Source organism: Streptomyces sp. NPDC031474 (assembly GCF_055581185.1).
Map to the genome: position 1 here is coordinate 27686 of NZ_JBVIJX010000029.1, position 56693 is coordinate 84378.

A 56693-nucleotide genomic window follows, 5' to 3' on the forward strand; every position below is an offset into this window, starting at 1 on the left:
GCCCCCGAGGAGCACGGAACCCGTGGGACGCCACACCCGGCCGCCCCCGGCACACACGTCGGCGCCGCGGTTCCCGGTGGGCTATGAGCAGGACCGCTGCCGAGACCCGCACCGGCGGAGCTCAGCTCCCGGTGGGCCCCACCACCGGTTCCACCCCACAGCGAACGCCGCCCCCGAGGAGCACGGAACCCGTGGGACGCCACACCCGGCCGCCCCCGGCACACACGTCGGCGCCGCGGTTCCCGGTGGGCTATGAGCAGGACCGGCGGCGGGGCTCAGCCCTCGGTGAGTCCCGCCACCAGTTCGTCGGCCGCGCGGTAGGGGTCCAGGTCGCCGGCGACGATGCGTTCGGCGAGGGTGCTCAGGCGGCGGTCGCCGTGCAGGTCGCCGATGCGTTCGCGCAGGGCGGTGACGGCGATCGTCTCGACCTCGCGGGCGGCGCGGACGCGGCGCCGCTCGGTGAGGACGCCGTGCTCCTCCATCCACGCGCGGTGCTTCTCCAGCGCCTCGACGACCTCGTCGATGCCCTCGGCGCGGGCGGCGACCGTCTTCACGATCGGCGGACGCCAGTCGCCGGGACCGCGGGCCTCGCCGAGGCCGAGCATGTGGTTCAGTTCGCGGGCGGTGGCGTCGGCGCCGTCCCGGTCGGCCTTGTTGACGACGTAGACATCGCCGATCTCCAGGATGCCCGCCTTCGCGGCCTGGATGCCGTCGCCCATGCCCGGGGCCAGCAGCACCACGCTGGTGTCGGCCTGGGAGGCGATCTCGACCTCCGACTGGCCGACGCCGACCGTCTCCACCAGGATCACGTCGCAGCCCGCCGCGTCCAGCACACGGATCGCCTGCGGGGCCGCCCAGGCGAGGCCGCCCAGGTGGCCGCGGGTGGCCATGGAGCGGATGTAGACGCCGGGGTCGGAGGCGTGCTCCGACATGCGCACGCGGTCGCCGAGCAGGGCGCCGCCGGAGAACGGCGACGACGGGTCGACGGCCAGGACGCCGACCCGCCTGCCCTGCTTGCGGTAGGCGGTGACGAGCGCCGACGTGGACGTCGACTTGCCGACGCCCGGCGAGCCGGTCAGGCCGACCACGTACGCGTTGCCCGTGAGCGGGGCCAGGGCCGCCATGACCTCCCTGAGCTGCGGGGACGCCCCCTCCACCAGGGAGATCAGCCGGGCCACCGCCCGGGGCCGGCCTTCCCTGGCCTGGGCGACCAGCGAGGAGACGTCCTGCATCACAGCTCCGTTCAGAGATCGACGTACAGAGGGTTTCAGGCCTTCGGTACCCGCACGATCAGCGCGTCACCCTGACCGCCGCCGCCGCACAGCGCCGCCGCGCCGACGCCGCCGCCCCGCCGCTTGAGCTCCAGGGCCAGGTGCAGCACCAGGCGCGCGCCGGACATGCCGATCGGGTGGCCCAGGGCGATGGCACCACCGTTGACGTTCACCTTTTCCGTGGACACGCCGAGGTCCTTCATTGACTGCACCGCGACGGCGGCGAAGGCCTCGTTGATCTCGATCAGGTCGAGGTCGGAGACCTCCAGGCCGTCCTTCTTCAGGGCGTGCAGGATGGCGTTGGAGGGCTGGGACTGGAGCGAGTTGTCCGGCCCGGCCACGTTGCCGTGGGCGCCGATCTCGGCGATCCACTCCAGGCCGAGTTCCTGCGCCTTGGCCTTGCTCATCACGACGACGGCCGCCGCGCCGTCGGAGATCTGCGAGGACGTGCCCGCCGTGATCGTGCCGTCCTTGGTGAACGCCGGGCGGAGCTTGCCCAGGGACTCCGCCGTGGTGTCGGCCCGGATGCCCTCGTCCTTGCTGAAGACGACCGGCTCGCCCTTGCGCTGCGGGATCTCCACCGGGGTGATCTCGGCCTCGAAGACGCCGTTCTTCTGGGCGGCGGCCGCACGCTGGTGGGAGAGGGCGGCGATCTCGTCCTGCTCGGGACGCTGGATGCCGAGGCGGGTGTTGTGCTTCTCCGTGGACTCTCCCATGGGGATGCTCTCCCACGGGTCGGTCAGACCGTCGTACGCCATCGCGTCGAGCATCTCGATCGCGCCGTACTTGAAGCCCTCGCGGGACTTCGGCAGCAGGTGCGGGGCGTTGGTCATGGACTCCTGGCCGCCGGCCACCACGATGTCGAACTCACCCGCGCGGATCAACTGGTCCGCGAGCGCGATCGCGTCGAGGCCCGACAGACACACCTTGTTGATGGTGAGCGCCGGGACGCTCATCGGGATGCCGGCCTTGACCGCGGCCTGCCGGGCCGGGATCTGGCCCACGCCGGCCTGGAGCACCTGGCCCATGATCACGTACTGCACCTGGTCGCCGCCGATGCCCGCGCGGTCGAGGGCGGCCTTGATCGCGAAGCCGCCGAGGTCGGCTCCGGAGAAGGACTTCAGGGAGCCCAGCAGCCGTCCCATGGGCGTACGCGCGCCCGCGACGATCACCGAGGTCGTGCCGTTGGAACCAGTCGATCCAGTCATGAGCTGCGATTCCCCTTACCGGCCTGCACAGGCCGAGGAGTGAACGAGGGTTTACTTCGAATGTACTGAGTGGCACTCCGTGCCGTCACCGGGCCGTCAGTGTGATCGCGCGCACGTTGCGTAACCACCTCCCACGCGGTGCACTGACTCCATGCTGACGCGAATCGACCACATCGGGATCGCCTGCCACGACCTCGACGCGACCGTCGAGTTCTATCGGGCCACCTACGGCTTCGAGGTGTTCCACTCCGAGGTCAACGAGGAGCAGGGCGTCCGCGAGGCCATGCTCAAGATCAACGATACGTCCGACGGCGGCGCCTCGTACCTGCAGCTTCTGGAACCGACACGGCCCGACTCGACCGTCGCCAAGTGGCTCGACAAGAACGGCGAAGGGGTCCACCACATCGCTTTCGGTACGGCGGATGTGGACGGCGAGGCCGCGGACATCCGCTCCAAGGGCGTACGCGTTCTGTACGAAGAGCCTCGGCGCGGCTCCATGGGGTCACGAATCACTTTCCTGCACCCGAAGGATTGCCACGGAGTACTGACAGAACTGGTCACATCGGCCTCTGTTGAGTCACCTGAGCACTGACCCTCGTACATATGGGCCGGTAGGGTTGGGGGCGGTCGCCGCTCACACCGGGGCGACCCGGTCCTGCCGTACGGCGGCAGGGCGCAGCCGGGGTCCGGGTTTCGGGGGACGAGCGTCGGGGCAGCAGCCCATGCTCCGCCGTTGATCTGACACCATTCCCCGGGAGCCCCGTTCGGCGGATGGACGGAGCTCGTTCGGGAAGCTTGCGACCAGGGACGGATGGGACCGCGCAGTGCGGGGCTACGAGAGCCAGGAGCGGGAGCCGGCGGCTGACGTCGACCACCTGACTCGGTTCGAAGCCGAGATGAAGCGGCTGAAGACCGAGCGGGAAAAGGCGATCCAGCACGCCGAGGACCTCGGCTACCAGGTCGAGGTGCTGCGCGCCAAGTTGCACGAGGCGCGTCGCACCATCATGTCCCGGCCCGCCTTCGACGGCGGCGACATCGGGTACCAGGCCGAGCAGATGCTGCGCAACGCGCAGATGCAGGCCGACCAGTTGCGGCAGGACGCCGAGCGGGAGCTGAGCCAGGCCCGGGCGCAGACGCAGCGGATCCTCCAGGAGCATGCCGAGCAGGCGGCCCGGCTTCAGGCGGAGCTGCACCAGGAGGCGGTCACCCGTCGCCAGCAGCTCGACCAGGAGCTGGCGGAGCGCCGGCAGAACGTCGAGTCGCACGTCAACGAGAACGTGGCGTGGGCCGAGCAGTTGCGGGCCCGCAGCGAGGCGCAGGCCCGCCGGCTGCTCGACGAGTCGCGCGCCGAGGCCGAGCAGTCCCTGGCGGCCGCGCGCGCCGAGGCCGAGCGGGTCGCCGCGGAGGCCCGCCAGCGGCTCCAGGCCGACGCCGAGGCGACCCGCGCGGAGGCCGAGCAGCTCCTGCTGCGCGCCCGCACCGACGCCGAGCGGATGCTGAACGCCGCCTCCACACAGGCGCAGGAGGCCAGCGACCACGCCGAGCAGCTGCGCACCTCCACCGTCACGGAGTCCGACGCGGCCCGCCGCCAGGCCGGTGAGCTCAGCCGGGCCGCCGAGCAGCGCATGTCCGAGGCCGAGGAGGCGCTGCGCAAGGCGCAGGCCGAGGCCGAGAAGGTGCTCGCCGAGGCCAAGGAGGCCGCGTCGAAGGCCCTCTCCAGCGCGGAGTCGGCCAACGAGCAGCGCACCCGCACGGCGAAGGAGCAGGTCGCCCGGCTGGTCAGCGAGGCCACCAAGGAGGCCGAGACCACCAAGGCGGACGCCGAGCAGGTCGTCGCCGATGCCCGCGCCGAGGCCGAGAAGATCGTCGCGGAGGCCTCCGAGAAGGCCCGCACGCTCACCGCCGAGGAGAGCGCCACCCAGCTGTCGAAGGCGGCGAAGACCGCCGAGGACGTCCTCAACAAGGCGCAGGAGGACGCGCAGAACACCACCAAGGCCGCCGCCGAGGAGGCCGAGCGGATCCGCCGCGAGGCGGAGACCGAGGCGGACCGGCTGCGCGCCGAGGCGCACGACATCGCCGAACAGCTCAAGGGCTCGGCGAAGGACGACACCAAGGAGTACCGCGCCAAGACGGTCGAGCTGCAGGAGGAGGCCCGCCGGCTGCGCGGCGAGGCCGAGCAGTTGCGCGCCGACGCGGTCGCCGAGGGCGAGAAGATCCGCGCGGAGGCCCGCAGGGAGGCCGTCCAGCAGATCGAGGAGGCGGCCAGGACCGCCGAGGAGCTGCTGTCCAAGGCGAAGGCCGACGCGGACGAGCTGCGCCAGAAGGCCACCTCGGACAGCGAGAAGGTGCGCACCGAGGCCATCGAGCGCGCCACCACGCTGCGCCGGCAGGCCGAGGAGACCCTGGAGCGCACCCGCGCCGAGGCCGAGCGCTCCCGTGAGGAGGCGGTGGGGCTCGCCGAGACCATCACCTCCAACGCCGAGCGGGCCGCGCAGGAGCTGCGCGAGGAGACCGAGCGCGCGGTCGAGGCCCGGCAGGCGGAGGCCGCCGAGGAGCTGACCCGGCTGCAGACGGAGGTCGAGTCCCGGCTCGCCTCCGCCGAGCAGGCGCTCACCGACGCCCGGGAGGAGGCCGCGCGGATCCGCCGCGAGGCCGGCGAGGAGACCGACCGGCTGCGCTCGGAGGCGGCGGAGCGGATCCGTACGCTCCAGCAGCAGGCCGCCGACGAAGCCGACCGGCTGCGCAACGAGGCCGCCGCCGACGCGTCCGCCTCGCGCGCCGAGGGCGAGGCCGTCGCCGTCCGGCTGCGTTCGGAGGCCGCCGCCGAGGCCGAGCGGCTCAAGACCGAGGCGCAGGACACCGCCGACCGGGTGCGCGCGGAGGCGCAGGCCGCGGCCGAGCGGCTGTCCGCCGAGGCGTCCGAGACGCTGGCCGCCGCCCAGGAGGAGGCGCTCCGGCGCCGGCGCGAGGCCGAGGAACTCCTCGGTTCCGCCCGTCAGGAGGCCGGCCAGGAGCGCGAGCGGGCCCGCGAGCAGAGCGAGGAGCTGCTGGCGTCGGCGCGCAGGCGCGTGGAGGAGGCGCAGAGCGAGGCCGTCCGGCTGGTCGAGGAGGCCGACCGGCGCGCCACCGAGATGGTGTCGGCGGCCGAGCAGCACGCGCAGCAGGTACGGGACTCCGTGGCCGGGCTGCACGAGCAGGCGCAGGACGAGATCACCGGGCTGCGCTCGGCCGCCGAGCACGCGGCGGACCGTACCCGGCGCGAGGCCGAGGAGGAGGCGGACCGGGTCCGTTCCGACGCCTACGCGGTGCAGGAGCGGGCCTCCGAGGACGCGAACCGGGTCCGGCGCGAGGCGAACGAGGCGGCTCAGGCCGCGCAGGAGCTGGCCGAGCGGACCGTCGGCGAGGCGATCGCGGAGGCCGAGCGGCTGCGCTCGGAGGCGTCCGCGCACGCCCAGCGGGTGCGCACCGAGGCCTCGGACACCATCGCGCAGGCCGAGCAGGACGCCTCGCGCACCCGGGCGGACGCCCGCGACGACGCCAACCGCATCCGCTCGGACGCGGCGACGCAGGCCGACACCCTCATCACCGAGGCGCGCAACGAGGCGGAGCGGCTCCAGACGGAGACCATCGCCGAGGCCGAGCGGCTGCACTCGGAGACGGTCGCGGAGGCCGACCGGCTGCGCGCCGAGTCGGTCGCCAAGGCGGAGAAGCTCATCTCGGACGCCGCCGGGGACGCGGAGCGGCTGCGCGCCGGGGCCGCCGAGACGGTGGGTACCGCGCAGGCGCACGCCGAGCGGGTCCGCGCCGAGGCCGAGCGCGTCAAGACGGAGGCGGCCGCGGAGGCCGACCGGCTGATGAGCGTCGCCCGCGAGGAGGCCGACTCGACGCTGGACGAGGCGCGCAAGGAGGCCAACAAGCGGCGCTCCGAGGCGGCCGAACAGGTCGACACCCTCATCACGGAGACGGCGGCCGAGGCCGACAAGCTGCTCACCGAGGCGCAGACGCAGGCGCAGAAGACCACCGCGGACGCGGAGGCGCAGGCCGACTCGATGGTCGGCGCGGCCCGCAACGAAGCCGAACGGGTCGTCTCCGAGGCGACGGTGGAGGGCAACTCCCGAGTGGAGAAGGCCCGTACGGACGCGGACGAGCTGCTCGTCGGGGCGCGCCGGGACGCGACCGCGATAAGGGAGCGGGCCGAGGAGCTGCGCGACCGCATCACCGCCGAGATCGAGTCGCTGCACGAGCGGGCCCGCCGTGAGGCCGCCGAGACGATGAAGTCGACGGGCGACCGCTGTGACGCGCTCATCAAGGCGGCTGAGGAGCAGCTCGCCAAGGCGCAGGCGAAGGCGAAGGAGCTGGTGTCGGACGCCAACTCGGAGGCCGGCAAGGTCCGCATCGCCGCCGTGAAGAAGGCCGAGGGGCTGCTCAAGGAGGCCGAGCAGAAGAAGTCGACGCTGGTACGGGAGGCCGAGGAGCTCAAGGCCGAGGCCATCCGCGAGGCCCGGCGCACGGTCGAGGAGGGCAAGCGCGAGCTGGAGGTCCTGGTGCGCCGGCGTGAGGACATCAACGCCGAGATCTCCCGTGTCCAGGACGTGCTGGAGGCGTTGGAGTCCTTCGAGGCACCGGGCGGCGGCAAGGACGGAGGGGTCAAGGCCGGCGCCGCCATCGGGGCGCCTCGATCGGGTGGGAAGTCCTCGGAGGGCTAGCGGAATGTGTGGATTGCGTTAAAGTCTGGGCTCTTTGAGCGAACCTTTGGCAAGCGGTCTGCCGTTCAGCCACCCAAAAGGGGTGTCATTCTCCAGATCAAACACGCATACGCTCGATGACACACCGCTCAGGCCCCTAGGATTCCACCTATCACCTCACCGGTCTCATTCGACAGGAACCCCATGAGCGACACTTCCCCCTACGGCTTCGAGCTTGTGCGGCGTGGGTACGACCGCGCTCAGGTGGACGAACGCATCTCGAAGCTCGTCTCCGACCGTGACAGCGCTCTGGCCCGTATCACTGCTCTGGAAAAGCGCATCGAGGAGCTCCACCTCGAAACGCAGAACGCCCAGGCCCAGGTAAGCGACGCCGAGCCGTCGTACGCCGGTCTCGGCGCGCGTGTCGAGAAGATCCTCCGCCTCGCCGAGGAAGAGGCCAAGGACCTGCGCGAGGAGGCCCGTCGGGCGGCCGAGCAGCACCGTGAGCTCGCCGAGTCGGCGGCCCAGCAGGTGCGCAACGACGCAGAATCGTTCGCTGCGGAGCGCAAGGCCAAGTCCGAGGACGAGGGCGTCCGGATCGTCGAGAAGGCCAAGAGCGACGCGTCGCAGCTGCGTTCCGAGGCGCAGAAGGACGCGCAGTCGAAGCGTGAGGAGGCCGACGCCCTCTTCGAGGAGACCCGCGCGAAGGCCGCGCAGGCCGCTGCCGACTTCGAGACCAACCTCGCCAAGCGCCGCGAGCAGTCGGAGCGCGACCTCGCGTCCCGTCAGCAGAAGGCGGAGAAGCGCCTCGCGGAGATCGAGCACCGCGCGGAGCAGCTGCGTCTGGAGGCCGAGAAGCTGCGCACCGACGCCGAGCGTCGCGCCCGGCAGACCGTCGAGACGGCGCAGCGTCAGGCCGAGGACATCGTGGCCGACGCCAACGCCAAGGCGGACCGCATCCGTTCGGAATCCGAGCGGGAGCTGGCGGCTCTCACCAACCGCCGCGACTCGATCAACGCTCAGCTGACGAACGTCCGCGAGATGCTCGCCACGCTGACCGGCGCCGCGGTGGCCGCGGCCGGCACGCCGTCCACGGACGACGAGCCGATCTCCCGCGGGGTTCCGGCGCAGCAGTCCCGGTAAGAGTTCTGCGTAAGAGTGCAAGAGTTCTGAGTAAGGGTTCTGAGGTCGAGGCCCGCACTCCCCGGCAGGGGGTGTGGGCCTCCGCCCTGTCACCGCCCCCGCCTTCCCCCCTGGCCTTCCCCCGCGCCTCCTCCCCGTCCCGCCTGCCCCGTGCCTTCGCCCGGGGCGCCGCTTTCACAGCCGTTGCCGTCGGAGTCGCCCTCTGTTTGCCCATAGGGGTGGCAGCCGTCCGACTCGGGTCATAGCGTGTCGGCATGATCGAGCTAGAGGGCCTGACGAAGCGGTACGGCGAGAAAGTGGCGGTGAACAACCTCACCTTCACCGTCAGACCCGGCATCGTCACGGGCTTCCTCGGTCCCAACGGCGCCGGGAAGTCCACCACCATGCGGATGATGCTCGGCCTCGACCGGCCGACCGCCGGGGACGTGCGGATCGACGGGCAGCACTACGACCGGCTCAAGGACCCCATCAAGTACATCGGCGCGCTGCTGGACGCCAAGGCCATGCACGGCGGGCGCAGCGCGTTCAACCATCTGCTGTGCCTGGCGCAGAGCAACGGCATCCCCAAGAGCCGGGTGCACGAGGTGCTGGACACCGTCGGGCTCACCGCCGTGGCGAAGAAGAAGGCCAAGGGGTTCTCGCTGGGCATGGGGCAGCGGCTCGGCATAGCGGGCGCGCTCCTCGGCGATCCACGGATCCTGATGTTCGACGAGCCGGTCAACGGGCTCGACCCCGAGGGCATCCACTGGATCCGTAACCTGATGAAGTCCCTCGCGGCGCAGGGCCGGACCGTGTTCGTCTCCTCGCACCTGATGAGCGAGATGGCGCTGACCGCCGACCATCTCGTCGTCATCGGCCAGGGCCGGCTGCTCGCCGACACCTCCATGGCCGACTTCATCGCGCAGAACTCACGGTCGTACGTGCGGATCCGCAGCCCTCAGCGGGAGCGGCTGCTCGATGTGCTGCACGGCGCGGGGATCACGGTCGTGGAGACGGGCAGCGGGGTGCTGGAGGTGGACGGCGGCAAGTCCGAGCGCATCGGGGAGCTGGCCGCGCAGCACCAGATCGTGCTGCACGAGCTGAGCCCCCAGCAGGCCTCCCTGGAGGAGGCGTTCATGCAGCTGACCGCGGAGTCGGTGGAGTACCACGCACACACGGACGCGCCCGCACAGCAACAGAAGCAGCAGTGGGGCGACGACTGGACAAGGAGCTGATGATGGCGGCGACCCAGGTCATCCGGTCCGAATGGACCAAGATCCGGTCGGTGGCCTCCACCGTGTGGACGCTCTCCCTCGCCGTGGTCGTCACCATCGCCCTCGGCATGCTGATCTCGGCACTGTCGAAGAACGACTTCGACCACATGAGCCGGGGCGACCAGCTCTCCTTCGACCCCACGTTCATCAGTTTCGCCGGGATGAGCCTCGGCCAGCTCGCGATGATCGTGTTCGGGGTGCTGGTCGTGTCGAACGAGTACAGCACCGGCATGATCCGCACCTCGCTGGCCGCGGTGCCGCAGCGCGCCACGTTCCTGTTCAGCAAGATCGCGGTGGCCGCCGGGCTGTGTCTCGCCGTCGGGCTCGTCACCAGCTTCGTCACGTTCTTCCTCGGGCAGGCGATGCTCGGCACCCACAAGGCGTCGATCGGGGACACCGGAGTGCTGCGGGCGGTCATCGGCGGGGGCCTGTACATGACCCTCATCGCGGTGTTCTCGATGGGCGTGGCCACGATGCTGCGCTCGCCGATGCTGTCGCTGGGCATCCTGATGCCGTTCTTCTTCCTGATCTCCAACATCCTCGGCAACGTCTCGGCGACGAAGAAGATCGGCCGGTATCTGCCCGACCAGGCAGGCAGCAAGATCATGCAGGTGGTCACGCCCCTCGACGACGACACTCCGTACGGGCCCTGGGGCGGGCTCGCGATCATGGCGCTGTGGGTGGTCGCAGCGTTGGCGGGCGGCTACCTCCTGCTGAAGAAACGCGACGCGTGACGCTTCAGGCTTTGCTTTCATTTGAGCGGAACCGTCAGCGCCCCGATATCCTCCTAACCCTTACGGGGGCGTGTGCCCTGCTGTCCTGATCCTTTCGATGGGTGCGGAGCATGATCGAGGCTGTCGGCCTGACCAAGCGGTACGGCGACAAGACCGCTGTGTACAACCTTTCCTTCCAGGTACGGCCCGGTGCAGTCACCGGCTTCCTCGGGCCGAACGGCTCGGGCAAGTCGACGACGATGCGGATGATCCTGGGCCTGGACAACCCCACCGCCGGGACGGTGACGATCGGCGGTTACCCGTACCGCAGGCTGCCGAACGCTGCCCGGCAGGTCGGCGCCCTGCTGGACGCCAAGGCCGTGCACGGCGGCCGGCACGCCCGCAACCACCTGCTGAGCCTGGCCCAGCTGTCCGGCATCCCGGCCCGGCGGGTCGACGAGGTGCTCGGCGTGGTCGGCCTCCAGGACGTGGCCAAAAAGCGTTCCAAGGGCTTCTCCCTGGGCATGGGCCAGCGGCTCGGCATCGCCGCCGCGCTGCTCGGCGACCCCCAGGTGCTGCTCTTCGACGAGCCGGTCAACGGCCTCGACCCCGAGGGCATCCTCTGGGTGCGCAACCTGATGAAGTCCCTCGCGGCGGAGGGCCGCACGGTCTTCGTCTCGTCCCACCTCATGAGCGAGATGGCGCTGACCGCCGACCATCTCATCGTCATCGGGCGCGGACAGCTGCTCTCCGACATGAGCGTGACCGACTTCATCTCGGCCAACTCCGCCGACTTCGCGCGCGTGCGCACCCCGCACACGGAGCCGCAGCTGCGCGAGAAGCTGGCCTCCGCGCTCACCGAGGCGGGCGGCCATGTGCTGCCCGAGCAGGACGGCGCGCTGCGGGTGACGGGACTGCCCCTCCCCCGCATCAGCGACATCGCCCATGACGCCGACGTACGTCTGTGGGAGCTGTCGCCGCACCAGGCCTCGCTGGAGGAGGCGTACATGCGGATGACACAGGGCGCCGTCGACTACCGGTCGACCATCGACCAGAAGGCCGGCCTCCAGCAGCAGCTGCCGCCCGGCGCGCAGCCGCCCCTGCAGATGCCGGTGCCCGGCCAGGGCCAGTCCGGCTGGTACGCCCCGCCGCCCCCGCAGCAGCAGGGCTACGCACCCCCGCAGCCGGCCCAGACACCCCCGGCGGGCTCCTACGGCGCATACGGCGCCCCGAGCGCCCCCACCCCGACTCCCGGCCCGGGCGACCAGAACCCGTACGCCCAGGCCCCCGCCCAGCCGGTGGGCGCCGCCCCGGCCACGCCCGTCGGCCAAGCCCCGGCAGCCGCGCCGGCGCCGCAGGCACAGGCGCAGGGACAGCCGCCGGCGCAGGCCGTGGCGGCTCCGGCCGCTGCCGCGCCCGCGGCGCCGGCTCGTACACCGGCAGCCCCGGCCGCCGCCCCCGCCCCGTCGCTGGACAAGGCGCCCGCCGCCGCTGCCCCGTCCCCCTCGCCCTCCTCCTCCGCCCCCGACGCCCCGAACAAGTCCGAGGACGCCCGATGAGCACCCCGCAGCCCCCGTCGCCGCAGGTCGCGCCCGCCTGGCAGGCGGCTCCCGGCCCCTCGTACGGCGCGCCCGGCGCCGCCTACACCTCGCCGATCCCGATCGTGCCCACCCATCTCGGGCACGCCGTCGCCTCGGAGTGGACGAAGATCCGGTCGGTGCGCTCCACGATGTGGACGCTGGGCGTGTTCGTGCTGCTCGTCATCGGCATCGGGCTGCTGGCCGGAGCGGTGGTGTCCGCGAACGCCTCCGAGAGCGACCTCGAGGGCGGCACCGCGCTCTCCTTCGGCTTCTTCGGCATCCTGCTGGGCAGCATGTGCGTCATCACGCTCGGCGTGCTGACCACCGCCTCGGAGTACGGCACCGGCATGATCCGCACCACGATGGTGGCCTGCCCGTCGCGCGGCAGGGTCCTCGCCGCCAAGTCGGTCGTGTTCTTCGCCGTCGCGTTCGTCGTGACGTTCCTGTCGTCCGGCTTCGTCGCGATGGTGCACGTGGCGATGCTGACCGAGGCGCGGCAGCCGACCGGCGGGGAGTGGCTGAAGGCCACTCTCGGCGTGTCCCTCTACGTGGCGCTGCTCGGGCTGCTCTCGCTCGCCGTCGGCTCGATCATCCGGCACTCGGCCGGCGCCATCACCATCATGATCGGCGTCCTGCTGGCTCCGCTGGTCATCGCGATCTTCATGTTCTCGTCGTCGCTGGAGCGCCTGCAGCGGATCCTGTTCGAGTACTCGATCCCGAACCAGCTGGGCGTCTTCTACTCGAGCTCGCTCAGCGACAGCGGCCCCTCCGGCTGGGACCCGCTGTGGATCGCGCTGGGCACGACGGCCGTCGTCCTGGGCGGCGCCTTCGCCCTGCTGGAAAAGCGGGACGTCTGACCGTCCACCAGGGCCCAGGGGCACTGGAGCACTGGAGCCCCTGGAACTGCCCTAGAACCTGGGTGCGTTACGGAACCGCTGCATCCCCGGGGTGCGGCGGTCCCGTGCGTTCCAGCACGCCTTGTGCCAGTGGCGGCGGTCGTCGACCCCCGCGTGCTCGGGCCAGGCGACGACGTGCGGCACGCCGTCGGGGATCAGCTGGTCGCAGCCGGGGCACCGGTACGCCTTGCCCTGGGCACTCGCACCCGCCACGTGCCGTACGCTCCACCGCTCGCCCTGCCAGCTCTCCGCGGACTGCCAGCCGCCGTAACGGCTCTCGCGGTCGTCCTCGGCGCTGCGGCCGGACGAACCCTCACCCTTGGGTCGGTTGCGACGCGGGGACACAGGACACCTCACGGGGCTATACAGGAAGCAGGTTTGGCGTCCAGCCTACGCGGCAAGCACGCGGGTACCCGTAGGACGGCGAGCCCTACGAGTCCCCCTCCCGGACGCTGTATGACGACGCACGACGACACACCACGACGCATTCTGCAGACAATCCGCAAATCTCTTCGCCAGGCCGTGTCCTCGGCACGTGTCAGACGGTTATGCCGGGTGGGGGAGCTCCGTGTCGGAGCCAAGGAAGCAGGAAAGTCCATGCGCGTTGGAAGTTTCGTGTTGGGGGCCCAGTTCCCGGGCCAGGGTCAGGGGGAGGCGCTGCACCGCGCGGTCCGCTCGGCCGAGGTGGCCGAGGAGGCGGGTCTCGATTCGGTCTGGCTGGCCGAGCACCACTTCGTGCCGTACGGCACATGCCCGTCGGCGGTCACGCTCGCCGCTCTGCTGCTGGGCCGCACCCGCCGCATCCGGGTCGGCACGGCGGTCAGCGTACTGCCCACCGTCCACCCCGTCGCCCTCGGCGAACAGGCGGCGCTGCTGCATCTGACGAGCGGCGGCCGCTTCTCCCTGGGCGTGGGCCGCGGCGGCCCGTGGGTCGACCTTGAGGTGTTCGGCTCGGGCCTCGACGCGTACGAGCAGGGGTTCCCGGAATCACTCGATCTGCTGGTCCGCTGGCTGCGCGAACCCTCGGTCGCGGCGGACGGCGAGCGCTTCCGCTTCCGCGAAGTGGCCGTCGTACCACGGCCGTCGGAGGCTCTGACGGAGGCGTCGGGCCCGGAGGTCGTCGTCGCGTGCACCTCGCCTGCGAGCGTGCGGCTGGCCGCCGAGCGCGGCCTGCCGATGCTGCTGGGCATGCACGTGGGGGACGAGGAGAAGGCCGAGATGGTCGCCCGCTGGGGGCAGTACGCGCGCGCCGCGGGCCGGTCCGGGGACGAGATCCGGGAAGCGGCGCATGTCTCGGCGGGCGTCTGCCAGCTCGCGGACCGGCGCACGGACGCGGTGGAGACGCTGATGAAGGCGATGCCGGGCTGGCTGAAGCAGGGACTCGACGCCCATGTCACGGTGGACGGCCGGGCCCGCAGCATGCGGGACCCGGTGGCGTACACCGAACTCCTCTGCGGGCTGCACCCGGTGGGCACCCCCCGGCTGTGCGTCGACCGCCTCGCGGCGACCAGCGAGCGGACCGGCATCTCGCGCTTCGCCCTCCTCGTCGAGGGCTCCGGCGACCTGGCCGCCACCGAGGAGAACGTACGACGGCTGGGCTCGGAGGTGCTCCCCCACCTCCGGTGAACAGCCCAGCCGACCACGAAGCCTGCCGCTCCCGTACTGCTGATGGCACCTCCCGCGTCAGGAGCGGCAAGCAAGAGGCTCACACGGGTGCCTCAGCAGTCCCGGAACTCAGGGGACTGGTTCAGCACCTGGCTGCGGACCGAGGTGAAGCGGGCGAGCTTCTCGTCGACAGCCGAGTCCAACGGGAACACCGCCACCCGGTGGCAGTTCTGGAAGGCCAGACGCACACCGAAGTGCCGCTGCAACGCGCCGCGTATCGCGTCACTCGCGAGCGCGCGCAGCAACTGCCCGCGTGCCTGCTCGTCCGGCGGGGGCGTCTGGTTGTCGGCGAATGCTCCGCCGTCCACCTTCAGCTGGGCCACCAGGGAGCTGACCATCTCCCATGCGTAGGGCAGGGAGGTCCGGACGCAGTCGACGAATTCTGCTTCGTCGACCTCGCCTCGCTCGGCCTGTTCGAGTAGGGCCGGTGAGACGTCGAGCGACATGGGTACTCCTCTCGCACCCCCGGAACAACAGGGGTTGCCGGACAGGGAAAGGGAGTTCGCATGCCGAAACACCGCACACGCTGAGTACACGCATCGCGACCTCCCGTTCACTACGGTAGGCAACGGCCGGTGACGGCACCAGGAGAATGGGCACATAGGGAACTGCCAGTAGGCACACAATCGGCCACTGACGAGCAGCCCTCGAACGAGGGGTTACCAGATCAAAAGGGGTGGACCCGAAGGGACCTCGGTCAGGGTGGTGGTGGGAGACGTTGGATCAAAAGGGGCGAACCGAAGGTTCTCGGTCAGGGTGGGGGTGGGTGACGGGAGGGAGAATCGCGTGGGTGGTGGGGCGTCGGATAGCGTGGTGCACCATGCGTCTCGTCATCGCCCGGTGCTCCGTGGACTACGCCGGCCGGCTCACCGCCCACCTCCCCTCCGCCCCCCGCCTCATTCTGGTGAAGGCGGACGGCAGCGTCTCCATCCACGCGGACGACCGGGCCTACAAGCCCCTGAACTGGATGTCGCCGCCCTGCACGCTGAAGGAGGACTCGGGGGACTCCGAGGGCGCGGCGACCGTCTGGACGGTCGTCAACAAGGGCGGCGAGAAGCTCATCATCACGATGGAGGAGATCCTCCACGACTCGTCGCACGAACTCGGCGTCGATCCCGGCCTGATCAAGGACGGCGTGGAAGCACACCTTCAGGAACTGCTCGCCGACCGCATCGAGACCCTCGGCGAGGGCTACACCCTCATCCGCCGCGAGTACATGACCGCCATCGGCCCGGTCGACATCCTGTGCCGGGACGCGGACGGCCAGACGGTCGCGGTGGAGATCAAGCGACGCGGCGAGATCGACGGAGTCGAGCAACTCACGCGCTACCTGGAGCTGTTGAACCGCGACCCGCATCTCGCGCCGGTGCGAGGCGTCTTCGCGGCCCAGGAGATCAAGCCCCAGGCCCGCGTCCTCGCCACGGACCGCGGCATCGGCTGCACCGTCCTCGACTACGACGCGATGCGCGGCATCGAGGACGACAAGCTGCGGCTGTTCTGAGCTCGCGTACGACGACACGAACGGTACGACGACAGGGGCCGGGTTCCTGGGGAAGGAACCCGGCCCCTGTCGTGCGCCCGAGTCTCAGATCACCTGGTCCGGCGAGGCCGGCGCGGAGGAACCGGAGGAACCGACCGAGCCGGCCGGCGAGGAGGACATCGAGCTGTTGGAAGAGGCCGAGGAGGTGTCGGAGGGGGACGGGTTGGCGGTCTCTGTCTGCGTCTCCGAAGGCGTGTCCGATGGGGTGCCCGAGGGATCGTCCGTCGGTGTCGGCGGCGTGTGCGACGGCGACCCGGGGTGCGAACTCGGCGACGACGGCTGGGTCGGCGTACTCGAAGGCCCCCCGCCTCCCGTCCCGTGCGAGCTGCTCGCCCCCGACGACGGCTCCGCCTCCCCGGTGGGTGTGGGGTCGTCGGACGTGCCCATCGTGCCGTCCGGGCCCGGGTCCGTCGGCCTGCTGGTCGCGTCGCCCGTGTCGGTGGAGCCGCTGTCGTCGCTCGGGGTGTCGGAGCCCAGGCCGCCGTCGCCCACGCCGGTGCTGGCGGAGGGGTTGGCGCCGCCCTGGCGGCTGGGGTCGTTGGCGTCGTTGTCGGAGGTCGCGCCGAGCGTGACGACGGTGCCGAGCACGGCGACGAGCAGGGCGCCCGCGCCGACCGCGACGAGGTTGCGCTTGGCCAGGCCCTTCAGGCCGCCGCGGCTGTGCCGGGCCGGCGGGCCGGACGGTTCGCGGCGGGAGACGAGGGTCTCGGCCTCCGGCGGGAACGTCGGCAGCGCCGCCTGGACGATGCCGCGCGGCGGGGACGCCGACTCCTCGTGGCGGGCGTCGGGCACCTCCTCGGCGGCGGTCGCCGCGGCCAGGCCCGGGACGTCGCCCGAGGCGTCGGCGACCAGGGCGAGGGCGCGGCGTCCGGCGACGGTGCCGCGCTTGTCGGCGATGGTGCCGCGCAGGGCGAGGGAGGCCTCCAGCTCGGAGCGGGACCGGTCGAGTTCGCCGGAGCACAGGGCGAGGATGCCGAGCTCGTGGTGGAAGTAGGCGCGGTCGGCGGACTCGCCGGCGAGCCTGGCGGCCTCGGCGCCTTCGTGCAGGCTGCTCTGCCAGGCGCTCCAGTGCAGGCCGGCGGCGAACGCGGGCGCCGCGGTGCGGGCGAGCTGGACGCCGGTGGCTTCCTCGTCCTCGGCGGGTCGGGTCGTGGCGGGGACGACCACGGTGAGGGCGGCGAGGACGGCGTCGGCCTCCGCGCAGACCCGCTCGGGGGTGACCGAGGGGTGGCCGGCCCACCAGGCGTAGTGCTGGGCGGCGGTGTGGGCGCGGGCCTCGATGTCGTCGGCGTATCCGGCGGCCTCCAGCTGGGCCTGGACGCCGGCGGCGAGCCGGTAGCGGGCGCCGACCGGGGAGACGAGTCCACAGGCGGTGAGTTCGCCGAGGGCCGCGTCGGCGTGGGTGTCTCCGACGAGCGCGGGCAGGTGGGCCTGGTGCGGGACCTCGCCGCCGAGGGCGACGGCGAAGCGCAGGGTGGCACGGGCGGAGGCGCTGAGGCGCGCGGCGAGCAGCGGTGCGGGTGCGGCGGCCTCGCCGAGCGAGGGGAGGGATATCTCCTCGCCGTCGCCCGCCCCGGCCGCGTCGACGACGTCGAGGGGCGCGGTGAACGGCCTGGCGTCCTCGAACACGCCGAACGCGTCGACGGCCTCGGCGCTGGCCCTCAGCTGGTCGCGCTGCGAAAGCAGGGCGCCGGCCTGGACGAACCTCAGCGGGAGGCCCTCGGACTCGAACCAGAGGTCACCGGCCCAGTTGGCCTCCTCCTCGGTGAGGACGCGGCCGACGGCGCGCTCGATCACCTCGACGCCGCCCGCGCGGTCCAGTCCGGTGAGGACGACCTCCTCGACGGCGGAGTCCGCGGAGGGCAGCGGGGTGTCCGGGGTCGCGCCGAGCAGGAAGGCGCACTCGGGTGTCGCATCGAGCAGTTCGTCGAGGTCGGCGCCGCCGAGGGCGAGGTCGTCGACGACGACGACCGCGCCGATCTCGCGGACGAAGGCGCGCAGGTCGTCGTCGTCGGGGCGGTGGCGGGGGGCGTCGTAGACGGCGTGGAAGAGGTCGTGCAGCAGCTCGGAGGCGGTGCGGCCGAGGCCGGTGAGGCGGACGACGCCGTCGGGGGCGAGGTCCTCGCAGTCCTCGGCGACGAGGTCGAGGAGGCTGGTGCGGCCGGAGCCGGGAGCGCCGGTGACGCGGACGGAGCGGCCGCGGGCGAGGAGGCGGACCAGCTGTTCGCGTTCGTCCTGGCGGCCCAGGAGCGGACTCCCGGGCCGGGCCGGGCCCGCGGGGGCGGGCGGCCGGGCGGCGCGCTCGGCCTCGGCGCGCTGCTCGGGGGTGCGCTTGGCGGGCCGTTCGGATCGCTCGGTGGGCGGGCAGAGCTCTATCTCGCTGCCGTCGACCGGGTTGACCGTGAGCAGGTGTGCGCCGGCGACGAGCCGCACCGTGCGGGCCTGGGCCGGCGTGTGCTGGCCGAAGTCGGGTGTCAGGGGGTCCCTGGAGGGGCGCGGGCGCGGCGCTTGGCCGTCGCCTTCGCGGCCGTACTCCTCGGGTCCCCGGGTGTTCGGGTCCATAGGTCAAGCCCCCCAAAAGCGTCGTGTGGCGGTAGCCCCTCCCGGCCTCGCTGCACACTGCGCTGTCGCTTCTGGTCCGGTGCCCGCTCGAGGGCTGAGGGCGGCGGGCAGACGAACCGTAAACCTTCGCACAGTATCTACGACAGCCAGGGGTGCCGGGCCGCCCGAAGCGTCACAGTCTTATGAGGATTGCGCCCGTCGCACGTTTCCCGCCGCAGGCCACGCCCCTGATGGGTCACACCCGGGGCAGGGACTCCACGCCGATGCCGCCCTCGATCGCGAGGATCCGGTGCAGCCGGGTGGCCACCAGCAGTCGTTGCATCTGCGGCGGTACGCCGCGCAGCACCAGACGCCGGCCGCAGCGGCCGGCCCGTCGGTGGACGCCCATGATGACGCCGAGTCCGGTGGCGTCCCAGGAGTCCAGCTCGGACAGGTCGAGCACCAGGTCGCCGACTCCGTCGTCGACGGCCGTGTGCAGGACCGTACGGGCGTCCGCCGCGCTGACGACGTCGAGGCGGCCCCCGACGACCAGCTCGACGTGGTCGCCCCTGATGTGCATAGCGCTCCCCTAAGCGTGCGTCTCGTGCTCCGCGGTGTGGTGTTCCGGTGGTGCAACCTCTGACTGAACCTCTGACTGCGCGAGGCGGTCGGAGGTTGCCGTCTGTGAGCGAACCGATACCGAATTCACCCGCAGGGGTGAGGCCTATGGGGCTTGTGCGGTTTCGGTGCCTGTAGAAGCCCTGCCCGCTCACGCGTCCGATGTCACCGGCGTCAACCATCCGGCGCAGCCGCTCCGGTGGCCTGTCCGTATGCCTCTCGGCGGGAGATTAGCGGGCGGGAGGCGCTGTGTGACCGGTTAGTAACGCGTTTCACGTCTCAGGGCGTGAGACGCCGGTCACGTCGTCAAATCCTGTCCGATTCACGCCGATTGGCCCGGGAGTGACCAGGTGCCGGCAGCAGTGACGAACGGAACGGAACGCGGCGTCGGGGACGGTCTAGATTGGCCGCATGGTCAATCTGACGCGCATCTACACCAGGACCGGCGACCAGGGCACCACCGCCCTCGGCGACATGAGCCGGGTCGCCAAGACCGACCTCAGGATCGCCGCGTACGCCGACGCCAACGAGGCGAACGCGGCGATCGGCACGGCGCTCGCGCTGGGCGGGCTGGACGAGGAGCTCGTCAAGGTCCTCACCCGCGTCCAGAACGACCTGTTCGACGTGGGCGCGGACCTGTCGACGCCGGTGGTGGAGAACCCCCAGTTCCCTCCTCTGCGGGTGGAGCAGTTCTACATCGACCGTCTGGAAGCGGACTGCGACCGCTTCAACGAGCAGCTGGAGAAGCTGCGCTCGTTCATCCTCCCGGGCGGCACCCCTGGCGCTGCCCTCCTCCATCAGGCCTGCACGGTCGTCCGGCGGGCCGAACGCTCCACCTGGGCCGCGCTGGAGGCACACGGCGAGGTGATGAACCCGCTCACCGCGACCTACCTCAACCGCCTCTCGGACCTGCTGTTCATCCTGGCCCGCACGGCCAACAAGGCGGTCGGCGACGTGCTCTGGGTGCCGGGCGGGGAGCGCTGACGCCTCGGCTATCGCATCTTGGCCGGTTCACGCTTCGGTTCACGCTTCGGTTCACGCTTCGGTTCACGCTTCGGAAACAAGGTGTAGCTCGCGGCGATGACGACGTTGATGCCGATGACGAACAGCATCCGCTGCTGCCACGCCCGCAGCGAGCCGGTCTCGCCGTCGCCGCCGACGTACCAGACGGCCGCCTGGAGCAGGGCCGCGGCGACCAGCGCGGCGAGGATCCAGCGGCCCGCGACCTTCCACTCGTGGACGGCGCGGGCCGTGCCGTACTTCGGCGGTCGCACGGGAGGCGGGCCGTCGGCGAAGCGGTGGGCGACGCGGGCGTCGACCCACTGGATCGTGGAGTGGCCAAGGCCCACGGTGAAGCCGATGTAGACGGCGGCGAGGCCGTGCCGCCAGTCCGGCTCGGCGCCGTTCCTGAGGTCGATCGCGGTCACCGCGAACAGCACGACCTCCAGCAGCGGCTCGCACAGCAGCAGGGCCAGGCCCAGCCGCGGCATCCGGAACGCGTACCGGAAGGCCAGCCCGGCGGCCAGCAGCACCCAGAAGGCCACCTCGCAGGCGATGATCAGTCCGACGATCACGGTTCGCTCCTCTTCTCGCTCACCGTTCCAGGCTCCCGTGCGGGAGAGCACCTCTCGTCGTCGGCGGTGACGAACTCGCGGTACATCGAAAGATGCAGTTCGGGACCGTCCCCGGGGAGCAGGCGGAGGGGGTGTCGGCCGTGTTGGATGGAGGGCATGGCCGTACGACGACTGCCCCGCCCGCACCGCTTCGACGTGTACATCGCGGTCGGCGGGCTGCTCGGCGGGCTGCTGCTGGTGGCCATCGGACTGGGCACGCGGCCGTCCAGCGACCCGATCACGCTGTTCGACGGCCCGTGGCCGGTGCTGCTGCCGCTGACCGTGACGGCGGGCTGCGAACTGGTGCGGCGGACGGCTCCGCGCGCGGCGCTGCTGACGGCCACGGCCGCAATCACCGCGGACCTCGTGACCCAGGGCAACCTGTCCACCATCCTGATGTTCACCGACGTGATGTACGCGGCCGTGCTGTACGGCCCGCTCGCGTCGGCCCGCCGTATCCAGTGGATCACCGGGCTGCTCTCGGTGGCCGGGACGCTGGTGCCGTACGCGGTGTGGCGGGTGCCGGAGGCGCTGCTGATCGGCGTGGTCGTCGGCGTCGTGGCGTATGCGCCCGCCGCCACCGGGTGGATCGTGCGCAACCACCGGGACGCCGCCGAGGCCGCCCGGCTGCGCGCCGAACAGATCGCGCTGCTCGCGGAGATGGACCGCGCCCAGGCCGTCGCGACCGAACGGGCGCGGATGGCACGGGAGTTGCACGACATGGTCGCCAACCACCTCTCCGCGATCGCCATCCACTCGACGGCGGCCCTCTCCCTCGACGACCCGGACACCTCCCGGCAGGCCCTGTCGGTGATCCGCGAGAACAGCGTGGAGGGGCTGGCGGAGATGCGGCGGCTGATCGGGATCCTGCGGGACGGCAGCGGGGACCACGAGCCGGCCGCGGCCCCCACCCTCGACGGCCTGGAGGCCCTGGTCGACGGGGCCCGCGCCAACGGCCTGGACGTCGGTCTCGACGCGGAGCACGGTCAGGTTCCCGCCCCCGTCGAACTCGCCGCTTACCGCATCGTCCAGGAGTCGCTGACCAACGCGCTGAAGCACGCGCGCCCCGGCCGGGTCACCGTCGCCCTCGTGCAACACGACGGCATGCTCGACGTGCGGGTGCGCAGCCCGTACGGCCACCGGGACGGGCCGCGCGCGCCGGGTTCGGGCGCCGGGCTGGTGGGGATGCGGGAGCGGGCCGCGCTGTTGGGCGGCACGTTCGACGCCGGGCCGGAGGGCTCCCGCTGGACGGTGCGTGCCACGTTCCCCCTCGTGGAAGGAGAGCCCGTATGAGCTCCGCCATCCGTGTCCTGGTCGCCGAGGACCAGTCCGCCGTGCGCGCCGGACTCGTCCTCATCCTGCGCAGTGCGCCCGATATCGAGGTGGTCGGCGAGGCGGCGGACGGCGAGCAGGCGGTGGCGCTGGCCCGGGAGTTGCGGCCCGACGTGGTGCTGATGGACGTTCAGATGCCGCGGCTCGACGGGGTGTCGGCGACTCGGAAGGTCGTCGAGGAGGGCCTCGCCGACGTCCTGGTGCTGACCACCTTCGACCTGGACGCCTATGTGTTCGGGGCGCTGCGGGCGGGTGCGGCCGGGTTTCTGCTGAAGAACACGGAGGCGCGGGACCTGCTGGCGGCGGTCCGCACGGTGGCGGGCGGGGAAGGGCTGATCGCCCCGGCCGTGACCCGCCGCCTGATCGCCGAGTTCGCCGCGAAGCCGGTCCGGGAGCCGAGGGCCGACCCCGCCGTCCTCGACACGCTCACCCGGCGCGAACGCGAGGTGCTGGCCTGTCTCGGCGAGGGGCTGTCCAACGCGGGGATCGCCGTACGGCTGGACATGGCGGAGGCGACGGTGAAGACGCACGTCAGCCGGCTGCTGGGGAAGCTGGAGCTGCGCAGCCGGGTGCAAGCGGCGGTGCTGGCACAGGAGTTGGGGATCCGGGGCTGACCGGTACGACTCGACGGGCGACCACGACGAGAGTGGTCCAGACCTATTGACCCGTGGTCCAGACCTTTCTATTCTCGCGGCACCGTGGGTGTGAAGGCTCAGTCACGCCCCCCGACTCCCCCGAGGAGGCGCAGGATGCGCTTCAGACACAGAGCCGCGGCAGGGTTCGCGACGCTGTTGCTCCCACTGGCCGGACTGGTCGGTCTCGCGAGCCCCGCCCAGGCCGCGAGCACCGCCACCGCCACCTACACCAAGGCCTCCGACTGGGGCACCGGCTTCGAGGGCAGGTGGACGGTGAAGAACACCGGCACCACCGCCATCAGTTCATGGACCGTCGAATGGGACTTCCCCTCCGGCACGTCCGTCACCTCCGCCTGGGACGCCGACGTCACGTCCGCCGGCACCCACTGGACCGCCAAGAACAAGTCCTACAACGGCTCCATCGCCCCCGGCGCCTCCCTCTCCTTCGGCTTCAACGGCGCCGGTTCCGGCTCCCCGTCCAACTGCAAGCTGAACGGCGACAGTTGTGACGGCACGACGGTCCCCGGCGACGCCTCCCCCACGGCCCCCGGCACCCCCACCGCCTCCGCCGTCACCGACACCTCGGTGAAACTGACCTGGTCCGCCGCCACCGACGACAAGGGCGTCAAGAACTACGACGTCCTGCGCGACGGCGCCAAGGTCGCCACCGTCACGACGACCTCGTACACCGACACCGGCCTGACCGCCGGCACCGACTACTCCTACACCGTGCGGGCCCGCGACACCGCCGACCAGACCGGCCCGGCCGGCGGCGCGGTCGCGGTCCACACCACGGGCGGCACCAATCCCCCGACCACCGGAAACAAGGTAAAACTCGGTTACTTCACCGAGTGGGGCATCTACGGCCGGAACTACAACGTCAAGAACCTGGTGACGTCCGGCTCGGCCGCGAAGATCACGCACATCAACTACGCCTTCGGCAACGTCACGAACGGCCAGTGCGCGATCGGCGACTCCTACGCCGACTACGACAAGGCCTTCACCGCCGACCAGTCCGTCAGCGGCGTCGCCGACACCTGGGACCAGCCGCTGCGCGGCAACTTCAACCAGCTGCGCCAGCTGAAGGCCAAGTACCCCAACATCAAGGTGCTGTGGTCCTTCGGCGGCTGGACCTGGTCCGGCGGCTTCGCCCAGGCCGCCGCCAACCCGGCCGCGTTCGCGCAGTCCTGCTACAACCTGGTCGAGGACCCGCGCTGGGCCGACGTCTTCGACGGCATCGACATCGACTGGGAGTACCCCAACGCCTGCGGCCTGTCCTGCGACACCTCCGGCGCGGCGGCCTTCAAGAACCTGATGTCCGCGCTGCGCGCCAAGTTCGGCGCCGGCAACCTGGTCACCGCGGCCACCACCGCCGACGGCTCCTCCGGCGGCAAGATCGACGCGGCCGACTACGCGGGCGCGGCGCAGTACGTCAACTGGTACAACGTGATGACGTACGACTTCTTCGGCGCATGGGCCGCACAGGGTCCGACGGCCCCGCACTCGCCGCTCACCTCGTACAGCGGCATCCCGACGGCCGGGTTCACCACGGCCGACGCGATGGCCAAGTTCAAGGCGAAGGGCGTCCCCGCGAGCAAGCTGCTCATCGGCATCGGCTTCTACGGCCGCGGCTGGACCGGCGTCACCCAGGACGCCCCGGGCGGCACGGCCACGGGCCCGGCGGCGGGCACCTACGAGCAGGGCATCGAGGACTACAAGGTCCTCAAGACGTCCTGCCCGGCCACCGGCACCATCGCCGGCACGGCCTACGCGCACTGCGGCAGCAACTGGTGGTCCTACGACACCCCGGCCACCATCGCCGGGAAGATGACCTGGGCCAAGAACCAGGGCCTGGGCGGCGCGTTCTTCTGGGAGTTCAGCGGTGACACCGCGAACGGCGAGCTGGTGAACGCCATCAACAGCGGACTGTCGTAAGGAAGTGCCCTAAGCGACGTTGACGCGCTGTCCGGGCGGGGCTGCCTCCAGCCACGCGAGAAAACCGGTCAGCGCGTCTTCGCTCATGGCGAGTTCGAGACGCGTGCCCTGGTGCAGACAGACCAGGACGACGGCGTCGGACAGCAGCGCCAGCTCCTCCTCGCCCTCGGGGAGCCGGCGGCCGGCCACCTCGATCGAGCCGCGCTCCAGGACCCGGCGCGGACGGTAGGCGTAGGAGAAGACGCGGTACCACTCGATGCGGTCGCCGTTGTAGCGGGCGACCCCGTAGCTCCAGCCTTTTCCGCTGGTGTCCGGTTTCTCGGGTACGTCCCAGCGCAGGGAACAGTCGAAGGTGCCGCCGGAACGCTGGATGAGTCTGCGACGCAGACCGAAGACGAACAGCCCCAGCGCCCCCAGGGCCACGACGATTCCGCACACAGTCAGAGCGAGGACCATCGACACCGACCTCCTCGTCTCCTAGATGCCGAACACGGGTAAACTTATGTAACGGAACGGAAAAAACATCCAGATCTGCCTCAGCCGCGGTCGGCTCCGGATTGCTCCGGAGCCGACCGCGGCTGAGTGACGTCATGCAGGCTCGCGGGTCAGCGCGTCGCCGCCGCACGCAGTCGTACGTCCGCGCGGCGCTCGGCGGCGGCGTCGCCCTCCGCCTTCGCGCGCTCGAGCTCGCGCTCCACGCGCTGGACGTCGATCTCGTCCGACAGCTCGGCGATCTCGGCCAGCAGCGACAGCTTGTTGTCCGCGAACGAGATGAAACCGCCGTGCACCGCGGCGACGACCGTTCCACCATCACTCGTACGGATGGTCACCGGGCCCGACTCCAGCACACCGAGCAGCGGCTGGTGACCGGGCATGACGCCGATGTCGCCGGACGTGGTGCGCGCGACGACCAGGGTGGCCTCGCCGGACCAGACCTCTCGGTCGGCCGCGACCAGCGCGACGTGCAGCTCAGCAGCCAAGGTGGCTCCTCGGGTCACCACCCGGCGGGTCTTGCCGGGTGTTGGTTACAAGTCTAAGGGGCGTGAGTGAGGGGGCGGGACGCGCCCGCCCCCTCACAAGAACTCAGGGAGTTCAGGAGACGCCCAGCTCCTTGGCGTTGGCCTTCAGGTCCTCGATACCGCCACAGAGGAAGAACGCCTGCTCGGGGAAGTGGTCGTACTCGCCGTCGATGATCGCGTTGAACGCGGTGATCGACTCGTCCAGCGGGACGTCCGACCCGTCGACGCCGGTGAACTGCTTGGCGACGTGGGTGTTCTGGGACAGGAAGCGCTCCACGCGACGGGCACGGTGGACGGTGAGCTTGTCCTCCTCGCCCAGCTCGTCGATACCGAGGATCGCGATGATGTCCTGGAGGTCCTTGTACTTCTGCAGCACCGTCTTGACGCGCATCGCGGTGTTGTAGTGGTCCGCCGCGATGTAGCGCGGGTCCAGGATCCGGGACGTGGAGTCCAGCGGGTCCACGGCCGGGTAGATGCCCTTCTCCGAGATCGGACGGGAGAGCACCGTCGTCGCGTCGAGGTGGGCGAACGTGGTGGCCGGGGCCGGGTCGGTCAGGTCGTCCGCGGGGACGTAGATCGCCTGCATCGAGGTGATCGAGTGACCACGGGTCGAGGTGATGCGCTCCTGGAGGAGACCCATCTCGTCGGCCAGGTTCGGCTGGTAACCCACCGCGGAGGGCATCCGGCCGAGCAGGGTCGAGACCTCGGAACCGGCCTGCGTGAAGCGGAAGATGTTGTCGATGAAGAACAGCACGTCCTGCTTCTGCACATCGCGGAAGTACTCCGCCATGGTCAGACCGGCCAGGGCCACGCGCAGACGGGTGCCCGGGGGCTCGTCCATCTGGCCGAAGACCAGTGCGGTCTTGTCGATGACGCCCGAGTCGGCCATCTCCTCGATGAGGTCGTTGCCCTCACGGGTGCGCTCACCGACACCGGCGAACACGGAGACACCGTCGTGGTTGTTGGCGACGCGGTAGATCATCTCCTGGATGAGCACCGTCTTGCCGACGCCGGCACCGCCGAACAGACCGATCTTGCCGCCCTTGACGTACGGGGTCAGCAGGTCGATGACCTTGACGCCGGTCTCGAACATCTCGGTCTTCGACTCGAGCTCGTCGAAGCGCGGGGCCTTGCGGTGGATGGACCAGCGCTCGCCCTCGTAGGTCTCGTCGACGTTCAGCACCTCACCGAGGGTGTTGAACACCTTGCCCTTGGTGAAGTCGCCGACCGGGACGGTGATGCCCGTGCCCGTGTCGGTGACGGCGGCCTGGCGGACCAGACCGTCGGTGGGCTGCATCGAGATGGTGCGGACCAGGCCGTCACCCAGGTGCTGGGCGACCTCCAGGGTCAGCGTCTTCTTCTCGCCGGCGAGGGCCGGGTCGGCCACCTCGACGTGAAGGGCGTTGTAGATCTCCGGCATGGCGTCGACGGGGAATTCCACGTCGACGACCGGGCCGATGACCCGGGCGACGCGGCCCGTGGCAACGGCCGTCTCAACTGTCGTCGTCATTACCTGTCACTCCCCGCGGTCGCGTCGGCCAGGGCTGCGGAGCCACCGACGATCTCGCTGATTTCCTGGGTGATTTCGGCCTGGCGGGCCGCGTTGGCGAGGCGGGAGAGCGTCTCGATGAGCTCTCCGGCGTTGTCGGTCGCCGACTTCATCGCGCGCCGCGTGGCGGCGTGCTTCGAAGCTGCCGACTGGAGGAGAGCGTTGTAGACGCGGCTCTCCACATAGCGCGGCAGAAGGGCGTCGAGGACGTCCTCCGCCGAGGGCTCGAAGTCGTACAGCGGAAGGATCTCGCCCTTCGGCGCCGCGGACTCCGTCGCCACCTCGTCGAGGCTGAGCGGCAGCAGACGATCGTCGAGCGCCGTCTGCGTCATCATCGAGACGAACTCGGTGAAGACGATGTGGATCTCGTCCACGCCGCCGTCCGCCGTGTCCTTCTCGATGGCCTCGATCAGGGGGGCCGCGACCTTCTTGGCGTCCGCGTACGACGGCTCGTCCGTGAAGCCCGACCACGACTGGGCGACCGTGCGCTCACGGAAGTTGTAGTGCGCGAGACCACGCCGGCCGACGATGTACGTGTCGACCTGCCTGCCCTCGGCCTCGAGGCGCGCCGTCAGCTGCTCCGCTGCCTTGATGGCGTTGGAGTTGAAGGCGCCGGCGAGACCACGGTCGCTCGTCAGGAGCAGCACCGCGGACCGCACGACCGTCTCGGCCTGCGTGGTCAGCGCGTGCTTCGTGTTCGAGCCGGTACCGACCGCCGTGACCGCGCGGGTGAGCTCGGTCGCGTACGGCGCGGAGGCCGCCACCTTGCGCTGCGCCTTGACGACACGCGAGGCGGCGATCATCTCCATCGCCTTGGTGATCTTCTTGGTCGCGGTGACGGATCGGATGCGACGCTTGTAGACCCGGAGCTGGGCTCCCATGAGTCAGGTCCCTTCCTTACGTCACTTGGCCGCGGCCGGGGCGTCCTCGCCGAGAAGCTTGCCGTCCGAGGTCTCGAACTGCTTCTTGAACTCGGCGATCGCGTCGGCAACAGCGATGAGGGTGTCGTCCGACATCTTGGCGCCCTCCTTGATGGAGGTCATGAGGCCCTGCTCCTTGCGGTGCAGGTACTCCAGCAGCTCCGTCTCGAAGCGGCGGATGTCGGCGACCGGAACGTCGTCCATCTTGCCGGTGGTGCCGGCCCACACGGAGACGACCTGGTCCTCGGTCCGCATCGGCTGGTACTGCGGCTGCTTGAGCAGCTCGACCAGGCGCTGGCCACGCTCCAGCTGGGACTTCGACGCGGCGTCCAGGTCGGAACCGAAGGCGGCGAACGCCTCCAGCTCACGGTACTGGGCGAGGTCGAGGCGGAGCCGGCCGGACACCTGGCGCATCGCCTTGTGCTGGGCGGAGCCGCCGACGCGGGAGACCGAGATACCGACGTTCAGGGCCGGACGCTGGCCGGCGTTGAACAGGTCGGACTCCAGGAAGCACTGGCCGTCGGTGATGGAGATGACGTTGGTCGGGATGAACGCCGAGACGTCGTTGGCCTTCGTCTCGACGATCGGCAGACCGGTCATCGAGCCGGCGCCCAGGTCGTCGGAGAGCTTCGCGCAGCGCTCCAGCAGACGGGAGTGCAGGTAGAAGACGTCACCCGGGTAGGCCTCACGGCCCGGCGGGCGGCGCAGCAGCAGCGACACGGCGCGGTAGGCGTCGGCCTGCTTCGAGAGGTCGTCGAAGATGATGAGGACGTGCTTGCCCTCGTACATCCACTGCTGACCGATGGCCGAACCGGTGTACGGAGCCAGGTACTTGAAGCCGGCCGGGTCGGACGCCGGGGCGGCGACGATGGTCGTGTACTCCAGCGCGCCGGCCTCTTCGAGGGCGCCACGCACGGAGGCGATGGTCGAGCCCTTCTGGCCGATGGCGACGTAGACGCAGCGGACCTGCTTCTTCACGTCGCCGGAGCGCCAGTTGTCACGCTGGTTGATGATCGTGTCGACGGCCAGGGCGGTCTTGCCGGTCTGGCGGTCACCGATGATCAGCTGACGCTGACCACGGCCGATCGGGGTCATCGCGTCGACGGCCTTGTAGCCGGTCTCCATCGGCTCGTGCACCGACTTACGGGCCATGACACCCGGAGCCTGGAGCTCCAGGGCACGGCGGCCGGACGTCTCGATCTCGCCGAGGCCGTCGATCGGGTTGCCGAGCGGGTCGACGACGCGGCCGAGGTAGCCCTCGCCCACCGCGACCGACAGGACCTCACCGGTACGGGTGACCGGCTGGCCCTCCTCGATACCGCTGAACTCACCGAGGACGACGGCGCCGATCTCGCGCTCTTCCAGGTTGAGCGCGAGGCCGAGGGTGCCGTCCTCGAACTTCAGCAGTTCGTTGGCCATGGCCGAGGGCAGGCCCTCGACCTTCGCGATGCCGTCGCCGGCAAGGGTGACCGTACCGACCTCCTCGCGCGAGGCCGCGTCCGGCTTGTACGACTGGACAAAGTTCTCCAGCGCGTCCCGGATCTCCTCCGGCCGGATCGTGAGCTCCGCCATCTGGGTTCCCTGCTCTCCTTGTTGGGCCCGAAGTTTCACTTTGGGGGGATGGGGACTCCCCCCTGAAAGAGGTGAATCCTCTGCACGGCCCAACCAGGGCCGCCATCAGTTCGTACTGCGGTCTTGAGTTGCTGCTAGCTCGCCATGCGGCGGGCGGCGTCCTCGATGCGGTCCGCGAGGGAGCCGTTGATCACCTCGTCGCCGACCTGCACCCGGATCCCGCCGAGGACCTCGGGGTCCACGTCGAGATTGAGGTGCATCGAGCGGCCGTAGAGCTTCGCGAGGGCGGCGCCGAGGCGCTGCTTCTGCGGGTCGCTCAGCGGTACCGCCGAGGTGACGACGGCGACCATGCGGTCCCGGCGCTCCGCGGCGAGCTTGGACAGGGCCTCGAGGCCCGCTTCCAGGCTACGTCCCCGGGGCGCGGTCACGAGGCGCGTCACCAGTCGCTCGGTGGCCGCGTCGGCCCGGCCGCCGAGCAGGCTGCTCAGCAGCTCGCTCTTGGCCGAGACGGTGGCCTTCCGGTCGGTCAGTGCGGCGCGCAGCCCGGTGCTGGAGGAGACGATCCGCCCGAAGCGGAACAGCTCGTCCTCGACGTCGTCGAGCGTGCCGGCCTGCTGTGCGGCGGTGAGGTCGGCGATGTTCGCCAGCTCCTCCAGGACGTCCACCAGGTCGCGGGACTGCGACCAGCGGGAACGCACCGTGCCGGACACCAGATCGGCGGTGGTGGCGCTGATCTGGGCGCCGAGGAGGCGCTGGACCAGGTCGGCCTTGGCGTCGCCCGCCTGCGACGGGTCGGTGAGGACCCGGCGCAGGCCGACCTCGCGGTCGAGCAGCGCGGTGACGGCCGCCAGCTCGCCGGCCAGCTGCGCCGCGTCCACGGACGTGGAGTCCGTGAGCGCGTCGAGACGCTCACGGGCTGCTGCGAATGCCTCGCGGCTCGCTCCGTGTGCGGTCATCGAGACGCCTCGGCCTTCTCCTCGAGCTCGTCGAGGAAGCGGTCGATGACGCGGCTCTGGCGGGCGTGGTCCTCGAGGGACTCGCCGACGAGCTTGCCGGCCAGTTCGGTGGCGAGCTTGCCGACGTCCTGACGCAGCGCGGACGCGGCGGCCTTGCGGTCCGCCTCGATCTGGCTGTGTCCGGCGGCGACGATCTCCTCGCGCTGGCGCTGGCCTTCTGCGCGCATCTCCGTGATGAGCGCGGCGCCCTGCTCCTGTGCCTCCTGGCGCAGCCGCGCGGCCTCGTGACGGGCCTCGGCAAGCTGTGCCTTGTACTGCTCCAGAACGCTCTGAGCCTCGGTCCGAGCAATCTCGGCCTGTTCGATCCCGCCCTCGATGGCGTCGCGGCGCTCTTCCAGAACCTTGTTGATGTTCGGAAGGAGCTTCTTGCCCAGGACGAAGAACACGATCGCGAACGCGATCAGACCGATGACGAGCTCGGGGATCTCCGGGATCAGAGGATTCTGGGACTCCTCCTCAGCCGCGATTTGCAGCAAGGGCGAGATCACATCAGTTCCTTCCGTGGAATTCTCTCGTCGGCCGAGACCGTCAGGCAGACGGGTAGACGAAGCCCATGACCAGACCGATCAGGGCGAGCGCCTCACAGAGCACGAAGCCGAGGATCTGGTTCTGGCGGATGAGGCCGGCGGCCTCGGGCTGGCGGGCCAGCGCCTGGGTGCCGTTACCGAAGATGATGCCAACGCCGACGCCGGGGCCGATGGCCGCGAGACCGTAGCCGATGGCAGCGAGGTTGCCCTTGATTTCGACCGCGGCGAGGGTGTCGAGAGCGGACATGCCGTAACTTCCTTCTCTTTACACAGGCCGGTGGGGGTTGGCCACCGGAAGTTCAGGGGATGGTGATCTGCGTGCTCAGTGGTGCTCGGCGAGCGCGCCCTGGATGTAGCTGGAGGACAGGAGGATGAAGACGTAGGCCTGGAGGGCCTGGATGAACAGCTCGAAGACCGTCATCACGAGCACCATCAGGAACGAGACCGCCGAGTAGGCGATGCCGATGCCGTTGAGCAGGTACCAGGTTCCGATGGTGAAGATCAGGATCAGCACGTGGCCGGCGAACATGTTGGCGAAGAGCCGGACGGCGTGCGTGAAGGGCCGGATGAACACGTTCGAGAGGAACTCGAAGAACATGACCATCGGGAACACGGGGCCGAGCGAACGGTCGTAGCCGGTGATGTTCTTGAAGCCGCCGACGAAGCCGTGGCGCTTGAACGTGATGCTCATCCACACGACGTAGACGAGCGCGGCGAGACCGGCCGGGAAGGCGATGACCGCCGTGGCCGGGAACTGGGCGACCGGGACGATCGACCAGAGGTTCATGATCCAGATGAAGAAGAACAGCGAGAACATCAGCGGGACGTACTTCTCGCCCTCGCGCTTGCCGATCGTCTCGTAGACGACCCCGCGGCGTACGAAGTCGTAGCCGGCCTCGCCGATCATCTGGAGCTTGCCCGGGACCAGCTTCGGCTTGTTGAAGGCGGCCCAGAAGAATCCGATGACGAGGACGGTGCTCACCAGCGAGAGCAGCATCGGCTTGTTGAATTCGATGCCGCCGACGGTGAAGAGCGGCTCGAACATGAACGAGTGCAGGCCGGGGGTCGGGAAACCGCACCCGTCGAAAATATGACAGTCGGTCTCGAAGGCGAGCGTCTTGGCGTTACTCACCGCGAGCTCCTTCAGCGTGGCGCATGGGTACGGCAACCTCGATGTGTCGGCGCGGCCTGCGACCGCGGGACGGCACTGGACTGGACTTGCGGATAAGGGGGCGGCGACTGGGCTCCGAACCGTGAGACGTCACAGGCACGCTTGCCGCCCGCGCCAGCTCTGCCGCAGTTGTGGCGAGACCATAGCAAAAGAGCGGAAGTCCCTTTACACCGGCCCTACAGGTCACGACGACGTCCGAGCGGAATCCGGCTCGACGTAGAGGATCTTGGCTTTCATGTGCGAGCGCACCTGAGCCGCCATCCACACCAGGGTGGACGCGAGCAGCGTGAAGGCGAAGCATTTCGGGTTGAAGGCCGAGGTCCCCTTGAACGTGATCAGCACGATCATCAGCAGCAGGATCTGGGTGGTGTAGAGCAACAGCCCCATCGACTGGAACAGATGGGGAAGTTGGCGCGCGGTGCGCAGCAGCACCACCAGTCCGCCGCCCATGAACAGCAGCACGAGTACCGCGCCGAGCACGGCGCCGAGCGCTCCCTTGCCGCCGGCAACGGCGGCGCTCACCGCGACTCCCGCCGCACCCGCGAGCGCGGTGGGCAGGGCACAGTGCAGGAGCGTTCGTACGTCGTTGGACTGCATGGCGGCAACTCCGCATTCAAGGGGGGCAGGTGTCGTCATGGACGAGCGTAGTCCCGGCCCGAGGGGCGAGAGACCTCACGCCACCTCGCTCCGAAAGACCTGCGTACTGCGGCCCTTCGGCTCTATCCGGGGGTTCTCGTGAACCGTATCACAAACTATTTGATGAGGTCTTTACCTGGAAGGTGTGCCCGGTGTCACACATGAGAGTGACAGTGCGCGTCTGTGCAGGAACCGGGGGAGGTTGTCTGGTAATGGGGGACTTTGCCCCCTCCCGTTTCTCCCACGAGTTGGCAATGCTCTAGTCAGATTCTTACCTTGGAGCTGCGGCGGCCACCGATCGCGGTCGCCCCGTTGACCCTCGCCACAGCCACCCCGACCGGCGTCTGCTGCTCCTGCTCTTCCTGCTCGTGTTCCTTCTCTTCTTCCTTCTCCGGCTCCTCGGCGACGGCGGCCGGACAGAGCGCGGGCTGCCCCTGCGCGGCGGCCACGGCGGCACGACGGCGACGGTAGCGCGGCGGGACGAAGGCCTCGGCCCAGCGCGGCGCACGGGGCGTGAAGCGCGGCAGCAGAAGCAGCGCCAGCCCGATCGCACTGAGGAACACCACACCCAGCACGATCCACATGGAAGCCGAGTTGACCGAGTAGGCGAGCGCCCCGAACCCGATCAACGCCGACCAGAAGTACATGATCAGCACCGCGCGGCTGTGCGAGTGGCCGATCTCCAGCAGCCGGTGGTGCAGATGCCCGCGGTCCGCCGCGAACGGCGACTTGCCGCGCCAGGTGCGGCGCACGATCGCCAGGATCAGGTCGGCGGCCGGGATCGCGATGATCGTCAACGGCATCAGCAGCGGGATGTAGACCGGCACCATCTGGTGGACGGCGTTGCGCTCGGACCCGGAGAACAGCTTCATCACATCGGGGTCGACCTGGCCCGTCACGGAGATCGCGCCCGCGGCCAGCACCAGCCCGATCAGCATCGAGCCCGAGTCGCCCATGAAGATCCGCGCCGGATGCATGTTGTGCGGCAGGAAGCCCAGACACATCCCCATCAGGATCGCCGCGAACAGCGTCGCCGGAGCGGCGGCCTCGATGCCGTACGAGTACCAGATGCGGTAGGCGTACATGAAGAACGCGGCCGCCGCGATGCACACCATGCCGGCCGCGAGACCGTCGAGACCGTCGACGAAGTTGACCGCGTTGATGGTGATGACGACCAGGGCCACCGTCAGCAGCGTGCCCTGCCACTGGGTCAGCGCGACCGTGCCCACGGTCGGGATGGGCAGCCACAGGATCGTCAGACCCTGCATCACCATCACACCCGCGGCGATCATCTGCGCGCCCAGCTTGATCAGGGCGTCGATCTCGAACTTGTCGTCCAGGACGCCGATCAGCCAGATCAGCGCGGCCCCCGAGAGCAGGGCGCGCGGCTCGTTCGACTTCTCGAAGACCTCGTTGAGGTTGGTGAGATGGTCGGCGACCAGCAGACCGGCGCACAGCCCGAAGAACATGGCGATCCCGCCGAGCCGCGGAGTGGGTTCCCGGTGCACGTCACGGGCCCTGATCTCCGGCATCGCTCCGGCCACGATCGCGAACTTCCGTACCGGCCCGGTCAGCAGATACGTCACCGCGGCCGTGATGCAGAGCGTCAGCAGGTATTCACGCACAGGCTTCCCCACAGGTCTCGCTGGCCATCTCAGTCCCACACCCTAGCGATCGACTCCTACACGGCGCATATGTGTGAGGACTTCCGGGTAGTGACGATGGTTTCACGTGAGGCTGTGCGAAGCGGCGTACGGGGGGTGCGCCCCAGGGTGTGCACGGGGCGCGCCTACCCCGGTTCAGCCCGGATACGGCGGAAACGCCAGGCTCAGCTCGCGCACCTCGTCGCGGGCCTTCTTGCCCTCGATCTCCTCCCGCAGCACCCCCGCCAGCAGCGCCGCGACCCGGGTCATCTCCTGCTCCCCCATGCCCTGCGTGGTCACCGCGGCGGTGCCCAGACGCAGGCCACGGGCATGATCGTGCGGCAGCGCGCAGCAGTCCAGCACCATTCCGGCGGCCGCGAGCAGACCGCGCGCCACACGCCCGTCGACCCCGAGGGGCGCCGGGTCGGCGGTGATGAGATGGGTGTCGGTCCCGCCGGTCGTGACGATCAGCCCCTCCCCCTCCAGGGCGGCCGCGAGAACCCTCGCGTTGGCGACCACCTGATGGGCGTACGCCGAGAACGCCGGGGTTGCCGCCTCGCCGAACGCGACCGCCTTCGCGGCGATCGTGTGCATCTGCGCACCGCCCTGCGTGAACGGGAACACGGCCCGGTCGACCCGTTCGGCGAGCTCGCTCCCGCAGAGGATCATCCCGCCGCGCGGCCCCCGCAGCACCTTGTGCGTGGTGGCGCAGACGATGTCGGCGTACGGCACCGGGCTGGGCGCCGCTCCCCCGGCGACCAGGCCGATGGGGTGGGCGGCGTCGGCGATGAGATAGGCGCCGACCTCGTCGGCCACCTCCCGGAAGAAGGCGTGGTCGAGGTGGCGCGGGTAGGCGATGGAGCCGCACACGATCGCCTTGGGCCGATGGCTGCGGGCCAGCGTCCGCACCTGTTCGTGGTCGATGAGCCCGGTCTCCGCGTCCACCCCGTAGGGCACGAAGTCGAACCAGCGCCCGGAGAAGTTCGCCGGCGAACCGTGGGTGAGATGACCGCCGTAGGGCAGCCCGAGCGCGAGGACGGTGTCGCCGGGCCGCAGCAGCGCCGCGTAGGCGGCCAGCACGGCCGACGAGCCCGAGTGGGCCTGGACGTTGGCGTGCTCGGCGCCGAACAGCGCCTTGGCGCGGTCCACGGCGATGCGCTCCGCGACGTCCACGATCTCGCAGCCGCCGTGATAGCGGGCCCCCGGATACCCTTCCGCGTACTTGTTGGCGAGGGGCGAGCCGAGGGCGGCCAGCACGGCGGGCGAACTGAAGTTCTCCGCGGCCACCAATTGCAGCGTCGTCGCCTGCCGCTCCCGTTCCCCGAGCAGGATCTCGGCCAGCTCGGGGTCCTGCCGGCGCAGGACATCGGCCTCGGGGACATGGGTGACCGACATATGGCACTCCGGGCGTCGACGGTGACGTACGTCCAATGTAGGCCCGGGGAGGGTGAGGTGCGCGGCTTGTTGCACCCGAGCGCGCGGCCCGACCGACGCCGTCACCCGCCCGGAGCCCTCCCCGGCCCCCGTCAGGTGCGCGCCGGCACTCCCGTCAGTGCTGTCACCACCGGGTCCAGTGCCTGGTGTATTTCGTCACCGATCGAGCGGAAGAAGGGGAGGGGAGCGCCGTAGGGGTCGTAGACCTCGTCCGCTTCCAGGGTGGGGGCCAGGAGCCACCCGCGTAGCGCGGCCGCCGCGCGGACCAGGGCACGGGCGCGCATCACCACGCCCTCGTCGAGCGGGGGCAGCGTGGCGGGGTCGATGGCGTTCACCAGGCGGGTGAACTCCTTGAGGGTGAAGGTGCGCAAGCCCGCCGAGTGGCCCATGGAGATGACCTGGGCGCGGTGGTCGCGAGTCGCCGTCAGGACCAGATCGGCCATGATGACGTGCTCGTCGAGGAGCTCGCGGCCGGTGAACCCGGTCGCGTCCGCGCCGAAGTCGGCCAGCACGGTCTCCGCGTTGGCCTCCATCGGCGCGCCCTCGTGGCCCCAGGTGCCCGCGCTCTCCACGATCAGCCCGCCGCCCAGCACCCCGAGTCGCTGCGACACGAAATGCCTGGTCAGCCGCTCGGTGATGGGCGAGCGGCAGACGTTGCCGGTGCTGACGTGGAGGATGCGGAAGGTGTCGCGCGGAAACCCGAACGTCGTCGTCTGTTCCGCGGCACGTTCCCAGTTGCCTATGCCACGCCCCGCGTCAGGGGCTGTCAATTCGCCACCTCGAGGTCGGGTACGACCTTGCGCAGCTCGTCCGCGGAGATCGCGCCCGCACGCAGCAGCAGCGGCACCTCACGGCTGACGTCGACGATCGACGACGGGACGTTGCCGGGGGTCGGGCCGCCGTCGAGGTACACGGAGACGGAGTCGCCGAGCATCTCCTGCGCGTAGTCGCAGTTCTCCGGCGCCGGGTGGCCGGTGAGGTTGGCGGAGGACACCGCCATCGGGCCGACCTCCGTCAGCAGTTCGATGGCGACCGGGTGCAGCGGCATGCGCACGGCGACCGTGCCCCGGGTGTCGCCGAGGTCCCACTGCAGGGACGGCTGGTGCTTGGCGACGAGCGTCAGCGCGCCCGGCCAGAACGCGTCGACCAGCTCCCAGGCCAGCTCGGAGAAGTCCGTGACGAGGCCGTGCAGCGTGTTCGGGGAGCCGATGAGGACGGGGGTGGGCATGTTGCGGCCCCGGCCCTTGGCCTCCAGCAGGTCGGCGACGGCCTCCGAGGAGAACGCGTCGGCGCCGATGCCGTACACCGTGTCGGTCGGGAGGACCACGAGCTCGCCACGGCGGACGGCGGAGGCTGCCTCGCGCAGACCGGTCACGCGGTCGGTCGCGTCGTTGGTGTCGTATCGCCGTGCCATTTAGCGAGCCTCCTCGTACACGTACTGCTGCGGGTCGAACGTATGGGGCGCGCTCACGGCATCGCCCTGCGGGCGGTGGCGAAGCGCGGACGGTTGTTGAGGTCGGGGTGGTCGGCCGCGTCGGCCCAGCCCCGCTCCTCGGTGAAGATCCACGGCACCTGGCCGCCCTGTGTGTCGGCGTGCTCGATGACGACGACGCCGCCCGGGCGCAGCAGCCGGTGCGCGGTGCGCTCGATGCCGCGGATCAGGTCGAGGCCGTCCTCGCCCGAGAACAGGGCGAGTTCGGGATCGTAGTCCCGGGCCTCCGGCGCCACGTACTCCCACTCCGTGAGCGGGATGTACGGCGGGTTGGAGATGACCAGGTCGACCTGACCGTCGAGGTCGTGGAAGGCGTCCAGGGCGTCTCCCTGACGCAGGTCGACCCTGGACCCCTCCATGTTCTTCCGCGTCCAGCGCAGGGCGTCCTCGGACAGTTCCACGGCGTGCACACGCGAGCGCGGCACCTCCTGGGCGAGGGCGAGCGCGATGGCGCCGCTGCCGGTGCACAGGTCGACGATGCGGGGCTCGACGACGTCCATGGCGCGTACGGCGTCTATGGCCCAGCCGACCACGGACTCGGTCTCGGGGCGCGGCACGAAGACCCCGGGCCCGACCTGGAGCTCCAGATACCGGAAGAAGGCCCGCCCGGTGATGTGCTGCAGCGGCTCGCGCTGCTCACGCCGGGCGATGGTCTCCCAGTAGCGGGCGTCGAAGTCGGAGTTCTTCACGGAGTGGAGTTCACCGCGCTTCACGCCGTGCACGAACGCGGCGAGCTCCTCCGCGTCGTTGCGCGGCGAGGGCACGCCGGCGTCGGCCAGCCGCTGGGTGGCCTGGGCCACCTCTGCGAGCAGCAGGTTCACGCAAGTCCTCCGTGTCGTACTCGTCGTGCGTACGTCCTACAACGCTTACGCGGCTGCCAGCTTGGCGGCCGAGTCCGCGTCGACGCAGGCCTGGATCACCGCGTCGAGATCGCCGTCCAGGACCTGGTCCAGGTTGTACGACTTGAAGCCGACCCGGTGGTCCGAGATGCGGTTCTCCGGGAAGTTGTACGTGCGGATCTTCTCGGAGCGGTCGACGGTGCGGACCTGGCTGCGGCGGGCGTCGGCAGCCTCCCGCTCCGCTTCCTCCTGCGCCGCCGCGAGCAGCCTGGAGCGCAGGATACGCATCGCCTGCTCCTTGTTCTGCAGCTGACTCTTCTCGTTCTGACACGAGGCGACGACTCCGGTCGGAATGTGCGTGATGCGCACGGCGGAGTCGGTCGTGTTGACGGACTGCCCGCCAGGCCCGGAGGACCGGTACACGTCGATGCGGAGGTCGTTCGCGTTGATCTCGACCTCGACCTCCTCGGCCTCGGGGGTGACGAGCACACCGGCGGCGGAGGTGTGGATCCGGCCCTGCGACTCGGTCGCGGGCACCCGCTGCACCCGGTGCACGCCGCCCTCGTACTTCAGCCGCGCCCACACGCCCTGCCCGGGCTCGGTCGCGCCCTGCCCGCCCTTGGTCTTCACGGCGACCTGGACGTCCTTGTAGCCGCCCAGCTCGGACTCGGTGGCGTCGATGATCTCGGTCTTCCAGCCGACGCGCTCGGCGTAGCGGAGATACATGCGCAGCAGGTCGCCCGCGAACAGAGCGGACTCGTCACCGCCGGCGCCGGCCTTGATCTCGAGAATGACGTCCTTGTCGTCGGACGGGTCCCGGGGCACGAGCAGCAGCCGCAGCTTCTCGGTCAGCTCCTCGCGCTGCTTCTCCAGCTCCTTGACCTCGGCGGCGAAGTCGGGGTCGTCGGCGATGAACTCGCGGGCGGTCTCGATGTCGTCGCCGGTCTGCTTCCAGGAGCGGTACGTGCCGACGATGGGGGTCAGCTCGGCGTAGCGCTTGTTCAGCTTGCGCGCGTTGGCCTGGTCGGCGTGTACCGACGGGTCGGCGAGCTTCTTCTCCAGGTCGGCGTGCTCACCGAGCAGTTCCTCGACGGCCTCGAACATGGTGGGCTCCTGATGACGTACGTGGGGGAAGGACGGGCGACCAAAAACGCCGGTCCCGGTGTGCCCCTGGGCGGGGACACGACCGTGGACCGGCGAATTGGGGCTCGCTACTTCTTGGAGCCTGCGGCGGCCTTGCCGAAGCGGGCCTCGAAGCGGGCCACACGGCCACCGGTGTCGAGGATCTTCTGCTTGCCCGTGTAGAACGGGTGGCACTCGGAGCAGACGTCGGCGCGGATGGCACCGCTCTCGATCGTGCTACGGGTGGTGAACGACGCGCCACAGGTGCAGCTGACCTGCGTCTCGACGTACTCGGGGTGGATGTCGCGCTTCAAGGTGTCTCCTAGTTTCGGGAGGGCGCCGGGTCGCTGCCGCGGGATACGACATACGTGAACCGGAGCCGACGTACCAGTCTGCCAGCACTGGCCGCATCCCCCAAAACCGGGGGCGGGTGTCGTCTATTCCCCGGGGGTCCTCACGCATGACGTCACGACGTCACGACGCCCGCCGCCTCGCCCGTGGCGTTGCCTTCCGTGGCTGTCTTCGGGATGGCCCGGTCGTTCTTGAGGGCCGCCCAGACCTGCTTGGCCTTCGCCTCGGCGACGATGACCCGGTTGGGGTTGGACGGGTCGTACCGGACCGGCATCGTGACCATGTTCATGTTGGTCGAGCTGATGCCCTTGAGGCCGTTCGCGAAGGACATCAGGGAGTTCAGCGAACCTAGGTCGGAGTCGGTCGTGACGGCCTTGGTGGCGGTGTTGGCGAGGTCGTACAGCTTGGTGCCGCTGCTGAACAGGCCGATGTGCTTCACCTGGTTGACCAGGGCCTTGATGAACGCCTGCTGAAGCTGGATGCGGCCAAGGTCGGAGCCGTCGCCGACGCCGTGCCGGGTGCGGACCAGGCCGAGGGCCTGCTCGCCGGTGAGCGTGTGCGTGCCGGCCTTGAGGTTCAGATGACTGTCGGAGTCCTTGATGGCCCTGGTCGTGGTGACCTGGACGCCGCCGAGTTCGTCGATGAGCTTCTCGAAGCCCGAGAAGTCGACCTCCAGGTAGTGGTCCATACGGACGCCGCTGATCGACTCGACCGTCTTCACCGCACAGGCCGCGCCACCCGTCGAGTACGCCGAGTTGAACATGACGTCGGAGGCGGCGTCGTGGGTGACGCCCTTGGTGTCGGTGCACGAGGGGCGGTCTATGAGGGTGTCGCGCGGTATGGAGACCACGCTGGCCTTCTTGTGGCCCTCGTACACGTGGATGATCATCGCGGTGTCCGAGCGGGCGCTGCCGTCGTCGGTGCCGCCGCCGAGCTGCTTGTTGGCGCCGGAGCGGGTGTCCGAGCCGAGGACCAGGATGTTCTCGGAGCCGTTGTCGACCTTGGTCGGCCGGTCGGTGCCCAGCGCCTGGTCGATGTCGACGCTCTTGATGTTGCCGTTGAGCTTGAAGTACAGGTAGCCCATCCCCGTGCCGCCCAGCACGACGATGCCCGCTGCCGTCCACGCGGCGATCAGCAGCCCCTTGCGCCTGCCCCGCTCCTTGCGGTGGCGCGGACCGTTGCTGCCGGCCGCCCCGCTCGTCGTGCCGGCCTCACCCGGTATGCCGGGCTCCGGCGTGCTCTCGGCGGACACATCGCTCCTCTGTTGTCGCGCAACCTCACCATCGTCACTCCGCCAGGTCAGACGGGGAAACTCGGGACAGGGTTGCACAACGCTGTGTGCCCGGTCCGGGACGGACCGGGCACACAGCGTGACGCGGGTGAGCGAGGAGTACCCCGCTCACCTGCGATTTCGGCTCGACTCAGCCGAAGAGGTCGTACTGCTGGAAGCCCGTCCCGAGCGAGACCCTTGTGGCAAAGATCGCACTCGTGGTGCTTCCGGTGCCCTTGTACAGGTACAGGGCGCCGGAGGGAGTGCGGGCCACCAGGTCGGCCTTGCTGTCGCTGTTCAGGTCACCGACCGTGTCGAAGGCGTTGTACGTCGTGTTGGTCCAGGTCGCGACCTTGAGAGCGGGCTGGAAGATGGCCGTGCTGAGCACGCCGCGACCCCGGTACAGGTACACGGCACCGGTGCTCTTGTTACGGGCGAGCAGGTCCGTCAGACCGTCGCCGTTGAAGTCGCCGTGTCCGCGCACCACGTTGAAGTTGTTCCAGCCCGCGCCGACCTTGAGCGGTGCGCCGAAGCTTCCGGCGCCCTTGCCCGGGTACAGCCACAGCACGCCGGTGGAGTCCACCGCCAGCATGTCGGGCAGGTAGTCGCCCGTCATGTCGCCGGGGGCGACGATGCTCAGGCGGGTCTTCCAGTTGTCGCCGATGAGCTTGGTCGCCCAGGTCTCGGTGGAGGGCACCCAGTGCTGCCAGAAGACGTCACCGTCCGAGGTCCGGCGCAGGATCAGGTCCTGGTAGCCGTCGCGGTCCAGGTCGGTCTGCACGACGATGTTGTAGGCGCTGAAGGAGCCCCAGGACTGGCGCGCGGCGAGCGTGGCGCCCTTGGAGTCGAGCTCGTAGCCGGTCTTGGTGGAGGCGTTGCGCACCCACAGGTCGGCGAGGTGGTCACCGTTGAGGTTGGTGTCCTCGACGCGCGGGTAGGTGGCGCCGACGTACGTGGAGACCTTGGTGAACACGCTGTACGCGCCGCTCTCGACGCAGTCCTGCACGCCCCAGGAGACGACGCCCACGATCCGGTCCTCGCCGGCCGCGTTCCTGACGATCAGCGGACCGCCGGAGTCGCCGTTGCAGGCGGAGGTGGTGCCCTCGTCGCTGCCGGTGGCGGGATCGCCCGCGCACACGTTGTGGCCCTTGACGAAGTCGGCGCCGTAGTAGGTCGCGCAGGTGGTGTCCGACTGGATCGGCAGCGTGGCCGTCTTCAGCACGTCGGAGATGTCCTGCGTGGTGGAGCTGGTGCGGCCCCAGCCGAAGAGCGTGGCCTTGGTGCCGGCGGCGTACGACGCGGTGTCCGCGGCCGTCGTCATGCGGATCGGCGTGGCCTTGACCGGCTCCGGCAGGGTCAGGACGGCGATGTCGTTGTCGATCGTCGACGGGCTGAACGACGGGTGGTTCCACTGGCGCCAGACGCCGCTCTCGTTGCCGCCGTGCAGATCGGTGATCTGGCCGTTGCTGTCGACGGTCGGCAGCTGCGAGGTGCCGGTGATGACGATGCCGTGGGAGTACCAGCTGTAGTTCTTGCCGGTCTCGTCCTTGAGGCAGTGCGCGGCGGTGAGGATCTTCGTCGGCGAGACGACCGTGCCGCCGCAGAAGAAGCCGATGTCGTCGCTGGTGGTCGCGGTGCCGCGGTCGTCGCCGTACCAGAGCTGCGCCATCCACGGTGCCGTGGTGATGGTCGCCGTGGTGCCGCCGATGATCTTCGGGTCGACGGTGGTGGGGCGTGTGCTCGCACTCAGGGAGGACTTGGCGGTCTTGCCCGCCGTGTCGTCACCGGCGATGGCGATGGCGAGGCGCTTGTTGAGCTGCTCGGCCGACGGCGCGCTGTAGGCGGGCGTCGGAGGCGTCACAGCGGCCGAGGCCGACGACGTCAGCATCGCACCGGCGACGGCCGCGGCCAGCCCGGCCGCGACAACGGGCAGGACGATGCGTATCCGGCGTCTGTGCCGACCGCTGTTGCCCCCGGACGTGGGTGTACCCACTCGAGTCCCCCCTCGGGATCAAGAAGTTCGCTTCAGGAAATTCGGATCAAGATGTTTGAAGAGCGAGATCGTATCCCGCGTGTGAAGAACCGATGAGGGCCGCCCCCTTTCACCGGGGCGGCCCTCATGGATGTGGTGCGTGACGTCAGTCGTTGTTGCCCGGCGACGGCGTCGTCTTCTGGATCTGCAGCAGGAACTCGCCGTTCGACTTCGTCTGCTTCATCTTGTCGAGAAGCAGCTCGATCGCCTGCTGCTGGTCGAGCGCGTGCAGCACCCGGCGCAGCTTCCAGACGACGGCCAGCTCGTCGTTGCCGAGCAGGATCTCTTCCTTACGGGTACCGGACGCGTCCACGTCCACCGCGGGGAAGATGCGCTTGTCGGCGAGCTTCCGGTCGAGCTTGAGCTCCATGTTGCCGGTGCCCTTGAACTCCTCGAAGATCACCTCGTCCATGCGGGACCCGGTGTCCACCAGGGCGGTGGCGAGGATGGTCAGCGAGCCGCCGTCCTCGATGTTGCGGGCCGCACCGAAGAAGCGCTTCGGCGGGTACAGGGCGGTCGAGTCGACACCACCGGACAGGATGCGGCCGGAGGCCGGGGCGGCGAGGTTGTACGCACGGCCCAGACGCGTGATCGAGTCGAGCAGCACGACGACGTCGTGGCCCAGCTCCACCAGACGCTTGGCGCGCTCGATGGCGAGCTCGGCGACCGTGGTGTGGTCCTCGGCCGGGCGGTCGAAGGTCGAGGAGATGACCTCGCCCTTCACCGACCGCTGCATGTCGGTGACCTCTTCCGGACGCTCGTCGACCAGGACGACCATCAGGTGGCACTCGGGGTTGTTGTGCGTGATCGCGTTGGCGATCGCCTGCATGATCATGGTCTTGCCGGTCTTCGGCGGGGCCACGATCAGACCGCGCTGGCCCTTGCCGATCGGCGACACGAGGTCGATGATCCGCGTGGTCAGCACGCCCGGGTCGGTCTCCAGGCGGAGCCGGTCCTGCGGGTAGAGCGGGGTCAGCTTGTTGAACTCCGGGCGGCCGCGGCCGTGTTCGGGCGCCATGCCGTTGACGGAGTCCAGGCGGACCAGCGCGTTGAACTTCTCGCGCCGCTCGCCTTCCTTGGGCTGACGGACCGCGCCGGTGACGTGGTCGCCCTTGCGCAGGCCGTTCTTGCGGACCTGGGCGAGGGAGACGTACACGTCGTTCGGGCCCGGCAGGTAGCCGGAGGTCCGGATGAACGCGTAGTTGTCGAGGATGTCCAGGATGCCCGCGACGGGGATCAGGACGTCGTCGTCGGCGAGCTGCGGCTCGGCGGTGCCGATCTCGTCACGCCCGCGACGGCCACGACGGTCGCGGTAGCGGCCGCGACGGCCACGGCGGCCGCCATCGAAGTCGTCGTCGTCCTGCGGACCGTTGTCGCGCTGCTGACGGTCCTGACGACCGCCGCTCTGCTGCTGGCCCTGCTGCTGGCCGCCGCGCTGGGGCTGGCCGCCCTGCTGGTCCTCGCTCTTACGACGGTCACCGCGATCAGCGCGGTCACCGCGATCGGCGCGGTCCCCCCGCTCGCCACGGTCGCGACCGCGCTCACGGCGGTCGCGACGGCGGCCCTCGCCGCCGTCGGCGTCGCTCCTGGCGTCGCCCTGCGGCTGCGCCTGGGCCTCGGCCTGCGCCGGGGCGGGCGTCTCGGCCTGCGGGGCGGTCTTCGCCTCGGCGGCGACTGTCTCCGGGCTGCCCGCCTCGGCGGTGGCCCGGCGGCGACGGCGCTCGACCGGAGCATCCTTGCTGGCCGGCTGGCCGGGGATCTCGATCTGCTGCTGGGCCACGGCCTTCTCGGCGGGGGCCTCGGCCGGGGCGGCGTCCGCCTTCTTCTCGGCGGCGGCATCGCCCGTACGGGCCTTGGAGGTGGCGCGGCGCTTGGGCTTGGTCTCGGCGGCGTCCCCTGCGGGAGCCGCGGCCTTGGCCGGGGCGCTGCCGCCTGAGGCCTGCGCCTCCTTGATGACCTCGATCAGCTGGCTCTTGCGCATACGCGCGGTGCCCCTGATGCCGAGGCCGGATGCGACCTGCTGCAGCTCGGCCAGCACCATGCCCTCGAGGCCGGTACCGCGGCGCCGCCGGGAGCCGGCACCGGTGGCAGGCGCGGAGGCGTCCGTGGCGGGCGCGGCAGCGGTCTCCTCGACACGTGCGCCCATCAGATCGGTGGTGTCGCTCACGAAGGGTCCTTCCCTGGAGCGGACGTCGGCCTGTCTGGCTCGGCGACCGGTTGTGCTGTCCGACTTCGGTCCCTCGTGTGGCGAAGCCGGGGCGGTGGTCCGCCAAAGAGGCGGAAGAGAGATTTGCTGGTGATGGCGCTTCCTCGACGAGCCGTGACACTCAGTGTCACGTGGCGTGGTCGCACCGATTCCGGAGCGTGCCCTGTGGACCGCTCAGCGTCGCTGCACGGCGTACTGCCCAGGTACGACGTACGGAACGCAGTGCGGCTTGGGGAGCTCCCGGAAGAATGTCTGTCCCGGACGGGGACACGAAGCACCTCGCCGTGGTGGGGTCGGGTGCAGACTTGAGATTAACACTACCGGATCCAACAAACATTCCCCCTCTCGAAATCCGGCAACCGTGTGCTTTCAGAGGTCGCCGGAGGGCGCAAGGGGCAGCACGCTCGCCCCTTGCAGGTCCAGGGCCAGGCGGTTCGCGGCCCAGTCCGTGCCGGCCGACGCCTCGATCTTGTCGGCCGTGCCCGCGTCGGCCAGCGCCATCACGGTGGGTCCGGCGCCGGAGATCACCGCGGGGATCCCGTCGGCGCGCAGCCGCTCCACCAGAGCCGCGCTCTCCGGCATGGCCGGGGCGCGGTACTCCTGGTGCAGCCGGTCCTCGGTGGCGGGCAGCAGCAGTTCGGGGCGGCGGGTGAGGGCCTCGACGAGCAGTGCGGCCCGGCCGGCGTTGGCGGCGGCGTCGACGTGCGGCACGGAGCGCGGGAGCAGACCGCGCGCGGTCTCGGTGAGGACCGGCTTTCCGGGCACGAAAACCACCGGAACGATGGAATCGGCGGGCTCCGTCCTGATCGCCCGCGCGGCGCCGGACTCCATCCAGGACAGGGTGAACCCGCCCAGCAGACAGGCCGCCACGTTGTCCGGGTGGCCCTCGATCTCGGTCGCGAGCTCCAGCAGCGCGGCGTCGTCGAGCTTGCTCTCGCCGCCTATGGTCACCGCGCGCGCGGCGACGATGCCGGCGCAGATCGCGGCGGAGGAGGAGCCGAGGCCCCGGCCGTGCGGGATGCGGTTGGCGCAGACGATCTCCAGGCCGCGCGGCTGGCCGCCCAGGACGTCGAAGGCGGTGCGCAGGGAGCGGACGAGGAGGTGCTTCTCGTCGCGCGGGAGCGTCTCGCTGCCCTCCCCCGCGATGTCGATGTGCAGCCCGGAGTCGGCCACCCGGACGACGACGTCGTCGTAGAGCCCCAGCGCGAGGCCGAAGGCGTCGAAGCCCGGGCCGAGGTTGGCGCTGGTGGCGGGGACACGCACCCGGACGGGGGCGGCGCGGAAGGCGGGACCGGCCATCTCGCGATGACTCTCCTTGAGCTGCGGGACTGTCGAATGACATTCGATGGGTATGTGAGGACCCTTGAGGCCCGACGGCGACGCGGTGACGACGCGGCACTGCGGCATATGCGGCGGGCGGGTTCAGTACAGCCTATCGAAGGAAGGTTCTGCGGCGACATAGGGCGCACAGGAGGCGCACGATGCGTGTCGTAAGCCCCCTGTGCACCCCTTACAGGGATTACCCGGTCGAGGACGACCCGGTCCGCCCGGGTCCGGCGGGTCGAGCCCGGGTTTGCCGCTCAGGCCAGACCGAGGCGCTCGGCCGCCGTCGCCGCGTCGACCGGGACGGTGACCGGCTGCGGGGCGCCTGCGACGGCCCAGTCGGGGTCCTTCAGTCCGTTGCCGGTGACGGTGCAGACGATGCGCTGCCCCGGGTCGACCTTGCCCTGCTCGGCGGCCTTCAGCAGACCGGCCACGGACGCGGCGGACGCGGGCTCCACGAAGACGCCCTCCTGCGCGGCCAACAGCCGGTAGGCGCGCAGGATCTCACGGTCCGTCACCTCGTCGATGAAGCCGCCGGACTCCTCCTGCGCCGCCAGCGCGAACTTCCAGGAGGCGGGGTTGCCGATGCGGATCGCGGTGGCGATCGTCGACGGGTCCTTGACGACCTCGCCGCGCACGATGGGCGCACTGCCGGACGCCTGGAAGCCCCACATGCGGGGCGTCCGCGCGGCGATGCCATCGGCGGCGTACTCCTTGTAACCCTTCCAGTACGCGGTGATGTTGCCCGCGTTGCCGACCGGCAGGACGTGGATGTCGGGGGCGTCCCCGAGCATGTCCACGATCTCGAACGAGGCCGTCTTCTGACCCTCGATGCGCACCGGGTTGACCGAATTGACCAGCGCCACCGGGTAGTTGTCCGACAGATCACGCGCGAGCGTGAGGCAGTCGTCGAAGTTGCCGTCGACCTGGAGGATCTTCGCGCCGTGCACGAGGGCCTGGCCCATCTTGCCGATCGCGATCTTGCCCTGCGGGACGAGCACGGCGCAGACCATGCCGGCGCGCACGGCGTAGGCGGCGGCGGACGCGGAGGTGTTGCCGGTGGAGGCGCAGATCACGGCCTGCGCGCCCTCCTCCTTGGCCCGCGAGATGGCCATGGTCATACCGCGGTCCTTGAAGGACCCGGTCGGGTTGGCGCCCTCCACCTTGAGGTGGACCTCGCAGCCCGTGCGCTCGGAGAGCACCTGCGCGGGCACGAGGGGCGTGCCGCCCTCACGGAGGGAGACGACCGGCGTGCTGTCGGATACCGGCAGCCGGTCCCGGTACTCCTCGATGATTCCGCGCCACTGGTGGGTCATTGCTGGTTACTCTCCTTCAACCCGCATGATGCTGGCGACACCCCGCACGGTGTCGAGCTTGCGCAACGCCTCGACGGTCCCGGTGAGGGAGGCGTCGGACGCGCGGTGGGTGACGACGACGAGAGAGGCCTCGCCGTCGCCGTCTTGGCGTCCTTGCTGCCGCACGGTATCGATCGACACCCCGTGCTCGGCGAACACCGTGGCGACCTGGGCGAGAACGCCCGGTTTGTCGGCGACGTCGAGGCTGATGTGATAGCGGGTGACGACATCGCCCATCGGCGACACCGGCAGGGCGGCATACGCCGACTCGCCGGGCCCCGTTGCCCCGCTGAGCCGGTTGCGGCAGACGGCGACCAGGTCGCCGAGCACGGCGGAGGCGGTGGGAGCACCGCCGGCGCCGGGGCCGTAGAACATGAGCTGCCCGGCCGCGTCCGACTCCACGAACACGGCGTTGTACGCGCCGCGCACGGAGGCGAGCGGGTGGGTGAGCGGAATCATCGCCGGGTGCACGCGGGCCGTCACGGACCCTCCGTCGGCGGCCCGCTCACAGATGGCGAGCAGCTTGATGGTGCAGCCCATCGCCCTGGCGGAGGCGAAGTCGGCCGCGGTCACCTCGGTCATGCCCTCGCGGTAGACGTCGTCGAGGCGCACGCGCGTGTGGAAGGCGATCCCGGCGAGGATGGCGGCCTTGGCGGCGGCGTCGAAGGCCTCGACATCGGCGGTGGGGTCGGCCTCGGCGTAGCCCAGGGCGGTGGCCTCGTCGAGGGCCTCCTGGTACCCGGCGCCGGTGGAGTCCATCTTGTCGAGGATGAAGTTGGTGGTGCCGTTGACGATGCCCAGCACCCGGTTGACCTTGTCCCCGGCGAGGGACTCGCGAAGCGGCCGGATCAGCGGGATGGCGCCGGCGACGGCGGCCTCGTAGTAGAGGTCCTCGCCGTGCTCCTCGGCGGCGGCGTGCAGCGCGGCGCCGTCCTGGGCCAGAAGCGCCTTGTTCGCGGAGACGACGGAGGCGCCGTACTCGAAGGCGGTCGTGATGAGCGTACGAGCGGGCTCGATGCCGCCGATGACCTCGACGACGACGTCGATGTCCCCGCGTTTGACGAGGGCGGTGGCGTCGGTGGTGACGAGGGCGGGGTCGATGCCGTCCCGGACCCTGGAGGGCCGCCGCACCGCGACGCCCGCCAGCTCCACCGGCGCCCCGATGCGTGCGGCGAGGTCGTCGGCGTGCGTCGTCATGATGCGCGCCACCTCTGAGCCGACCACTCCACAGCCCAGCAGCGCCACCTTCAGCGGACGCTTACGCATCATCCGACCTCGTTTCCTCATACCGTCTACGGTTGTTTCCGGTTGCCCCAGTCTCACTCACCGGACCGGACTTTCTGCCCCTGGTCCGGATCGTGAGACGTCTATTTCATTTCCTCAGGGACGGCAGACAGGAGATCTTCCGCCCTGTTCTTCTGCGTCCCCCTCCATGTTCCCTTCTGCGTCCCGGTCCGCCATTCCCGTCCGCAATCCTTGGCCGTCGTTCGTTGGCCGCCGCTCTTTGGCCGCCGTTAGTTGTCCGTCGTTCCTTGGCCGCCGTTAGTTGTCCGTCGTTCCTTGGCCGCCGGTCAGCCGACGTCGAGGCGCAGCAGATCGTCCTCGGTCTCCCGCCGCACGATGACCCGCGACTCCCCCTCGTGCACGGCCACCACCGGCGGCCGCAGCACATGGTTGTAGTTGCTGGCCATGGACCGGCAGTACGCGCCCGTGGCGGGCACGGCGATCAGGTCACCCGGTGCCAGGTCGGACGGCAGGAACGCGTCCTTGACCACGATGTCGCCGCTCTCACAGTGCTTGCCGACCACCCGGGCCAGCATCGGCGCCGCGTCGGAGACACGGGAGACGAGGGCGACGCTGTACTCGGCGTCGTACAGCGCGGTGCGGATGTTGTCCGACATGCCGCCGTCGACGGAGACATAGGTGCGGAGCCCGTCGAGAGGCTTGATGGTGCCGACCTCGTAGAGCGTGAAAGCGGTGGGTCCGACGATGGCGCGGCCGGGCTCGACGGAGATACGGGGCGTGCGAAGGCGGGCCCCTTCACACTCGCGCGTGACGATCTCGGTGAGGGCCTTGGCGATCTCGTGGGGCTCGCTCGGGTCGTCGTCGCTGGTGTAGGCGATCCCGAGGCCGCCGCCGAGGTCGATCTCGGGCAGTTCGACCCCGTGCTCGTCACGGATGTCCTTGAGCAGTCCGACCACCCGGTGCGCGGCGACCTCGAAGCCGGACATGTCGAAGATCTGCGACCCGATGTGGGAGTGGATCCCGATGAGCTCGAGCCCGTCGAGCTGGAGCGCCCGGCGCACGGCTTCGGCGGCCTGTCCCCCGGCCAGCGGAATCCCGAACTTCTGGTCCTCGTGGGCGGTGGCGATGAACTCGTGCGTGTGCGCCTCGACGCCGACGGTGATCCGGATCTGAACCCGCTGCCGCTTCCCGAGAGACTGCGCGATGTGGGCGACCCGCACGATCTCCTGGAACGAGTCGAGAACGATCCGCCCGACCCCGGCGTCGACGGCCCGGTGGATCTCGTCCGTGGACTTGTTGTTGCCGTGGAAGGCGATGCGGTCTGCGGGCATACCGGCGGAGAGGGCGGTGGCCAGCTCGCCGCCGGAACAGACGTCGAGGTTGAGCCCCTCCTCGTGCAGCCACCGCACGACGGCCCGGGACAGGAACGCCTTGCCGGCATAGAAGACGTCGGCGTCGGCCCCGAAGGCGGTACGCCAGGCACGGGCCCGGTCCCGGAAGTCCGCCTCGTCGAGGATGTAGGCCGGGGTGCCGTGCTGCTCGGCGAGGGTCTTGACGTCGACCCCGCCGACGGTGACGACACCGTCGGTGTCGCGCGTGACCGTCCGCGCCCACACCTTGGCGTCGAGGGCGTTGAGGTCGGTGGGCGGAGCGGAATAGTGCCCCTCGGGAAGGACGTCGGCGTGACGGGGCCCGGCGGGGTGGGCGGAACGGCTCATGTCTTAAGTCTCTTCTTGGCTCAGAGGTGGTCGGGTGCGTCGATGCCGAGCAGGGACAGGCCGCCGGCCAGCACCGTCCCGGCGGCTTCGGCGAGCGCGAGCCGGGCACGGTGGGCGGCCAAGGGTTTCTCGTCACCACGGGGAAGGACGCTGGGAAGCAGAACGAGCGTGGCGTCGGCGAGGGCCAGCAGGTGACGGGTGAGACGGGAGGGGGCACAGGGGTCGAGGGCCGGCGCCGCCGGGGATCCCGGTGTTCCCGACTCGTGCGAGGGGCTCGGGGGGCTCAAGGGGCTCGGGAGTCTGACGGTGGTGGCAAGGATGCGGGGGTGATCCGCGAGCAGGCCGACAAGGTCATCCGCGTCCACCGCGTGCACCGCATCCACCGCGTCCAGTGGGCCGGGCTGGCCGGTGAAGCCGAGATCGGCGGCGTTACGACTGACGGCCCGGGTGCGGGCGTGGGCGTAACGGACCCGGAAGAGGGGGTTGCCCTCACGCTGGACCAGATGGTCGGCGGTGATCCGGGGCCGGTCGTGCGGTGCGGGGTGGAGCAGCGCCCATCGCGCGGCATCGAGACCGAGTGGAGCGGGATCCTCGGGAGCGGGGATCGGCCGCAGGGTGACGGGCTCGCCGTGCCCGATGTCGACGCGGCCGCCCTGCGCCCCGACGATCCGCCCGAGCGCGTCGGCGAGGACCTCGGCCCGCACCTCGTACGGCACCCGCACCGCGAAGACCTGTCCGGCGAGGCGGTCGGTGTGCCCGTATCGCAGACCTTCGAGCTGAATCCGCCGGACGAGGGCGGAGGCGGCGGAACCGTCGAGGCTGATGTTGAGGAACCCGGGCCCGGTGATCTCGACCCCGGCGACGCCTTCGGCCCGGGCCAGATACGGCCGAAGCACCTCGGCAACCCGAAGCGGTGGCCGCCCGGCCGGCCGGGCGAGTTGCAGGGCGATGTTGGTGGCGTAGTCCCCTCGCCCCCCGGGCCCCGGCGGCGTGACCACGGCCCGCTCCGGAACGCCCACGCTGAGCTCCCCGTCCTCCACAGCACAACGCACCGCGCGCAGCACGGTACGGGAGAGCTCGACGGGAGTCACGGGACAAGCGTAGGGGAGGAGGGGGGCGGGTAGGCGAGCAGGTTTCGACAGGTCCCGGGATGTGGACGCAGGGGGCGAGGGCGGAGGAGGAGAGAGCAGCGGAAGCAGACGGGGCAGAGGAGGAGAGGGACCAGAGGGACGAGAGGGAACAGACGGCGGAGTCGAACCCCCCTCTCGACCTGCCCGGCCCTACGGGCAGGGAGGCTCCATCAGGTGCCCCACGGGCAGGACAGTGCTACTCGGCCGCAGGCCCAGCGCCCGGCCCGCCGCCTTTCCCCGCACCCACGCCCTCCCCCGCTCCCAGCACAGGCCCGATCCCCAGACCCAACTTCAGATCCACCCCAGCCCCGCTTACGCCGTCCCCCTTCCTCCGCTCCATCAACTCCCGTACGACGGAGACGAGTTCGGTGGGCTCAAAAGGCTTGGCGAGAAAGGCGTCGACGCCGACTTCGAGGCCGGCCTCGACCTCGTACTGCGTACAGGCGCTGATGATGACAAGGGGAAGATCATGCGTCCGCGGATCGGCACGCAACCGAGCGGCGGTGCGCAGCCCGTCCAACCGGGGCATGACGACATCGAGGGTCACGAGATCGGGCTGCACCTGATCAACGACTTCCAGACACTCGGCACCATCGGACGCGGTCACGACCTCGATGCCCTCCAGCTCGAGATTGACCCTGATCAGCTGCCGGATGACCTTGTTGTCGTCCACAACAAGCACCCGGCCCGACGCGCCTGGCACAACTCGAGAGTAGGTCGGGACCGGCCACCGCGTCCGGGTTTTCGCCACTTCCACCCCGTGCGGGCGACCTTCACCCCCACGGAAACCCGTTCATGAACACCCCGGGCAAGCTGGTAGTGTTCTACCCGTCGCCGCGAGCAACACCATCGCAACCGACACGCCCCCGTAGCTCAGGGGATAGAGCAACGGCCTCCGGAGCCGTGTGCGCAGGTTCGAATCCTGCCGGGGGCACCTTGCATGAGGTGCCCAAAGACCCCGCCACCAGCGCCTTCGCTGAGGACGGGGTCTTGGCGTATGTGCAGCCATGTGCCGCTCGGAGCGGCCGTATGTCGGGTGCTGTGGACTATGCGTGGACTGGCCGTAGGGCAGGAATCCGCAGGTCATCCCTAGAAAACGACGAAGCCCCCGGACCGTAGTCCAGGGGCCATCATGCCGCAGGCGTGTGTCGCGGGTGGGTCAGGATCAGGGCTCGTCGCGGGGCTCGTCCTCCTGGTCGTGGTCGTCGCCGAGGAGTTCGGCGATCCGGCGGTTGGCGACGTCTTGGCGGCCGTCGAGGCACTTCGCGTAGCGGCTCAGGAGCACTTCGACGCTGTTGCCGGCGCGCTCCGCAACCTCGGTGGGGTCTACGCCAGCATTGAGCCAGGAGGAGAGCGCGGCGTGCCGCAGGTCGTACGGTCGAGCAGCCAGCGGCGAGGCCACCTGTTCCGGGGTGAGCGCCAGGTGCCGGGCCTCATCCCAGACGCGCCAGTACGTCGTCGAGGCGACCACTCCCCCGCGCTCGTTGGCGAACAACCGGCCGTCCTTGGCCGTACCGAACTCCTCGATGTGAGCCCGGAGCATGCGGACCAGGCGGGGCGGCGCTGGAACGATGCGGGTCTCGTTGGCGGGTCGATTCTTCAGGCCGCGGTTGTCGTGCACCTCCCCCGTTCCGGTCCAGCGCTTCCCGACAGTGGGGCGGGACTTCTCCAGGATCAACGAACCCCACCCCTTGTCCGGCAGCGCGCAGTCCGGCCGACGCAGAGCCACGGCTTCCGCTGGCCGCAGCCCACCGAAGTACATGCAGGCGAAGAGCGCGACGAGTCGACGCCCACGCGCCCGGCGGTACCCGCCGACGTACGAGACCGCGCCGAGAAGCTCAGCCGCCTGCCGGGGGTTCACCACGACTCGGCGGTCTACTTCCTTGGTGACCTTGGGCAGCTTCCACTTCACGAGCGTGACCGGGTTCTCCGGGAGCTCCCCCAGCTCGACCGCGTAGGCCAAGGCGTTAAAGAGGACAGCCCGCTTGCGCCGCACCGTCTCGGCGGCGGCCGGAGCACCGGCAAGGGTGAGCCTGAGCGAGTCGAGAACGCTGCGGATGTCTGCCGGGTTCTTGAGCGTCGTCAGCGACAGCGAGGCCTTAGCGACCCATCGGAGGGCGTTGGCGATGTCCACCGGCGGGGCCTCCTCGTCCGGGGCCTGAACGACGAAGGCCCAGCCGCGTAGGGCACGCCGCAACACGTCATCCGCAGGGCGACCGGCGCGGTCGGCCAGGAGGTGAGTCGTGACGAGCGTCATCGTCTCGTTCAGGCTGTCGCGGGAGTTCGGAGCGGCGTGCGGCCATTTCATGGCGACATACGCCCGCGCGAAGTCGTACCAGGTGAGGGACTCTTTGATCGGCACCATAGAGTCCGGCAGACCGGTTTCCGTGTCGAATGCCTCGCCCTTTTGCGCAGCCCGGAGCAGCTTCGCGCGGAAGTTGTCTGCGAGCGCCTTGGTCCGGAAGGTCTCGGAGAATGGCGGGACGTCGCCGACCTTCCATCGCACGTCGTACGACGGGGTCTTGTACGGCCGCTTGCGGATGCTCCACACCTTCACGTCGTGGGACTTCACGCCGCCTCCCCGAGTCCGTGAAGCCATGAGGTGAAGTCACTCCGCCAGAAGCGGAGTTCACCGTTTGGAAGCTTGATCGCCTCCGGAGCATGTCCCAGCTCGCGCCAGCGGTAGAAGGTGCGGCGGGAGACTCCGCCCAGCTCGGCGAGAATCTGCGGGACAGTCATCAGTTCGTCTCGTCGGCGGTCCACGCCGAGTCTCCTTCCGTGTCGGGGGTGTCGGGTCGCCGCGAGGTGGCGAGCCAGGATTCCGCGGCAGTCAGGCCGGTACCGGCGAATCGCCAGTGAGAGAGGACGAGGACGGTGTCCGGGTCCGGGAGGGGATGGCCGGCCAGCGCCGCGCGTTCGCGGGTGAGCGCTTCGTTGTGGTCGGCGCGCTCCTGGCGGAGAGCGCCGAGGGTGACGGAGTAGGCGCGGGACTTGGTCGAGAAGTGGCCGCGGAAGCCGAGCATGTGAGCCCACTTGCGCAGGCGCAGGTCTTCGAGTTCGGGGCGTGCGCCGAGGTGCCAGCAAGTGAGGATCATCTGCCGGGCATGGTCGGTGACGTCGGTGCCGATGAGGTCGATGACGGGGTTGCGGATCGGGCGGTCGAGAGTGCCCGTCGCGCTTTCCGCGCCTTTGGTGGCGTACTTGGCGACGTAGGCGGCGACGGCCCGGCTGGTCAGGTCAGTGGTACCGGTGAAGTCGGCCGAGCGGATGGGGCGGATGTCGAGCTGCTTACCGAAGCAGAAGGCGAACGCGCGACCGTCGAGGAGCGGACCAGGTGTCTCGGCGAGCCGGGCCGCAGAACGGATCGCGTCGCTGAGGAGCTCTGTCGTGGCCCATGCCGGTGGGCTGTCCTCGGCACCATCCGGACCGTCGAGCCGGATCACAGCATGGAAGTGGACAGCCCCGCGCCGCTGGTACTCGGCGACCTTGGCATACGACACCTTGAGGCAGTCACGCAGCGCCGATCGGCCGATGCCCGCGCGGGAGGCGAGCTGTTGGCGCAGGTAGGTGGTGAACCGGGACCAGAGGGCACCGGCGTGCGCGTTCCAGAGGACAGCCGCGCGGTAGTCGTAGCGCTCCGGGTCCAAGGGCGTACCGAGTGCGGGGTCGTCGTCCCGGTGGCTGCGTCCGCAGCGGCAGCGACCATCGCCGGGCCGGTTGTGGACGGGACCGAAGGACGGAGCGGTGAAGGTGGCGAAGACGCGTGGGTGTCCGGCGACGCCCGTACCGATTCCCTTACCGCCGCTCAGGCCGGCCGTGACGAGGTGGAAGGTGTCCTTGCGGTAGACCTCGGCGCAGGCGGCGCACCGGGTCGCCCTGCGGTTGTTGCAGCGGATGAGGAGCTGTCCAGCGGGAAGGTCGCGGTCGATCACCTCACGGACGATCTCGCCGGTTGCGGCGTTGACGTCCAGGCGGTGACCCTCCATCCGTACAGGCCGCTCGCAGCCGCCGAGACGCTGGACCTGGTGTGCGTAGGTGTTGAGGTCGCCGTACCGGGCGAGGGATGCCAGTTGGCGGATGGCTCCGGCGGGAGCCTCGGGGCGCATGTGCGGGTTCCTCCTCGGAGGGGCGGGAGTTTGGGACGGAGGCCCCGACTTGCCTTGTCGAGGGGGCTAGACAGTGTGGGCAAGCCGAGGCCAGCGGAACGGGAGAGGTCAGCGGCTCTTGAGCATGGAGCGGATGACGACCGCGCAGACGGCCACGGAGGTGGCGGTGATGGCGACCGCGAGGAGCATGGAGACCAGGACCGCGCCGACGACCATGACGGCGGCACTGCCACCGGCGACGAGGGCGAGCGTGCTGCCAGGCGTGAGCTGGACAGTCGGACGGTTGGAGGTCGGGGCGGACGGAACGGGGACGGAAGCCGGGGCATAGGCCGCCGGGCTGTACGCGGTCGGGCTGTAGACGGTCGGAGCCGGGATGGTGTGGACCGGGG

50 protein-coding genes and 1 tRNA gene (1 of these 51 cut by a window edge) are annotated in these 56693 nt (G+C 70.2%); 14 read left to right on the forward strand and 37 right to left on the reverse strand.

Annotated elements, in window-relative coordinates; all coding sequences use genetic code 11:
* Positions 1-275: 275 nt before the first annotated feature.
* Together meaB and ACZ5SK_RS42415 are read right to left on the reverse strand one after the other, a co-directional pair.
* Positions 276-1232: a methylmalonyl Co-A mutase-associated GTPase MeaB gene (meaB, locus tag ACZ5SK_RS42410; RefSeq protein WP_334577167.1), complete on the reverse strand. Its 957-nt coding sequence runs from the start codon at positions 1230-1232 to the stop codon at positions 276-278.
* A gap of 35 nt (positions 1233-1267) precedes the next feature.
* Positions 1268-2479 carry an acetyl-CoA C-acetyltransferase gene (locus ACZ5SK_RS42415; RefSeq protein WP_468577620.1) on the reverse strand — a complete coding sequence of 404 codons (1212 nt, stop codon included), beginning with the start codon at positions 2477-2479 and terminating at the stop codon, positions 1268-1270.
* Between the two features lie 151 nt (positions 2480-2630).
* Here ACZ5SK_RS42415 and mce point away from each other — a divergent pair, with 151 nt between their 5' ends.
* The 7 genes from mce (at position 2631) to ACZ5SK_RS42450 (ending at position 12710) form a co-directional block, all read left to right on the forward strand.
* The gene (mce, locus tag ACZ5SK_RS42420) at positions 2631-3071 is read left to right on the forward strand and encodes a methylmalonyl-CoA epimerase (RefSeq protein WP_334577169.1); all 441 of its coding nucleotides are present in this window, start codon (positions 2631-2633) and stop codon (positions 3069-3071) included.
* Between the two features lie 232 nt (positions 3072-3303).
* The gene (gene scy / locus ACZ5SK_RS42425; RefSeq protein ID WP_334577170.1) at positions 3304-7185 is read left to right on the forward strand and encodes a polarized growth protein Scy; all 3882 of its coding nucleotides are present in this window, start codon (positions 3304-3306) and stop codon (positions 7183-7185) included.
* A 183-nt stretch (positions 7186-7368) separates the two neighbouring features.
* A complete protein-coding gene (locus tag ACZ5SK_RS42430; protein WP_020131158.1) occupies positions 7369-8307 on the forward strand; it encodes a coiled-coil domain-containing protein in 939 nt (312 codons plus the stop codon).
* Positions 8308-8561: 254 nt separating this feature from the next.
* Entirely contained in the window at positions 8562-9521 is a 960-nt protein-coding gene (locus ACZ5SK_RS42435) for an ABC transporter ATP-binding protein (protein WP_334577171.1), read from the forward strand.
* Positions 9522-9523: 2 nt separating this feature from the next.
* Positions 9524-10294 carry an ABC transporter permease gene (locus ACZ5SK_RS42440; RefSeq protein WP_079659497.1) on the forward strand — a complete coding sequence of 257 codons (771 nt, stop codon included), beginning with the start codon at positions 9524-9526 and terminating at the stop codon, positions 10292-10294.
* 110 nt (positions 10295-10404) lie between these two features.
* Positions 10405-11832 carry an ABC transporter ATP-binding protein gene (locus tag ACZ5SK_RS42445; RefSeq protein WP_334577172.1) on the forward strand — a complete coding sequence of 476 codons (1428 nt, stop codon included), beginning with the start codon at positions 10405-10407 and terminating at the stop codon, positions 11830-11832.
* Positions 11829-12710, forward strand: a complete 882-nt coding sequence (locus ACZ5SK_RS42450) for an ABC transporter permease (RefSeq protein WP_334577173.1) — start codon at positions 11829-11831, stop codon at positions 12708-12710. The genes ACZ5SK_RS42445 and ACZ5SK_RS42450 overlap by 4 nt, the downstream gene beginning before the upstream one ends.
* Positions 12711-12761: 51 nt before the next feature.
* On the opposite strand, the gene ACZ5SK_RS42455 is transcribed toward ACZ5SK_RS42450, so the two are convergent.
* Positions 12762-13094 (reverse strand): ATP/GTP-binding protein, encoded by a 333-nt coding sequence (locus ACZ5SK_RS42455; protein WP_334577174.1) that lies wholly within the window; start codon positions 13092-13094, stop codon positions 12762-12764.
* A 252-nt stretch (positions 13095-13346) separates the two neighbouring features.
* On the opposite strand from ACZ5SK_RS42455, the gene ACZ5SK_RS42460 reads away from it, so the two are divergent.
* On the forward strand, positions 13347-14375 hold the full coding sequence (locus ACZ5SK_RS42460) for an LLM class flavin-dependent oxidoreductase (protein ID WP_334577175.1): 1029 nt from the start codon (positions 13347-13349) through the stop codon (positions 14373-14375).
* 92 nt (positions 14376-14467) lie between these two features.
* Here the strand turns inward: ACZ5SK_RS42460 and ACZ5SK_RS42465 are convergent, their stop codons facing one another.
* Entirely contained in the window at positions 14468-14860 is a 393-nt protein-coding gene (locus tag ACZ5SK_RS42465) for an SCO5389 family protein (protein ID WP_079659502.1), read from the reverse strand.
* Between the two features lie 374 nt (positions 14861-15234).
* On the opposite strand from ACZ5SK_RS42465, the gene nucS reads away from it, so the two are divergent.
* Positions 15235-15915: an endonuclease NucS gene (nucS, locus tag ACZ5SK_RS42470; protein WP_334577176.1), complete on the forward strand. Its 681-nt coding sequence runs from the start codon at positions 15235-15237 to the stop codon at positions 15913-15915.
* A gap of 84 nt (positions 15916-15999) precedes the next feature.
* Here nucS and ACZ5SK_RS42475 read toward each other — a convergent pair whose 3' ends face one another.
* Both ACZ5SK_RS42475 and ACZ5SK_RS42480 read right to left on the reverse strand, forming a co-directional pair.
* Complete coding sequence (locus tag ACZ5SK_RS42475) at positions 16000-18516, reverse strand: ATP-binding protein (protein WP_457495572.1); 2517 nt, start codon at positions 18514-18516, stop codon at positions 16000-16002.
* Positions 18517-18751: 235 nt separating this feature from the next.
* Positions 18752-19075, reverse strand: a complete 324-nt coding sequence (locus ACZ5SK_RS42480) for an STAS domain-containing protein (RefSeq protein ID WP_079659504.1) — start codon at positions 19073-19075, stop codon at positions 18752-18754.
* Between the two features lie 449 nt (positions 19076-19524).
* Here ACZ5SK_RS42480 and ACZ5SK_RS42485 point away from each other — a divergent pair, with 449 nt between their 5' ends.
* A complete protein-coding gene (locus tag ACZ5SK_RS42485; RefSeq protein ID WP_334577178.1) occupies positions 19525-20097 on the forward strand; it encodes a cob(I)yrinic acid a,c-diamide adenosyltransferase in 573 nt (190 codons plus the stop codon).
* 8 nt (positions 20098-20105) lie between these two features.
* On the opposite strand, the gene ACZ5SK_RS42490 is transcribed toward ACZ5SK_RS42485, so the two are convergent.
* Positions 20106-20687 carry a hypothetical protein gene (locus tag ACZ5SK_RS42490; RefSeq protein ID WP_334577179.1) on the reverse strand — a complete coding sequence of 194 codons (582 nt, stop codon included), beginning with the start codon at positions 20685-20687 and terminating at the stop codon, positions 20106-20108.
* Between the two features lie 156 nt (positions 20688-20843).
* Between ACZ5SK_RS42490 and ACZ5SK_RS42495 the strand changes: the two genes are divergently transcribed.
* The 3 genes from ACZ5SK_RS42495 to ACZ5SK_RS42505 all read left to right on the forward strand — a co-directional run bounded on the left by ACZ5SK_RS42495 (position 20844) and on the right by ACZ5SK_RS42505 (position 24628).
* Complete coding sequence (locus ACZ5SK_RS42495) at positions 20844-22019, forward strand: sensor histidine kinase (RefSeq protein WP_468577626.1); 1176 nt, start codon at positions 20844-20846, stop codon at positions 22017-22019.
* Positions 22016-22672: a response regulator transcription factor gene (locus tag ACZ5SK_RS42500; protein ID WP_334577181.1), complete on the forward strand. Its 657-nt coding sequence runs from the start codon at positions 22016-22018 to the stop codon at positions 22670-22672. The genes ACZ5SK_RS42495 and ACZ5SK_RS42500 overlap by 4 nt, the downstream gene beginning before the upstream one ends.
* A 135-nt stretch (positions 22673-22807) precedes the next feature.
* A complete protein-coding gene (locus tag ACZ5SK_RS42505; RefSeq protein WP_468577628.1) occupies positions 22808-24628 on the forward strand; it encodes a glycosyl hydrolase family 18 protein in 1821 nt (606 codons plus the stop codon).
* Between the two features lie 9 nt (positions 24629-24637).
* On the opposite strand, the gene ACZ5SK_RS42510 is transcribed toward ACZ5SK_RS42505, so the two are convergent.
* From ACZ5SK_RS42510 to ACZ5SK_RS42635, 26 genes are all read right to left on the reverse strand, one after another.
* Entirely contained in the window at positions 24638-25084 is a 447-nt protein-coding gene (locus ACZ5SK_RS42510; protein WP_334577183.1) for a DUF2550 domain-containing protein, read from the reverse strand.
* Positions 25085-25233: 149 nt separating this feature from the next.
* Positions 25234-25608: a F0F1 ATP synthase subunit epsilon gene (locus ACZ5SK_RS42515; protein WP_079659511.1), complete on the reverse strand. Its 375-nt coding sequence runs from the start codon at positions 25606-25608 to the stop codon at positions 25234-25236.
* A 112-nt stretch (positions 25609-25720) separates the two neighbouring features.
* Positions 25721-27157, reverse strand: coding sequence for a F0F1 ATP synthase subunit beta (atpD, locus tag ACZ5SK_RS42520; RefSeq protein WP_319676024.1), 1437 nt, complete (start codon positions 27155-27157; stop codon positions 25721-25723).
* Positions 27157-28077: a F0F1 ATP synthase subunit gamma gene (locus ACZ5SK_RS42525; RefSeq protein WP_334577184.1), complete on the reverse strand. Its 921-nt coding sequence runs from the start codon at positions 28075-28077 to the stop codon at positions 27157-27159. Before ACZ5SK_RS42525 ends, atpD begins: the two co-directional genes overlap by 1 nt.
* A gap of 21 nt (positions 28078-28098) precedes the next feature.
* A complete protein-coding gene (gene atpA / locus ACZ5SK_RS42530; RefSeq protein WP_079659514.1) occupies positions 28099-29688 on the reverse strand; it encodes a F0F1 ATP synthase subunit alpha in 1590 nt (529 codons plus the stop codon).
* Between the two features lie 134 nt (positions 29689-29822).
* Positions 29823-30644: a F0F1 ATP synthase subunit delta gene (locus tag ACZ5SK_RS42535; RefSeq protein ID WP_334577185.1), complete on the reverse strand. Its 822-nt coding sequence runs from the start codon at positions 30642-30644 to the stop codon at positions 29823-29825.
* Positions 30641-31192, reverse strand: a complete 552-nt coding sequence (locus tag ACZ5SK_RS42540) for a F0F1 ATP synthase subunit B (RefSeq protein ID WP_079659516.1) — start codon at positions 31190-31192, stop codon at positions 30641-30643. Before ACZ5SK_RS42540 ends, ACZ5SK_RS42535 begins: the two co-directional genes overlap by 4 nt.
* Before the next feature lie 40 nt (positions 31193-31232).
* On the reverse strand, positions 31233-31478 hold the full coding sequence (atpE, locus tag ACZ5SK_RS42545; protein ID WP_067259277.1) for an ATP synthase F0 subunit C: 246 nt from the start codon (positions 31476-31478) through the stop codon (positions 31233-31235).
* A gap of 75 nt (positions 31479-31553) precedes the next feature.
* A complete protein-coding gene (atpB, locus tag ACZ5SK_RS42550; protein WP_334577186.1) occupies positions 31554-32363 on the reverse strand; it encodes a F0F1 ATP synthase subunit A in 810 nt (269 codons plus the stop codon).
* Positions 32364-32585: 222 nt separating this feature from the next.
* The gene (locus tag ACZ5SK_RS42555) at positions 32586-32999 is read right to left on the reverse strand and encodes a hypothetical protein (RefSeq protein WP_079659518.1); all 414 of its coding nucleotides are present in this window, start codon (positions 32997-32999) and stop codon (positions 32586-32588) included.
* 302 nt (positions 33000-33301) lie between these two features.
* Positions 33302-34663, reverse strand: a complete 1362-nt coding sequence (locus ACZ5SK_RS42560; protein ID WP_468418638.1) for an MraY family glycosyltransferase — start codon at positions 34661-34663, stop codon at positions 33302-33304.
* A gap of 174 nt (positions 34664-34837) precedes the next feature.
* Positions 34838-36076, reverse strand: coding sequence for a serine hydroxymethyltransferase (locus ACZ5SK_RS42565; protein WP_334577188.1), 1239 nt, complete (start codon positions 36074-36076; stop codon positions 34838-34840).
* Between the two features lie 131 nt (positions 36077-36207).
* The gene (locus tag ACZ5SK_RS42570; protein WP_334577189.1) at positions 36208-36885 is read right to left on the reverse strand and encodes an arsenate reductase/protein-tyrosine-phosphatase family protein; all 678 of its coding nucleotides are present in this window, start codon (positions 36883-36885) and stop codon (positions 36208-36210) included.
* A complete protein-coding gene (locus ACZ5SK_RS42575; RefSeq protein ID WP_319675503.1) occupies positions 36882-37529 on the reverse strand; it encodes an L-threonylcarbamoyladenylate synthase in 648 nt (215 codons plus the stop codon). The genes ACZ5SK_RS42570 and ACZ5SK_RS42575 overlap by 4 nt, the downstream gene beginning before the upstream one ends.
* Before the next feature lie 53 nt (positions 37530-37582).
* A complete protein-coding gene (gene prmC, locus ACZ5SK_RS42580; protein ID WP_334577190.1) occupies positions 37583-38428 on the reverse strand; it encodes a peptide chain release factor N(5)-glutamine methyltransferase in 846 nt (281 codons plus the stop codon).
* A gap of 45 nt (positions 38429-38473) precedes the next feature.
* On the reverse strand, positions 38474-39550 hold the full coding sequence (prfA, locus tag ACZ5SK_RS42585; protein ID WP_334577191.1) for a peptide chain release factor 1: 1077 nt from the start codon (positions 39548-39550) through the stop codon (positions 38474-38476).
* Positions 39551-39657: 107 nt separating this feature from the next.
* A complete protein-coding gene (rpmE, locus tag ACZ5SK_RS42590; RefSeq protein WP_079659527.1) occupies positions 39658-39882 on the reverse strand; it encodes a 50S ribosomal protein L31 in 225 nt (74 codons plus the stop codon).
* A gap of 152 nt (positions 39883-40034) precedes the next feature.
* Complete coding sequence (locus ACZ5SK_RS42595; protein ID WP_334577192.1) at positions 40035-41171, reverse strand: LCP family protein; 1137 nt, start codon at positions 41169-41171, stop codon at positions 40035-40037.
* Between the two features lie 169 nt (positions 41172-41340).
* The gene (locus tag ACZ5SK_RS42600) at positions 41341-43182 is read right to left on the reverse strand and encodes a trypsin-like serine protease (protein ID WP_468577635.1); all 1842 of its coding nucleotides are present in this window, start codon (positions 43180-43182) and stop codon (positions 41341-41343) included.
* 145 nt (positions 43183-43327) lie between these two features.
* Entirely contained in the window at positions 43328-45388 is a 2061-nt protein-coding gene (rho, locus tag ACZ5SK_RS42605; RefSeq protein ID WP_334577193.1) for a transcription termination factor Rho, read from the reverse strand.
* A 408-nt stretch (positions 45389-45796) separates the two neighbouring features.
* Positions 45797-46726, reverse strand: coding sequence for a homoserine kinase (gene thrB, locus ACZ5SK_RS42610; RefSeq protein WP_361709230.1), 930 nt, complete (start codon positions 46724-46726; stop codon positions 45797-45799).
* Positions 46727-47007: 281 nt separating this feature from the next.
* Entirely contained in the window at positions 47008-48066 is a 1059-nt protein-coding gene (gene thrC, locus ACZ5SK_RS42615) for a threonine synthase (protein ID WP_334577195.1), read from the reverse strand.
* A gap of 6 nt (positions 48067-48072) precedes the next feature.
* Positions 48073-49371 carry a homoserine dehydrogenase gene (locus tag ACZ5SK_RS42620; RefSeq protein ID WP_334581168.1) on the reverse strand — a complete coding sequence of 433 codons (1299 nt, stop codon included), beginning with the start codon at positions 49369-49371 and terminating at the stop codon, positions 48073-48075.
* Positions 49372-49676: 305 nt separating this feature from the next.
* Positions 49677-51068: a diaminopimelate decarboxylase gene (gene lysA, locus ACZ5SK_RS42625; RefSeq protein ID WP_334577196.1), complete on the reverse strand. Its 1392-nt coding sequence runs from the start codon at positions 51066-51068 to the stop codon at positions 49677-49679.
* 20 nt (positions 51069-51088) lie between these two features.
* Positions 51089-52159: an ArgS-related anticodon-binding protein NrtL gene (nrtL, locus tag ACZ5SK_RS42630; protein ID WP_334577197.1), complete on the reverse strand. Its 1071-nt coding sequence runs from the start codon at positions 52157-52159 to the stop codon at positions 51089-51091.
* 235 nt (positions 52160-52394) lie between these two features.
* Positions 52395-52880 carry a response regulator gene (locus ACZ5SK_RS42635; protein WP_457495578.1) on the reverse strand — a complete coding sequence of 162 codons (486 nt, stop codon included), beginning with the start codon at positions 52878-52880 and terminating at the stop codon, positions 52395-52397.
* A gap of 180 nt (positions 52881-53060) precedes the next feature.
* On the opposite strand from ACZ5SK_RS42635, the gene ACZ5SK_RS42640 reads away from it, so the two are divergent.
* Positions 53061-53132 (forward strand) — tRNA-Arg (locus ACZ5SK_RS42640).
* A gap of 231 nt (positions 53133-53363) precedes the next feature.
* On the opposite strand, the gene ACZ5SK_RS42645 is transcribed toward ACZ5SK_RS42640, so the two are convergent.
* The 4 genes from ACZ5SK_RS42645 to ACZ5SK_RS42660 form a co-directional block, all read right to left on the reverse strand.
* Positions 53364-54770, reverse strand: coding sequence for a tyrosine-type recombinase/integrase (locus ACZ5SK_RS42645; protein WP_457495568.1), 1407 nt, complete (start codon positions 54768-54770; stop codon positions 53364-53366).
* Complete coding sequence (locus ACZ5SK_RS42650; RefSeq protein ID WP_328436064.1) at positions 54767-54937, reverse strand: helix-turn-helix transcriptional regulator; 171 nt, start codon at positions 54935-54937, stop codon at positions 54767-54769. The genes ACZ5SK_RS42645 and ACZ5SK_RS42650 overlap by 4 nt, the downstream gene beginning before the upstream one ends.
* The gene (locus tag ACZ5SK_RS42655; protein ID WP_457495567.1) at positions 54937-56304 is read right to left on the reverse strand and encodes a replication initiator; all 1368 of its coding nucleotides are present in this window, start codon (positions 56302-56304) and stop codon (positions 54937-54939) included. Before ACZ5SK_RS42655 ends, ACZ5SK_RS42650 begins: the two co-directional genes overlap by 1 nt.
* A gap of 108 nt (positions 56305-56412) precedes the next feature.
* Positions 56413-56693, reverse strand: the 3' portion of a protein-coding gene (locus ACZ5SK_RS42660; protein ID WP_457495566.1) for a SpdD protein. Its footprint extends 34 nt past the window's final position; the window shows 281 of its 315 coding nt (coding positions 35-315); the start codon falls outside the window, past its right edge; its stop codon occupies positions 56413-56415.

What these genes read in the sequence shown, in the direction of transcription:
- atpA (WP_079659514.1), bottom strand. Translation starts at nt 29,688, where the DNA reads ATGGCGGAGCTCACGATCCGGCCGGAGGAGATCCGGGACGCGCTGGAG.
- ACZ5SK_RS42575 (WP_319675503.1), bottom strand. Translation starts at nt 37,529, where the DNA reads ATGGCACGGCGATACGACACCAACGACGCGACCGACCGCGTGACCGGT.
- atpD (WP_319676024.1), bottom strand. Translation starts at nt 27,157, where the DNA reads ATGACGACGACAGTTGAGACGGCCGTTGCCACGGGCCGCGTCGCCCGG.
- ACZ5SK_RS42500 (WP_334577181.1), top strand. Translation starts at nt 22,016, where the DNA reads ATGAGCTCCGCCATCCGTGTCCTGGTCGCCGAGGACCAGTCCGCCGTG.
- thrC (WP_334577195.1), bottom strand. Translation starts at nt 48,066, where the DNA reads ATGACCCACCAGTGGCGCGGAATCATCGAGGAGTACCGGGACCGGCTG.
- lysA (WP_334577196.1), bottom strand. Translation starts at nt 51,068, where the DNA reads ATGAGCCGTTCCGCCCACCCCGCCGGGCCCCGTCACGCCGACGTCCTT.
- ACZ5SK_RS42485 (WP_334577178.1), top strand. Translation starts at nt 19,525, where the DNA reads ATGGTCAATCTGACGCGCATCTACACCAGGACCGGCGACCAGGGCACC.
- ACZ5SK_RS42465 (WP_079659502.1), bottom strand. Translation starts at nt 14,860, where the DNA reads ATGTCGCTCGACGTCTCACCGGCCCTACTCGAACAGGCCGAGCGAGGC.
- ACZ5SK_RS42565 (WP_334577188.1), bottom strand. Translation starts at nt 36,076, where the DNA reads ATGTCGGTCACCCATGTCCCCGAGGCCGATGTCCTGCGCCGGCAGGAC.
- ACZ5SK_RS42415 (WP_468577620.1), bottom strand. Translation starts at nt 2,479, where the DNA reads ATGACTGGATCGACTGGTTCCAACGGCACGACCTCGGTGATCGTCGCG.
- nucS (WP_334577176.1), top strand. Translation starts at nt 15,235, where the DNA reads ATGCGTCTCGTCATCGCCCGGTGCTCCGTGGACTACGCCGGCCGGCTC.
- ACZ5SK_RS42505 (WP_468577628.1), top strand. Translation starts at nt 22,808, where the DNA reads ATGCGCTTCAGACACAGAGCCGCGGCAGGGTTCGCGACGCTGTTGCTC.
- atpE (WP_067259277.1), bottom strand. Translation starts at nt 31,478, where the DNA reads ATGTCCGCTCTCGACACCCTCGCCGCGGTCGAAATCAAGGGCAACCTC.
- ACZ5SK_RS42435 (WP_334577171.1), top strand. Translation starts at nt 8,562, where the DNA reads ATGATCGAGCTAGAGGGCCTGACGAAGCGGTACGGCGAGAAAGTGGCG.
- ACZ5SK_RS42460 (WP_334577175.1), top strand. Translation starts at nt 13,347, where the DNA reads ATGCGCGTTGGAAGTTTCGTGTTGGGGGCCCAGTTCCCGGGCCAGGGT.
- ACZ5SK_RS42510 (WP_334577183.1), bottom strand. Translation starts at nt 25,084, where the DNA reads ATGGTCCTCGCTCTGACTGTGTGCGGAATCGTCGTGGCCCTGGGGGCG.
- thrB (WP_361709230.1), bottom strand. Translation starts at nt 46,726, where the DNA reads ATGGCCGGTCCCGCCTTCCGCGCCGCCCCCGTCCGGGTGCGTGTCCCC.
- ACZ5SK_RS42450 (WP_334577173.1), top strand. Translation starts at nt 11,829, where the DNA reads ATGAGCACCCCGCAGCCCCCGTCGCCGCAGGTCGCGCCCGCCTGGCAG.
- ACZ5SK_RS42430 (WP_020131158.1), top strand. Translation starts at nt 7,369, where the DNA reads ATGAGCGACACTTCCCCCTACGGCTTCGAGCTTGTGCGGCGTGGGTAC.
- ACZ5SK_RS42445 (WP_334577172.1), top strand. Translation starts at nt 10,405, where the DNA reads ATGATCGAGGCTGTCGGCCTGACCAAGCGGTACGGCGACAAGACCGCT.
- mce (WP_334577169.1), top strand. Translation starts at nt 2,631, where the DNA reads ATGCTGACGCGAATCGACCACATCGGGATCGCCTGCCACGACCTCGAC.
- ACZ5SK_RS42475 (WP_457495572.1), bottom strand. Translation starts at nt 18,516, where the DNA reads ATGGACCCGAACACCCGGGGACCCGAGGAGTACGGCCGCGAAGGCGAC.
- ACZ5SK_RS42655 (WP_457495567.1), bottom strand. Translation starts at nt 56,304, where the DNA reads ATGCGCCCCGAGGCTCCCGCCGGAGCCATCCGCCAACTGGCATCCCTC.
- ACZ5SK_RS42555 (WP_079659518.1), bottom strand. Translation starts at nt 32,999, where the DNA reads ATGCAGTCCAACGACGTACGAACGCTCCTGCACTGTGCCCTGCCCACC.
- ACZ5SK_RS42495 (WP_468577626.1), top strand. Translation starts at nt 20,844, where the DNA reads ATGGCCGTACGACGACTGCCCCGCCCGCACCGCTTCGACGTGTACATC.
- ACZ5SK_RS42650 (WP_328436064.1), bottom strand. Translation starts at nt 54,937, where the DNA reads ATGACTGTCCCGCAGATTCTCGCCGAGCTGGGCGGAGTCTCCCGCCGC.
- ACZ5SK_RS42440 (WP_079659497.1), top strand. Translation starts at nt 9,524, where the DNA reads ATGGCGGCGACCCAGGTCATCCGGTCCGAATGGACCAAGATCCGGTCG.
- ACZ5SK_RS42525 (WP_334577184.1), bottom strand. Translation starts at nt 28,077, where the DNA reads ATGGGAGCCCAGCTCCGGGTCTACAAGCGTCGCATCCGATCCGTCACC.
- ACZ5SK_RS42620 (WP_334581168.1), bottom strand. Translation starts at nt 49,371, where the DNA reads ATGCGTAAGCGTCCGCTGAAGGTGGCGCTGCTGGGCTGTGGAGTGGTC.
- ACZ5SK_RS42535 (WP_334577185.1), bottom strand. Translation starts at nt 30,644, where the DNA reads ATGACCGCACACGGAGCGAGCCGCGAGGCATTCGCAGCAGCCCGTGAG.
- prfA (WP_334577191.1), bottom strand. Translation starts at nt 39,550, where the DNA reads ATGTTCGAGGCCGTCGAGGAACTGCTCGGTGAGCACGCCGACCTGGAG.
- ACZ5SK_RS42480 (WP_079659504.1), bottom strand. Translation starts at nt 19,075, where the DNA reads ATGCACATCAGGGGCGACCACGTCGAGCTGGTCGTCGGGGGCCGCCTC.
- meaB (WP_334577167.1), bottom strand. Translation starts at nt 1,232, where the DNA reads ATGCAGGACGTCTCCTCGCTGGTCGCCCAGGCCAGGGAAGGCCGGCCC.